Below are 55,733 nucleotides of genomic sequence, written 5' to 3'. Positions count from 1 at the left end.
GCTGGCGCTGGAGAGCGAGAAACCGCTGCCGGAAGAGGCTGGCATTGCGCGTGAAGAGTGGCTGAATGCGGGCGGCACGATTCATGCCGCCAATATTGACTGGCCAGAAGGAATCACTCTGATTATTGATGGTCTGCTCGGTACCGGGCTACAGAGCGCTCCGCGGGAAAACGTAGCGCAACTCATCGCATGCGCGAACGCATATCCGGCACCGGTTGTCGCGCTGGATATCCCCTCGGGGTTGAATGCGCAGACCGGTGCGACGCCGGGAGCGGTTATCAACGCCGCGCATACCATTACCTTTATCGCGCTTAAACCTGGGCTGCTAACCGGTAAAGCCCGCGATGTCGTGGGCAAGCTGCATCATCATGCTCTGGGGCTTGAGCGCTGGCTGGCTGCCGAGACGACGGCTCTTAGTCGATTCGATGCCTCACAGCTGTCCGGCTGGCTACCGCCGCGACGCCCCACATCACATAAAGGTGATCACGGTAAGCTGGTGATTATCGGCGGTGAACCGGGTACTGCGGGGGCTATCCGCATGACCGGTGAGGCGGCGCTGCGTGCGGGGGTGGGGTTAGTGCGAGTGTTAACTCACCAGGACAACGTCGTCCCCATTCTAACCGCCAGACCAGAGTTGATGGTCCACGAGCTGACGGCTCAGTCGCTGGAGGAAAGCTTGCAATGGGCCGATGTAGTGGCGATTGGACCAGGACTGGGCCAGAGCGAGTGGGGTAAAAAAGCGCTGCGTCAGACGCAGAACTTTCGTAAACCGATGGTCTGGGATGCGGATGCACTGAACCTGCTGGCAATAAATCCCGATAAACGTCACAATCGCGTGCTAACGCCGCATCCCGGCGAAGCTGCCCGTTTGCTGAACACGAGTGTGGCAGAAATTGAAAGCGATCGCTTACATTCTGCACAACGTCTGGTAAAACGTTATGGTGGTGTTGTAGTGCTGAAAGGCGCAGGTACGATAGTCGCGAACGAATCAGGCGAGATGGGCATTATCGATGCGGGTAATGCCGGTATGGCCAGCGGTGGAATGGGCGATGTGCTGACCGGTATTATTGCCGCATTGTTAGGCCAGCGCCTGACGCCGTATGATGCCGCCTGCGCTGGATGCGTTGCTCATGGCGAAGCCGCCGATCGTTTGGCCGCCAGAAATGGCACTCGCGGAATGCTGGCGACCGATCTTTTTTCCACGCTCAGGCGTGTTGTTAACCCGGATGTGATTGACGTAGACCATGATTAACCGAGTGATTTCTTTACCCGACGAGCAGGCGACTTTAAACCTTGGCGACCGCATAGCGCAGGCGTGTACTGGTGCCACGGTTATCTATTTGTATGGCGATTTAGGTGCGGGTAAAACCACCTTTAGCCGCGGCTTTCTTCATGCGCTTGGCCATCGTGGTAATGTCAAAAGCCCAACCTATACGCTGGTCGAACCCTATAGTCTCGATAATCTGATGGTCTATCACTTTGACCTGTATCGCCTTGCGGATCCTGAGGAGCTCGAATTTATGGGGATTCGCGATTATTTTACTGATGATGCCATCTGCCTGGTGGAATGGCCGCAACAAGGCACAGGTGTACTGCCTGACCCGGATGTTGAAATTCACCTTGAATACCAGGCTCAAGGGCGGGAGGCACGCGTAACGGCTGTCTCCACATTGGGTGAGTCTCTATTGGCGCGTTTGGCTAATTAGCCTGAAGGACGACGGGATGATGTATCGCATAACCAGTTGGCTGGCCGCTGCACTGATGCTGTTTAGCATTCAGGCCACCGCGGCAAGTTTATCCGACATCCAGGTCTCAAATGGAGATCAGCAGGCCCGCATTACTATTAGTTTTATCGGCGATCCTGAATATTCGTTTAGCCCACAGGGCAAGCGAACCGTGGCGCTGGATATAAAACAGACTGGCGTGCTCCAGGGGCTACCGCTGCAGTTTAGCGGCAATAATCTGGTGAAAAGTATCCGTTCCGGGTCGCCGCAGGACGCGCAGTCGCTGCGTCTGCTGGTGGATCTGACCGCCGATGGGAAAACTCGTGCGGTGAAGCAGCAGAATGGCTCTAACTATACCGTGGTGTTTACCATTAATGCTGATGCGCCTCCACCACCACCTCCTCCTCCGCCGCCGCCGGTGGTAGTGAAACAGGTTGAGAAACCCATTGTGCAACCCTCTCGCCCGAGCGAACCGGCGCGTAACCCGTTTAAAGCCGATAACGATCGGCTGACTGCGGTGACTAGCACAAGTACCATCACGCGTCCTGCGACTCGCACCGTATCGACCGATGATAAAGTGATTATCGCCATTGATGCCGGTCACGGTGGTCAGGACCCAGGGGCGATTGGTCCGAATGGCACGAAAGAGAAGAATGTGACCATTGCTATCGCCCGTAAGCTTCGCACGTTGCTGAATGCCGATCCGCAGTTCAAGCCGGTACTGACGCGCGACGGCGATTATTTCATTTCCGTTATGGGACGTTCAGACGTAGCGCGTAAGCAAAATGCTAACTTCCTCGTATCGATTCATGCTGACGCTGCGCCAAACCGTGATGCAACCGGGGCCTCGGTTTGGGTACTTTCCAACCGTCGTGCCAACAGTGAAATGGCCGGATGGCTCGAACAGCATGAGAAACAGTCTGAGTTACTGGGTGGAGCGGGCGATGTGCTGGCGAATAGTCAGTCGGACCCTTACCTGAGCCAGGCGGTGCTGGATTTACAGTTCGGTCATTCTCAGCGCGTCGGGTATGATGTGGCGACTAATGTGTTGAGCCAGCTACAGCGAATCGGCGACTTGCATAAACGTCGCCCTGAGCATGCCAGCCTGGGCGTTCTGCGTTCGCCGGATATCCCGTCAATCCTTGTCGAAACCGGGTTTATCAGCAATACCGGCGAAGAGAGATTGCTGGGTAGCGATGCTTTTCAACAGCAGGTCGCCGAGGCGATTTATAACGGTCTGCGTAACTACTTTATGCAGCATCCGCTGCAATCAGCGCCGCGCGGGACAGCGGCGCAGACTGCCAGCGCGGGGTCATCAGACGGAACGTTGTTAAATTAAGGAGACGGCTATGCCGATTCAGGTTCTACCGCCGCAGCTCGCCAACCAGATTGCCGCTGGTGAAGTGGTGGAACGTCCGGCATCTGTCGTCAAAGAGTTAGTTGAAAATAGCCTCGATGCAGGTGCTACGCGTATCGATATTGATATTGAGCGCGGCGGTGCGAAGTTGATCCGCATCCGCGACAACGGCTGTGGGATTAAAAAAGACGAACTGGCGTTGGCGCTGGCGCGTCATGCCACCAGTAAAATCGCCTCGCTTGATGATCTGGAAGCGATAATCAGCCTCGGATTTCGCGGTGAAGCCTTAGCCAGTATCAGTTCTGTCGCCCGCCTGACGCTAACCTCGCGTACTGAGGAGCAGCAAGAAGCCTGGCAGGCCTATGCAGAAGGGCGCGATCAGGACGTTACTGTCAAACCAGCGGCGCACCCGGTGGGAACAACGCTGGAAGTACTGGATCTTTTTTATAACACCCCCGCTCGTCGCAAATTCATGCGTACCGAAAAAACTGAGTTTAATCATATCGACGAGATCGTGCGGCGCATCGCGCTGGCGCGTTTCGACGTCACGATTAACCTCAGCCACAACGGTAAAGCGGTGCGCCAGTATCGAGCTGTGTCACAGAATGGTCAGCGCGAGCGGCGGTTGGGCGCTATTTGCGGTACGCCGTTTCTTGAACATGCCCTGGCTATCGAGTGGCAGCACGGCGATCTTACCCTTAGCGGCTGGGTGGCCGATCCTCTGCATACGAATCCGGCGCTGGCAGAAATTCAGTATTGCTACGTCAACGGACGGATGATGCGTGACCGCCTGATTAATCATGCAATTCGTCAGGCTTGTGAAGATAAGCTGGGAGCCAATCAGCAGCCCGCTTTTGTGCTTTACCTGGAAATCGATCCGCACCAGGTGGATGTGAATGTTCATCCGGCCAAGCATGAAGTTCGTTTTCATCAGTCGCGGCTGGTTCATGATTTTATTTATCAAGGTGTGCTGAGCGTGCTTCAGCAGCAGCTGAGTGCGCCATTGGCAGAAGAGGGCGATGAACCTGCGCCTCGCCAGGTGCCGGAGAACCGCATTGCGGCAGGCGGCAACCATTTCGCCCAGCCAGCGGTTGCGCGTGAAGCGGCGCCTCCCCGATATCATGATGAGACTGCCGCGCCGCGCTTTAATGCGGGAGGCTCGCGAGAATCCACCGCTTTGGGTTCCGCTGGTGGGGCAGGCTGGCCCCATGCGCAGCCAGGCTATCAAAAACAGCAGGGTGCGCTGTATCGCCAACTGCTGGATACTCCGGTCCCGGAGCGAAAGCCAGTATCACCCACACCAGTGACAGAAGGATTGGCTGGACACAGCCAAAGCTTTGGTCGCGTGTTGACGATTGTTGATGGCGACTGCGCGCTGCTAGAGCGCGATGGCAAGTTAGCGTTATTGGCTCTGCCGGTTGCTGAACGCTGGCTGCGTCAGGCGCAACTGACGCCTGGTGTAGAAGCGGTTTGTGCCCAGCCGCTGCTTATTCCGCTACGGCTAAAAGTGTCTGAAGGGGAGAAAGTAGCGCTGGATAACGCGCAATCGGCGCTGACGCAGGTCGGTATTGAGCTGCAATCTGATGCGCAGCACGTGACGATTCGGGCGGTGCCTTTACCCTTAAGACAACAAAATTTACAAATCTTGATTCCTGAACTGATAGGCTACCTGGCGCAGCAAAAAACATTCGACGTCAACAATATTGCCCAGTGGATAGCGCGCAATCTGGCGAGTGAGCACGGGCAGTGGAATATGGCGCAGGCGATTGCTGTCCTGGCGGATATAGAACGTTTGTGCCCGCAGCTGGTTAAAGCGCCGCCGGGTGGTCTGTTACAACCTGTTGATTTACATTCGGCGATGAATGCCCTGAAAGATGAGTGATGTAACCGAGGCGAGCCTGCCTAAGGCAATATTTTTAATGGGCCCGACGGCCTCCGGTAAAACCGCGTTGGCTATCGCTTTACGTAAAGTTTTGCCCGTAGAGTTGATTAGCGTTGATTCAGCCCTCATCTATCGAGGAATGGATATCGGTACGGCTAAGCCGGATGCGCAAGAGCTAAGCGCTGCGCCGCATCGACTGCTGGATATTCTTGATCCGGCTGAAGCTTATTCTGCGGCAGATTTTCGTCGCGATGCGTTGGCAGAGATGGCTGATATTGTCGCTGCCGGGCGTATTCCGCTGCTGGTCGGCGGAACAATGTTGTATTTCAAAGCGTTGTTGGAGGGATTATCGCCGTTACCTTCGGCGGATCCTGCAGTCAGAGCCAGAATTGAGCAACAAGCCGTAGAGCAAGGGTGGAACGCGTTACACCAGCAATTACAGGAGATTGATCCGGTTGCCGCGGCGCGTATTCATCCAAATGATCCGCAAAGACTTTCCCGAGCACTGGAAGTTTTTTTCATTTCGGGTAAAACTTTAACGGAACTGACGCAAACGTCAGGTGACGCTCTGCCGTATAAGGTGCATCAGTTCGCCATCGCCCCGGCGAGCCGTGAACTGCTCCATCAACGCATAGAACAGCGTTTTCATCAGATGTTGGCTTCGGGTTTTGAAGCAGAAGTACGGGCGTTATTTGCCCGGGGAGATTTGCATACGGATATGCCTTCCATTCGTTGTGTCGGATATCGCCAGATGTGGTCGTACCTTAATGGCGAGATCCCGTATGATGAAATGGTTTATCGAGGTGTTTGCGCCACGAGACAGTTAGCTAAACGTCAGGTCACCTGGCTGCGCGGTTGGGAAGGTGTCCACTGGTTGGATAGTGAACAACCTGAACAGGCGTTCAACAAAGTATTACAGGTTGTTGGTGCTAGCCTGGACTGAACGTGTACAATTGAACGGTTATCGTGCGTAATTTTTAAGAATCGTAAGGTTCTGAGTACAAAACAAGCATACATATAAGGAAAAGAGAGAATGGCTAAGGGGCAATCTTTACAAGATCCGTTCCTGAACGCTTTGCGTCGGGAACGTGTTCCGGTTTCTATTTATTTGGTGAATGGTATTAAGCTGCAAGGGCAAATTGAGTCTTTCGATCAGTTCGTGATCCTGTTGAAAAACACGGTCAGCCAGATGGTCTATAAGCACGCAATTTCTACTGTTGTCCCGTCTCGCCCGGTGTCACACCACAGCAATAATGCTGGCGGCGGTACAAATAACTATCACCACGGTGGTGGTGCGCAGGGTTCTTCTGCGTCGCAGCAAGACAGCGAAGACGCCGAATAAGGCAGATGCTGTTTTTCCACGTCGGGGAGCCAGGTTTTCTGCGTTCCCCGCTGGTATTTTATAAGGGGTTTACGCTTGTTTGACCGTTATGATGCCGGTGAGCAGGCGGTACTGGTACACATCTATTTTTCGCAAGACAAAGATATGGAAGATCTCCAGGAGTTTGAAACTCTGGCCTCTTCCGCCGGTGTCGAAGCAATGCAGGTGATTACCGGTAGCCGTAAAGCACCGCACCCGAAGTATTTTGTTGGTGAAGGTAAAGCTGTCGAAATTGCGGAAGCCGTAAAAGCGACCGGTGCATCGGTCGTGTTGTTCGATCATGCCCTGAGTCCGGCGCAGGAACGAAACCTTGAGCGCTTATGCGAGTGCCGGGTTATCGATCGTACTGGCCTGATTTTAGATATTTTTGCCCAGCGAGCGCGTACCCACGAAGGGAAACTGCAGGTTGAGCTGGCACAACTGCGTCATATGGCGACTCGCCTCGTTCGCGGTTGGACCCACCTTGAAAGACAGAAAGGCGGGATTGGTTTGCGTGGCCCGGGTGAAACCCAGCTCGAAACTGACCGTCGTTTGCTGCGTAACCGTATTATGCAGATCCTGTCGCGACTGGAAAAAGTAGAGAAGCAGCGCGAACAAGGACGACGGTCACGTGCCAAAGCCGATATTCCGACCGTATCGCTGGTCGGTTATACCAATGCCGGTAAATCAACGCTGTTCAACCAGATAACCGAAGCTGAGGTCTACGCCGCGAATCAGCTGTTCGCTACCCTTGACCCAACGCTGCGCCGCATTGATGTTCCTGATGTTGGCGAAACCGTTCTGGCTGACACCGTAGGTTTTATCCGCCATCTGCCGCACGATCTGGTGGCCGCGTTTAAAGCGACTCTCCAGGAGACGCGGCAGGCGACACTGTTGCTGCATGTCATTGATGCAGCCGATGTCCGGGTGCAGGAAAATATTGACGCAGTAAATACGGTTCTCGCTGAAATCGAGGCCGATGAAATCCCGGCGCTGCTGGTCATGAACAAAATCGACATGCTGGACGATTTTGAGCCGCGTATCGACAGGGATGAAGAGAATAAACCGATCCGGGTCTGGCTTTCCGCCCAGACCGGGGTTGGCGTACCACTGCTTTTTCAGGCTTTGACGGAACGGCTTTCTGGTGAAGTGGCGCAACATACGCTGCGCCTACCACCTCAGGAAGGTCGGTTGAGAAGTCGGTTCTATCAGCTTCAGGCGATAGAGAAAGAGTGGATGGAGGATGACGGTAGCGTTGGTCTGCAGGTGCGCATGCCAATCGTTGACTGGCGTCGCCTCTGTAAACAAGAGCCAGCGCTGGTTGAATACGTGATTTGACCTTGCAGCTTGCCTGAAGATATTAACCCCTGTGGGGATATCAAAAACAAATATGGAGCATATACATGGCGTGGAATCAGCCCGGTAATAACGGACAGGACCGCGACCCGTGGGGAAGCAGCAATAACCAAGGCGGCAACTCTGGGGGAAATGGCAACAAAGGTGGTCGCGAGCAGGGACCTCCCGATCTGGATGATATCTTCCGTAAGCTAAGTAAAAAACTTGGTGGCCTGGGTGGCGGAAAAGGTGGACTGGGCGGCGGTAGCGGCTCTCAGGGACCTCGTGGCCCAATGGGCGGTCGTATCGTCGGCATTGTTGCCGCCGCTGCGGTTATTATTTGGGCAGCCAGTGGTTTCTATACCATTAAAGAAGCTGAACGTGGCGTCGTCACTCGCTTTGGTAAATTTAGCCATCTGGTTGAACCTGGCCTTAACTGGAAACCCACCTTCATTGATACCGTGCAGGCGGTTAACGTTGAATCCGTTCGTGAACTGGCGGCTTCCGGCGTCATGCTGACGTCTGACGAAAACGTTGTGCGCGTAGAGATGAACGTGCAGTATCGCGTGACCGATCCGGAACGCTATCTGTTTAGCGTGACCAGCGCGGACGACAGCCTGCGTCAGGCGACCGACAGCGCCCTGCGTGGTGTCATCGGTAAATACACGATGGACCGCATCCTGACCGAAGGACGTACCGTCATCCGTAGCGATACCCAGCGCGAACTGGAAGAGACGATTCGTCCGTACAACATGGGGATTACTCTGCTGGACGTTAACTTCCAGACAGCGCGTCCGCCAGAAGAAGTGAAAGCCGCGTTTGACGATGCGATTGCCGCGCGTGAAAACGAACAGCAGTACATTCGTGAAGCTGAAGCATACACCAACGAAGTTCAGCCACGAGCGAATGGTCAGGCACAGCGTATCCTTGAAGAAGCGCGTGCGTATAAAACTCAGACCGTTCTTGAAGCGCAGGGTGAGGTTGCTCGCTTTGCGAAGATCCTTCCTGAATATAAAGCAGCTCCGGAAATTACCCGTGAGCGTCTGTATATCGAAACCATGGAAAAAGTGCTGAGCCATACTCGCAAAGTGCTGGTTAACGATAAAGGGAGCAACCTGATGGTTCTGCCTCTGGATCAGATGCTGAAAGGTGCTGGCGCACCAGCGGCAAAGAGTGATAGCAGTGGCGCAAGCGATCTGCTGCGTCTGCCGCCTGCATCCAGCTCAAACAGCGCCAGTAACGCTCAGACCTCTACGGGAGGCAACATTATGGACCAACGCCGCGCCAACGCGCAGCGTAACGACTACCAGCGTCAGGGGGAATAACGATGCGTAAATCTGTTATCGCGATAATTGTCATCGTGCTGGTGGTGCTCTACATGTCCGTCTTTGTTGTTAAAGAAGGCGAGCGTGGTATTAGCCTGCGCTTTGGTAAAGTTCTGCGCGACGATGAAAACAAACCACTGGTCTATGAGCCGGGCCTGCACTTCAAGATCCCGTTTATTGAATCAGTGAAAATGCTGGATGCGCGTATCCAGACCATGGACAACCAGGCCGATCGCTTTGTGACCAAAGAGAAGAAAGACCTGATTGTTGACTCGTATATCAAGTGGCGCATCAGCGACTTCAGTCGTTACTATCTGGCAACTGGCGGCGGTGATGTCTCCCAGGCCGAGGTTCTGCTGAAGCGTAAATTCTCTGACCGCCTGCGTTCTGAAATTGGTCGTCTGGATGTGAAAGACATCGTAACTGACTCCCGTGGTCGTCTGACTCTGGAAGTCCGTGATGCGCTGAACTCAGGTTCTGCAGGCACAGAAGATGAAGTTAGCACGCCGGCTGCCGATGATGCGATTGCCAAAGCGGCAAAACTTGTTGAAGCAGAAACTAACGGTAAGGTGAAGGTGATCAACCCGAACAGTATGGCGGCACTGGGTATTGAAGTTGTCGACGTACGAATCAAACAGATCAACCTTCCTGCTGAAGTCTCTGAAGCGATCTACAACCGTATGCGTGCTGAGCGTGAAGCAGTTGCTCGTCGTCACCGTTCGCAGGGCCAGGAAGAAGCTGAAAAACTGCGCGCAGCTGCGGACTATGAAGTCACCAAAACGTTGGCTGAATCCGAACGTCAGGGCCGCATTATGCGTGGTGAAGGTGATGCTGAAGCGGCAAAACTGTTTGCTGATGCATTCAGCCAGGACCCGGGCTTCTATGCCTTCATCCGTAGCCTGCGAGCTTATGAGAATAGCTTCCAGAGCAATCAGGATGTAATGGTTCTCAGCCCGGATAGCGATTTCTTCCGTTATATGAAGACTCCTGAGAGCAGTCATCGATAAGTAACGATTGTCAAAAATAATGGCGCCTCTATTGAGGCGCCATTTTTACATGGGACTGCTTGACTTCATTTAACGCAACTGACAGTGAAGTTAGTTGGCAAAGAGTTTACTGAAGAAACCACCAAGGTTTGGTAGAGAGGAGAGTGAGTTCTCAATGCTTCCACCAATGCTTGAGCCCAGTGTCTCGCCTACCGTCTTACCCAGGTTAGGAGCAAAAGTTGCCAGGTTAATTTTTCCAACAATAGGTAGCTCGATATTCAGCAAGCTACTTTCTGCAGACCAAACGGCAGAACCTAATTGTGACCCTATTGATGCCAGCCCATCTTGCAGCCAGCCAGCGCCGCTTACGGCATCAATTTCAAATGTGGTTAGTTCTCTCATGATAATCATCCTAATTATTTTATGCTCGTATCCAAAGTTGATACGCGCTAGCATACTTGCAATTTTAAAAATAACCTGCAATACAATGGGTTATGAATTTTGTTTCATTAAATAAGTTCATAATAAAGAGGAAATACCGGACAATGTGAAGTGAGAGTAAACACAACATTGATAAACCACTGGTACTACACAGCGCGATATTTATATAAAGGTGAATAATGAACTCAGCAATCTGGTTGGCACTGGCGCTGGTTTTAGTACTTGAAGGACTCGGGCCATTACTTTACCCACGGGCATGGCGGCGAATGGTCGCCACGATGAGTCAGTTGCCGGATAATTTATTGCGCCGTTTTGGCGGTGGTCTTGTGGTCGCTGGCATCGTCATCTACTACATGTTGAGGAAAACGATTGGCTGAGTGAAAAGTAGCCGAATTTACCGCGTTTTGAGTGCAAAAAGTGCTGTAACTCTGAAAAAGCGATGGTAGAATCCATTTTTAAGCAAACGGTGATTTTGAAAAATGGGTAACAACGTCGTCGTACTGGGCACCCAATGGGGTGACGAAGGTAAAGGGAAGATCGTCGATCTCCTGACTGAACGGGCTAAATATGTTGTGCGCTACCAGGGCGGTCACAACGCAGGCCATACTCTCGTAATCAACGGTGAAAAAACCGTCCTCCACCTCATTCCATCAGGTATTCTTCGCGAGAATGTTACCAGCATCATCGGTAACGGTGTTGTGCTGTCTCCGGCTGCGCTGATGAAAGAGATGAAAGGACTGGAAGACCGTGGTATCCCTGTCCGCGAGCGTCTGCTGCTTTCTGAAGCCTGCCCGCTTATCCTTGAATATCATGTCGCGCTGGATGTGGCGCGTGAGAAAGCGCGCGGCGCGAAAGCTATCGGTACTACCGGTCGCGGTATCGGTCCGGCTTACGAAGATAAAGTGGCTCGCCGCGGTCTGCGCGTTGGCGATCTGTTTGATAAAGCGACCTTCGCTGACAAACTGAAAGAAGTGATGGAATATCACAACTTCCAGCTGGTGAATTTCTATAAAGCTGAAGCGGTTGATTATCAGAAAGTCCTGGATGATGTGATGGCAATTGCCGACATCCTGACCGCGATGGTCGTTGATGTTTCCGACCTTCTGGATCAGGCGCGTAAGCGTGGCGATTTCGTCATGTTTGAAGGCGCACAGGGTACGCTACTGGATATCGACCACGGTACCTATCCGTACGTAACCTCTTCCAACACCACCGCTGGTGGCGTGGCGACCGGTTCTGGCTTGGGCCCACGTTATGTTGATTACGTACTGGGTATTATCAAAGCCTACTCCACTCGTGTGGGGGCTGGTCCGTTCCCGACTGAACTGTTTGATGACATCGGCGAGTTCCTGTGCAAGCAGGGTAACGAGTTCGGTGCCACTACCGGCCGTCGTCGTCGTACCGGTTGGCTTGACGCCGTCGCCGTGCGCCGTGCGGTGCAGATTAACTCCCTGTCTGGCTTCTGCCTGACTAAACTGGACGTCCTGGACGGCCTGAAAGAAGTTAAAATCTGTGTGGCCTACCGTATGCCGGATGGCCGTGAAGTGACCACCACTCCGCTGGCTGCTGACAACTGGGAAGGTATTGAACCGATTTATGAAACAATGCCAGGCTGGTCCGAAACGACCTTCGGCGTGAAAGAGCGCAGCGGCCTACCGCAGGCAGCTCTGAACTATATCGCGCGCATTGAAGAACTCACCGGCGTACCGGTTGATATCATCTCTACCGGTCCTGACCGTACCGAGACGATGATTCTGCGCGACCCGTTCGACGCATAATTATCCCCAGGGGCGCCGTTCAGGCGCCTCTTGTTTTTACTGTTCGCCCGCCCCATTTAAATAAATTAGCGGCCTGAGCGCTGGCTGGTTTATCATCAATAGTAATTACGTCTATCGACACACCCCGTTTTTCTTTTCCCTGAGGTTGATTGTGCAGTTAACGAGTTTCACTGATTACGGATTACGTGCGCTGATATATATGGCGTCGCTGCCGGATGGAAGGATGACCAGTATCTCCGAAGTTACGGAGGTTTACGGTGTCTCTCGTAATCATATGGTAAAAATAATCAATCAGTTAAGTCGTGTGGGCTACGTCACGGCAGTACGGGGAAAGAACGGCGGAATTCGCCTTGGCAAACCGGCAAACATGATTCGAGTAGGCGATGTTGTCCGCGATTTGGAGCCGTTATCGTTGGTCAATTGCAGCAGCGAATTTTGCCATATTACGCCCGCCTGCCGCTTGAAGCAGGCGCTTGCAGAAGCCACACAAAGTTTTCTTAAGGAACTAGACAACTACACGTTGGCCGATTTGGTTGAAAAGAATCAACCACTTTATAAATTATTACTGGTGGAGTGACGTAAACTTCACTGGAGATGACAACGGAGGAACCGACATGTCACAAGATCCTTTCCTGGACCGCGAAACTGAAAAGTACGCCAATCCAATCCCAAGCCGGGAATTCATCCTCGATCATTTAGCAAAACGCGAAAAACCGGCCAGCCGTGATGAGCTGGCAATAGAGCTGAATATCGAAGGCGAAGAACAACAAGAAGCATTGCGCCGTCGACTGCGCGCAATGGAACGTGATGGTCAACTGGTCTTCACTCGCCGCCAGTGCTATGCGCTGCCTGAGCGTCTCGATCTGCTGAAAGGCATCGTTATCGGTCATCGCGATGGCTATGGCTTCCTGCGCGTCGAAGGCCGTAAAGATGATCTTTATTTATCATCTGAACAGATGAAAACCTGTATTCATGGCGATCAGGTGCTGGCGCAGCCTCTGGGTGCGGACCGTAAAGGCCGCCGGGAAGCTCGTATCGTTCGTGTCCTGGTACCAAAAATAGGGCAGATCGTTGGCCGCTACTTTACCGAGGCGGGTGTGGGCTTTGTCGTTCCCGATGACAGTCGCTTAAGCTTCGACATCCTGATCCCGCCAGAAGAGATTATGGGCGCGCGCATGGGGTTTGTGGTCGTGGTTGAGCTCACCCAGCGCCCAACCCGCCGCACCAAAGCGGTGGGTAAAATCGTCGAAGTGCTGGGCGATAACATGGGAACTGGAATGGCGGTCGATATGGCCCTGCGTACCCATGAAATCCCCCATGTCTGGCCACCTGAGGTGGAAAAACAGGTTTCAAGTCTGAAAGAACAGGTGCCGGAAGAGGCGAAGGCAGGACGTGTTGATTTACGTAATCTGCCGCTGGTCACCATTGATGGCGAAGATGCTCGCGACTTTGATGACGCCGTATACTGCGAGAAGAAACGCGGCGGCGGCTGGCGTCTGTGGGTGGCCATTGCCGATGTGAGCTACTACGTGCGCCCCGGCACGCCGCTGGATGGTGAAGCACGCAGCCGTGGTACCTCAGTCTACTTCCCATCTCAGGTCGTCCCGATGCTGCCGGAAGTGCTCTCCAACGGTCTGTGCTCGCTGAATCCTCAGGTCGACAGACTCTGTATGGTTTGCGAGATGACGATTTCATCAAAAGGGCGTCTGACCGGCTTCAAATTCTATGAAGCGGTGATGAGTTCCCATGCTCGCCTGACCTACACCAAGGTCTGGCATATGCTGCAGGGCGATCAGGACCTGCGTGAGCAGTATGCGCCGCTGGTTAAGCATATTGAAGAGCTTCATAACCTCTACAAGGTGCTGGATGTCGCTCGTGAAGAGCGCGGCGGTATCTCATTTGAGAGTGAAGAAGCTAAATTCATCTTCAATGCTGAACGTCGCATTGAGCGCATTGAACAGACTCAGCGTAACGACGCCCATAAGCTGATTGAAGAGTGCATGATTCTGGCGAACATTTCCGCTGCGCGCTTTGTGGAGAAAGCTGAAGAACCGGCGCTGTTCCGTATTCACGACAAGCCAAGCACGGAGGCGATCACCGCATTCCGTTCAGTTCTGGCTGAGCTTGGACTTGAGCTGCCTGGAGGTAATAAGCCAGAGCCGCGTGATTATGCCGAACTGCTGACGTCGATCGCCGATCGACCAGATGCGGAAATGCTGCAAACCATGCTGCTGCGGTCGATGAAACAGGCGGTGTACGACCCGGAAAATCGCGGTCACTTTGGCCTCGCGCTGCAATCTTACGCTCACTTCACTTCACCGATTCGTCGCTACCCGGATCTGTCGCTGCATCGTGCTATCAAGTATCTGCTGGCGAAAGAGCAGGGACATAAAGGTAATAGCACCGAGACCGGCGGTTGGCACTACAGCATGGAAGAGATGCTGCAGCTGGGAGCACACTGTTCGATGACCGAACGCCGTGCTGATGAAGCGACGCGCGATGTATCGGACTGGCTGAAGTGTGATTTCATGTTGGATCAGGTCGGTAATGTCTTCAAAGGCGTGATCGCCAGCGTGACCGGATTTGGTTTCTTCGTTCGTCTTGATGAACTGTTTATTGATGGTCTGGTGCACGTTTCTTCGCTCGATAACGACTACTACCGCTTCGATCAGGTTGGACAGCGTCTGATCGGTGAATCCGGCGGTCAGACTTATCGTCTGGGCGATCGCGTAGAAGTGCGGGTTGAAGCGGTCAACATGGACGAGCGTAAGATTGACTTCTCGCTTATCTCCAGCGAGCGCGCTCCGCGCAACGTGGGTAAAACCGAGCGTGAGAAGGCGAAAAAGGGTGCCGCAGGCAAATCCTCCGGGCGTCGTCGTCAGGCGGGAAAGCAAGTGAACTTTGAGCCAGATGGCGCATTCCGCAAAGAGAAAGGCAAATCTCAACCGAAGGCTGCTCAGCCAAAAGGCGAGAAAAAAGCGAAGAAACCGTCGGTGAAAACCCAAAAAATCGCTGCGGCGACCAAAGCCAAGCGCGCGGCGAAAAAGAAAATCGCTGAGTGATTGGATTCCCTTCATCCTGATTCCGTCTAATGTAGCGGAGAACGTCTGGGTGAAGGGAACGGCTAACAGAACCTAAAACGAGTACATAAATGAGTGAAATGATTTACGGCATCCACGCGGTGCAGGCACTGCTGGAACGCGCTCCTGAGCGTTTTCAGGAAGTCTTTATTCTGAAAGGCCGTGAGGATAAGCGCTTGCTGCCGCTGATCCATGCCCTGGAGGCTCAGGGAGTGGTGATTCAGGTCGCCAACCGCCAGTATCTTGATGAGAAAAGCGAAGGTGCTGTTCATCAGGGGATTATTGCTCGCGTGAAGCCTGGGCGCCAGTATCAGGAGAACGATCTGCCGGATCTGATCGCCTCTCTCGATCAGCCGTTCTTCTTGATCCTCGACGGTGTGACCGATCCACATAACCTCGGCGCCTGCTTACGTAGTGCCGATGCCGCTGGCGTGCACGCAGTGATTGTGCCGAGAGATCGCTCCGCGCAGCTCAATGCGACGGCGAAAAAAGTCGCCTGCGGGGCGGCAGAAAACGTTCCGCTTATCCGCGTTACTAACCTCGCGCGTACCATGCGACTGTTGCAGGAAGAGAACGTCTGGATCGTGGGTACCGCTGGCGAAGCCGACCACACTCTGTTCCAGAGCAAGATGATCGGTCCGATGGCGCTGGTGATGGGAGCGGAAGGCGAAGGTATGCGCCGTCTGACCCGCGAACACTGCGATGAGTTAATCAGTATTCCGATGGCCGGTAGCGTTTCGTCGCTGAACGTTTCCGTTGCTACCGGGATTTGTCTGTTTGAAGCGGTGCGTCAGCGCAGCTAATCTCTTTGCCTGAATAAGCCATTCGTTTGAATGGCTTATCTTCTTCTCGCTCGTTCATCTTCTTGTTCTATTTGTCGGGCAATTTCCAGCCCTCTTTCCACATAGCCCAACAATTGGCTCAAGGGCAATTCATCTCCCTGTTCATCATCCGTTTGTTCGATGAACTTAAGCTGCGCGCCACTGTTTTTTAACACTTTGATGAGATTGAGAAAATTTCCAATGGGATTCTGCTCTTCCAGAATGTCATCGCAGATTTTGTCTTCATCAAATGAAGTGACGTAACCTGAAGTTTTCAGATTCTGTTTGATGGCGTTAATCGCAAGATGGGGAAGATGGCGGCGGATAAGCGCAATATAGTTCAGTGTGTTTTCCCGGTCTTCAATAATTAAATGAATCATGAAATTCCCTTTCTGATTGTGAGAGAACTTTATAGCAGAGTTCTGCGACGGAAAGTGCGCCGTTGTCCATACTTATGGGTAGAGCCATTGACGGAGGGAAACACAATGCACTGGCAAACTCATACCGTATTTAACCAACCTACGCCGTTATGTAATAGCAACTTGTTCCTGTCTGATACTGCCCTACGTGAGGCCACCGTGCGCGAAGGCGCTGGCTGGGATGGTGATCTGCTGGCGAGCATTGGCCAACAGCTGGGGACGGCTGAATCGCTGGAGCTAGGGCGCCTGGCTAACAGCAACCCACCGGAACTATTGCGCTATGACGCGACGGGATCGCGTATTGATGATGTGCGTTTCCATCCCGCCTGGCATTTACTGATGCAGGGTCTGTGTGCTAACCGGGTGCATAATCTTGCCTGGCAGGAGGATGCTCGCGAAGGCGCTTTTGTCGCTCGCGCTGCCCGTTTTATGTTGCATGCACAGGTAGAGGCGGGGACTCTGTGCCCCACCACAATGACTTTTGCTGCGATTCCATTGCTACAGCGTTCATTACCCAAACCATTTAGCGACTGGTTATCACCGCTATTAAGCGATCGTTACGATCCGCATCTTGTGCCGGGTAATCAGAAGCGCGGACTGCTTATCGGGATGGGAATGACAGAAAAGCAGGGTGGGTCTGATGTCCTGAGTAACACAACGCGGGCGGAGAAAACTGCCGAAGGTTTTTATCATCTCGTTGGGCATAAATGGTTTTTCTCGGTACCGCAAAGCGATGCGCACCTGGTGCTGGCTCAGGCACCTGCGGGTCTCTCCTGCTTTTTTGTCCCCCGCTTGTTGCCGGACGGTCAGCGTAACGGTATTCGCCTGGAAAGACTGAAAGAGAAATTGGGTAATCGATCCAACGCCAGTAGTGAAGCTGAATTCTTCGATGCTTGCGGATGGCTGATAGGAGAAGAGGGTGATGGCGTCCGGCAAATCCTCAAAATGGGTGGCCTGACCCGCTTTGACTGTGCATTGGGCAGCCACGCGCTGATGCGCCGGGCTTATTCGGTGGCGCTTTACCACGCCTTGCAGCGCCAGGCGTTTGGTAAGAATTTGGTCGACCAGCCGATGATGCGTCAGGTGCTGGGGCAAATGGCGCTGAGGCTTGAAGGGCAAACTGCCTTTTTGTTCCGGCTGGCGCGCGCCTGGGACCGACGTGACGATGAGCAGGAAGCGCGTTGGGCAAGGTTGTTCACACCCGCGGCGAAATTTGCTATCTGCAAATCCGGGATGCCGTTTGTTGCCGAAGCCATGGAGGTTCTGGGAGGCTCAGGCTATTGCGAAGAGAGCGAACTACCGCGTCTGTACCGCGAAATGCCGGTCAACAGTATCTGGGAAGGTTCGGGCAATATAATGTGTCTGGACGTGATGCGGGTTCTGATGAAGCAACCGGCGGCGCTAGAGCTTCTGGCGGCGGAATGTGCAGAAGTAAAAGGGCGGAATCGTCATTTCGATCGTACATGGCGTCAGCTGCAGCAGTGGCTACGGCGGCCTCTGGAAGAGCAGGGGCGGGAAATTACCCGGCTGGTCTATATGCTGGGCACAGGCGCGCAGGTATTACGTTTCGCTTCACCACCGTTGGCTGAAGCATGGTGCCGTATGATGCTCGACGCGCGCGGCGGCTTGTTGCTTAGCGAGCCGATGCTAAGCGAAGTATTGAGCCGGGCGACCGGCGGTGCCTTCTAGGGATGGAGCAGGGCGGTAAATTGTGCGTCGCTGCCCTGAAACACATTCAAATCCACAAAGGTGTCTATTCCAGCAAGACGACCACGATTAGCGAACTGCCAGAAGACCCATTGGCGCGAACTTTCCAGCCTGGGCTGGCGCCAGATATCACGGATCCACAACGGATTATCGCTAAATTCATTCTGTAGGTGGTCGTCATAAAATTCGCGGGTGGCATAAAGAATGACTTTTTGCTGATAAACCGTCTCCAGTATGGCGGTCATGGCCCGCACTTCAGCAACGATTTGTTGGTGGCTCTGAGGCATACAGTTACCCCCGTATTCCAGATCCAGCACCGGCGGCAGCGCGCTAGGGCTGACGGGGACAGTGGCGATAAAGTTGCCCGCCTGTGCAATACCGGATTTACAAAAAGTAAAGAAATGGTAGGCACCGGTGATGATTCCCTGCTTCCGGGCATTACGCCAGTTGGCATCAAAAGCGCTATCTTTAAAGCTCTCGCCTTCCGTTGCTTTGATAAAGGCGAATTGAATGTTTTGTTGTTTGAGCTGCGCCCAGTCAATGGATTGCTGGTGGTGGGAAACATCAATTCCCTGGATTGGGAACGTTTGACGAGAAGGGTAATTAAAGCGGAGCCAGCCTTCATAGAAGGCAATTCTGGTCAGTCCGGCGAATAGCGCTAACGCCAGCAGCAACCAAATGATTTTTCGTCCTTGGGTAAACATGACTTCCTGCCATGAGAAATGAAACACGAACGCATGCTAGCACATTCAGGCATAAAGAATGGCCTGCACCCGCCAGTTATCCGGCTGTTGCTCTTCATACATCTGGACGATGCGATACCAGGATGCACCTTGCTCATCGGCCTGTACGGCGATGGCATGCTCAACATCCTGCTGGCTACCGGAGATGTTGTTAACGCAAATCAGGCCAATTTCATTGAGGCCCGTTACGCAATCCGCACTGGCAAATTCCGCTGACTGCGCGGAGGTATTGGCCGTTGCCGAGGTCAGCATTAGGCTGGGTAGGGTAAAAGATCGTTTCATCGTCAGCTCCATTTTACGTAGTCCTGAGGGCAGTCCGTTGCTAACGTCCTGCCAGGTTACAGCTGGCCGAACGTTATTATGCACAGGAAAACGTGAATGGGCGCAAAGCAGTGTAAAGCTCGTTTAAAGATTAACCGCTATTTACGGTAGAGAATCGCTTGCGAATACCACTGGCCGGGAACCATCGTGTCATCAATCATGATGATGACGTAGTAATCCGCTTTCGCCTTCTCTGCTTTGACCTTTAACGCAGCTTCTACATCCATCGGTGAGCCGTACATTAATACGCTCACCGTGCCCATCTTTTGTAGACCCGTCGTCTGGTTACGCTGGATCTCTTGCGGATGGTCGGTTGCGGGCGGTGGTGCTTCTGGCGTTCCTTGTAAGGCACTACAGCCAGTCAAGACGATAGCCAGTAACCATGGTGTAAACCTACGCATAACCATATCTCGTTTCCTGATAGTCATAGTGTAGTGGTAGCCTGAATGTCATTTCCGGGGAATGTTCCCAAATTGTTATCTCGGACGCGATTTTCGAATGAAAATATTCTGAAAGCGTAACCGGGTTCTCAACATTATGAATCATGCGCGAACGAGTTTCGTGCTCAATAACACAACATCACTATAGAGAAAGGAGACGATAAATGATTGCACTAGAAATGCGTAGCCTTGCGGGCGGGGAGATTCTGCATGCATATCCACAGAACGCGGCCGATAAACCGTTGCCGTGTATCGTCTTTTATCATGGTTTCACTTCTTCTAAGCTGGTCTACAGCTATTTTGCTGTCGCGTTAGCAGAAGCCGGGTTTCGGGTGATAATGCCAGATGCTGCAGAACACGGTGCGCGCTATCTCGGCGATGAACAAGGCAGGATGCAGCGGTTTTGGTCGATCCTGATGCAGAATTTTGTTGAGTTCCCGGCGCTGCGAGAGGCGATTGGCGAGCAGGGATGGCTTGCTGACGATAGACTGGCGGTCGCCGGAGCATCAATGGGCGGAATGACGGCGCTGGGCATTATGACCCATCACCCGGAGTTGAAAAGCGTGGCCTGCCTGATGGGGTCTGGCTATTTCAGTTCGCTTTCGCAGAACCTATTCCCGTCGCCCGATTTTTGCGTAAAACAACTGGTCGAGTGGGACGTTAGCGAGCAACTAGATACACTTGCCAACCGACCGCTGTTGCTTTGGCACGGTGACGAAGATGATGTCGTACCACCAGGAGAAACGTTCCGCCTTCAGCGCTCATTGCAGCAAAGCGACCTGGCCGACAATTTGACTTGTATCTGGCAGAAAGGCGTCCGTCACCGCATTACGCCTGAGGCATTAGCGGCGACGGTGGCGTTCTTTCAGCGTCATCTTTAAACGCGAATCACCTGAACGCCCTGATCTTCAAGCTGCTTGAGGATCGCTTCATCCGCTTGCCTGCCAGTAATCACCAGGTCGATTTGCGCGGCCTGGCTGAATAACATTCCGGCACGCTCGCCAACTTTGCTGCTATCGACCAGCACCGCGAGTTTACCGACGACATTAAGCATTTTTTGCTCCGCCATTGCCGTCAGCATATCGGTTTTGTAGAGTCCTTCGGCGGTCAGCCCTTTGCCGCTGGTAAACATCCAGTGCCCGGCATACAGGCTATTATCGCTACCTTGTGGGCTCAGAGTGATAGAGTGGCTGCGGTTGTACTGCCCGCCCATAATGATGACGCTGTCATGTTCTTGATCGATCAGATAGTTGGCCAGCGGCAGGTAGTTAGTGATGATTTGTACCGGCTTTCCGCACAGTTCCTGGCCTAGCAGGAATGCGGTAGAGCCGCAGTTGATAACGATGCTTTCGCCAGGGTTAACCAACTGCGAAGCCGCGCGCGCAATGCGCACTTTCTCATCGTGGTTTTGCGCCTGGTGAATATTCATAGGCGACCAGCGCGGGCGCTGCTCACTGATAGCTTCCGCACCGTTGCGAACTTTTTTCAGCTTGCCGCTTTCGTCGAGTTTATTGATATCGCGTCGTGCCGTCGCTGGCGAAATTCCTAGCCGGGAAATCACCTGCTCCACGGTGACAAATCCCGTTTGTGCCAGCAAATCCAGTAAAATTTGATGTCTTTGCGCTTCCGTCATGAGCAAATCCGATTAAAAGTGATAAGCAAAGATGATATTTGAAATCAGGTGAAAATACTAATGCCGACGGGGATAATTTCCGGCGGGCGGTCAACGATTACCGCTCGCCGGAGAAGTGTTACAGGAAGGACTTGAACGGCAGGTCCGGTTCCATGGTGAAGCAGTCGTCGAATCCGCGTGGATAGTGGTACTCGAAATTATCCTTATCCAGCGGCCAGGTGAATTTCCCGCCAACCTGCCAGATGAAAGGCTTGAAGCCATATTTCAGACGGTCTTTCTTCATGTCCCACAAGACGCGGATTTCCTGCGGGTCAGCCTGGAAGTTTGACCAGATATCGTGATGGAACGGGATGACGACTTTGGTGTTCAGCGACTCAGCCATGCGCAGGATATCAGCGCTGGTCATTTTGTCGGTAATACCGCGCGGGTTCTCGCCGTAGGAACCCAACGCGACGTCAATTTGATGTTCATTTCCGTGCTTAGCGTAGTAGTTGGAATAGTGTGAATCACCGCTGTGATACAGGTTGCCGCCCGGCGTTTTGAACAGGTAGTTCACCGCACGCTGATCCATTCCATCTGGCAGCACGCCCGCCGCTTTTTGCTCCGCTGGTAGGGTAATCAGTGCGGTACGGTCAAAGGCGTCAAGCGCGTGAATTTCAACGTCCTTCACTCTTACCACATCGCCCGGTTTCATCACGATGCAGCGCTCTTTCGGCACGCCCCAGCCGATCCACAGATCAACACAAGTTTGCGGGCCGATAAAGGGTACGTTATCGGCGCAATTCTGCATCACCGCGGCGGCAACGTTAACGTCGATATGATCGTTGTGATCGTGCGTAGACAGAACGGCGTCAATCTGGCGAATAGCGAACGGATCGAGTACGAACGGGGTGGTGCGCAGATTTGGCTGGAGTTTCTTGACGCCCGCCATGCGCTGCATCTGATGGCCTGTTTTCATCAGCGGATTGCCATGGCTTTGTTTGCCCGTACCGCACCAGAAATCGACACAGATATTGGCCCCGCCTTCTGATTTCAGCCAGATGCCCGTACAACCCAACCACCACATGGCAAAGGTACCTGGTGCAACCTGTTCTTGTTCAATTTCTTCATTCAGCCAGCTACCCCACTCAGGGAAGGTGTTCAGGATCCATGATTCGCGGGTGATGGTTTGTACTTTACTCATTGCGCTTTCCCTCACGTATTGTCAAAAGTAATCACATTGTGATTTGTTTTGAAGAATGCTGCCATCGTTTGTTCAGGAATGCAATCCTGAATTTTACGCTTTACAGGGATGGGAAATGGCGCCCCAGATGATGTCAGGCTTTTTTTATTGACTCTATTATTTATTATTGTGTTGATTTTAATGGGTTAATTTTTGTTTTTGATAAATGAGAATTAATTCGTGTACAGATTGAATAATTATTTGCGGCGTGCGTCACATTTAATCAAATATAATCTTGTTGTGATTATTTTTGATTATTAGAGTGATCGCAACAACAAACCCTGGACGTAATGTACGTTCAGAGCTTTCACCTTCTGGAGCGTGTTATGGAGATTCTCTACAACATCTTTACCGTTTTCTTTAACCAGGTCATGACCAATGCCCCGCTGCTGCTGGGTATCGTGACGTGTCTGGGCTACATCCTGTTGCGTAAAAGCGCCAGCGTCATTGTCAAAGGGACGATTAAAACCATTATCGGTTTTATGTTATTGCAGGCGGGTTCCGGCATTTTGACCAGCACCTTCAAGCCGGTCGTCGCGAAGATGTCTGAGGTTTACGGCATCAACGGGGCGATTTCCGATACCTACGCTTCCATGATGGCAACCATTGAGCGTATGGGCGATGCCTACAGTTGGGTCGGCTATGCGGTACTGTTAGCGCTGGCGCTGAATATCTGTTACGTCCTGCTGCGGCGCATTACCGGTATTCGCACCATCATGCTGACTGGACACATCATGTTTCAGCAGGCGGGGCTGATTGCGGTTTCGTTATACATCTTCGGTTATTCGATGTGGACAACCATTATCTGCACGGCGGTCCTGGTCTCCCTGTATTGGGGGATCACCTCCAACATGATGTACAAACCGACCCAGGAAGTGACCGACGGCTGCGGTTTCTCGATTGGCCACCAGCAGCAGTTCGCTTCATGGATTGCCTATAAAGTCGCGCCATATCTGGGGAAAAAAGAAGAGAGCGTTGAGGATCTTAAACTGCCGGGCTGGCTGAACATCTTCCACGACAATATCGTTTCCACGGCCATTGTCATGACGGTTTTCTTCGGCGCAATCCTGCTCTCCTTCGGCATTGATACGGTGCAGGCGATGGCGGGTAAAACCCACTGGACGGTCTATATCCTGCAAACCGGTTTCTCTTTTGCGGTCGCGATTTTCATCATCACACAGGGTGTGCGCATGTTTGTCGCCGAGCTCTCTGAGGCCTTCAACGGTATCTCTCAGCGTCTGATTCCTGGCGCCGTACTGGCGATTGACTGCGCGGCGATTTATAGCTTTGCACCGAACGCCGTGGTCTGGGGATTTATGTGGGGCACCATCGGTCAACTGATCGCCGTCGGTATTCTGGTGGGCGTCGGATCTTCCATTCTGATTATTCCAGGCTTTATCCCGATGTTCTTCTCTAACGCCACCATTGGTGTGTTTGCTAACCACTTTGGCGGTTGGCGCGCGGCACTCAAGATTTGCCTGGTGATGGGCATGATAGAGATCTTCGGCTGCGTTTGGGCTGTGAAGCTGACGGGCATGAGCGCCTGGATGGGCATGGCGGACTGGTCCATCTTGGCGCCACCGATGATGCAAGGCTTTGCCTCCGTCGGCATCGCATTTATGGCCGTTATTATTCTGATTTCACTGGCTTATATGTTCTTCGCAGGGCGCACGCTGCGTGCTGAAGAAGATGCGGAAAAACAACTGGCAGATGCTTCTGCTCAATAAGGAGTTTTGACTATGACCGTACGTATCCTGGCTGTATGTGGCAACGGGCAAGGCAGTTCCATGATCATGAAAATGAAAGTGGACCAGTTTTTGACCCAGTCAAATATTGATCACACGGTGAATAGCTGCGCGGTGGGTGAATACAAAAGCGAATTAAGCGGAGCAGACATCATCATTGCCTCCACCCATATCGCCGGTGAGATCACCGTTTCCGGCAACAAATATGTGGTTGGCGTGCGCAACATGCTGTCGCCTGCTGACTTTGGTCCGAAGCTGCTGGAAGTGATCAAAGAACATTTCCCGCAGGACGTGAAGTAAGGACGCACCATGAAATTACGAGATTCGCTGGCGGAAAATAATTCGATCCTCTTACGGGCCGACGCCAGCACCTGGCAGGAAGCGGTAAAACTGAGCGTTGATCTGTTGGTTAAGGCTGACGTGGTCGAGCCTCGTTACTATCAGGCCATTCTTGACGGCGTTGAACAATTTGGCCCGTACTTTGTGATTGCGCCGGGCCTGGCGATGCCGCACGGGCGCCCGGAAGAGGGCGTGAAGAAAACTGGTTTTGCACTGGTGACGCTGAAAACGCCGCTGGTCTTTAACCACGAAGATAACGACCCGGTCGATATCCTGATAACGATGGCGGCGGTCGATGCCAACACGCATCAGGAAGTGGGCATCATGCAGATCGTTAATCTGTTTGACGATGAAGCCAACTTCGACCGTTTACGCGCCTGCCGTACCGCGCAGGAAGTGCTGGATTTAATTGATAACGCCACCGCGGCGGCTGTTTAAAAGGAATATCAAATGTCATTACCTATGTTGCAGGTTGCGCTGGATAACCAATCAATGTCTTCTGCATATGAAACGACGCGCCTGATTGCTGATGAAGTGGACATTATTGAAGTCGGCACCATTCTTTGCGTCGCCGAAGGCGTTCGTGCGGTTCGCGACCTGAAAGCACTGTATCCGCATAAAATCGTGCTGGCGGATGCCAAAATCGCCGATGCGGGTAAAATTCTCTCCCGTATGTGTTTTGAAGCCAATGCTGACTGGGTGACCGTGATCTGCTGTGCGGATATCAACACCACCAAAGGCGCGCTGGATGTGGCGAAAGAGTATAACGGTGATGTGCAGATCGAACTGACCGGATACTGGACCTGGGAACAGGCTCAGGAGTGGCGCGACGCGGGTATCGGGCAGGTAGTGTATCACCGCAGTCGCGATGCGCAGGCCGCAGGCGTGGCGTGGGGCGAGGCGGACATCAGCGCCATCAAGCGCCTGTCTGATATGGGCTTTAAGGTTACCGTCACCGGCGGCCTGGCGCTGGAAGATCTGCCGTTGTTCAAAGGCATTCCGATTCACGTCTTTATCGCTGGTCGTAGCATTCGTGATGCCGCTTCGCCGGTTGAAGCCGCGCGTCAGTTTAAACGCTCTATTGCCCAGCTTTGGGGCTAAGGAGCAACTATGCTGTCGAAACAAATTCCGCTCGGCATCTATGAAAAAGCGCTCCCCGCTGGGGAGTGCTGGATGGAGCGGCTGAAGCTTGCGAAAAAGCTGGGTTTTGACTTCGTCGAAATGTCGGTGGATGAAACTGATGCCCGACTGGCGCGTCTCGACTGGAGCCGCGAGCAGCGCCTGGCGTTGGTCAACGCGATTGCTGAAACCGGCGTGCGCGTTCCGTCCATGTGCCTGAGCGCTCATCGTCGCTTTCCGCTTGGCAGCGAAGATGACGCAGTACGTGCGCAGGGGCTGGAGATTATGCGTAAAGCGATCCAGTTCACCCAGGACGTCGGCATTCGCGTGATCCAACTGGCCGGTTACGACGTTTACTATCAGGAGGCCAACAACGAGACGCGTCGGCGGTTTCGTGATGGACTGAAAGAGAGCGTCGAGATGGCAAGCCGTGCGCAGGTGACGCTGGCGATGGAAATCATGGACTACCCGCTGATGAACTCCATCAGCAAGGCGCTGGGCTATGCGCACTACCTAAACAATCCATGGTTCCAGCTTTACCCGGATATCGGCAATTTGTCGGCGTGGGATAACGACGTGCAGATGGAACTCCAGGCGGGGATCGGGCATATCGTGGCGGTGCATGTGAAAGATACCAAACCCGGCGTATTCAAGAACGTGCCGTTTGGTGAAGGGGTTGTCGATTTCGAGCGCTGTTTCGAAACCCTCAAGCAGAGCGGCTATTGCGGGCCGTATCTGATTGAGATGTGGAGTGAGACCACTGACGACCCTGCGCTCGAAGTGGCGAAGGCTCGCGATTGGGTGAAGGCGCGCATGGCAAGCGCCGGTCTGGTGGAGGCGGCGTAATGCAAAAGCTCAAACAGCAGGTTTTTGAAGCCAATATGGATTTACCGCGCTACGGGCTGGTGACCTTTACTTGGGGCAACGTCAGCGCTATCGACCGTGAACGCGGGCGGGTGGCGATCAAACCCAGCGGCGTTGCTTATGAAACCATGAAGGCAGACGACATGGTGGTGGTGGATATGGACGGTAATATTGTAGAAGGGCAGTATCGTCCTTCTTCTGATACCGCCACCCATCTGGCGTTGTATCGTCGCTATCCGAGTCTTGGCGGCGTGGTGCATACCCACTCTACTCATGCGACGGCCTGGGCGCAGGCGGGGTTAGCCATTCCCGCGCTAGGGACGACCCATGCGGACTACTTCTTTGGCGATATTCCCTGCACCAGGGCGTTAAGCGCCTTAGAAGTTGAAGAAGCCTATGAGCTGAATACCGGGCACGTGATCATTGAAACGCTGGGCAAGGCCGAACCTTTGCATACGCCGGGGATTGTGGTCTATCAGCACGGTCCGTTTGCCTGGGGCAAAGATGCGCATGATGCGGTGCATAACGCAGTAGTGATGGAAGAAGTAGCGAGAATGGCGTGGATTGCCCGCGCGATTAACCCGCAACTGAAGCCCATCGATAGTTGGCTGATGGACAAACACTTTATGCGTAAACATGGGCCAAACGCCTATTACGGGCAAAAGTAAGGTACGTGCTCTGGAGCTTTTCATCGTAATGATGAATCAACCGGTCTGGCTCCGGAGCCTTTTTAGTTTTGTTGATAAGCCAGAAAGCGAAATAATGCGCAATCGCATTAAGACTTCGCCCCGCAGTGGAGGCGAAGTCAAAAAGACGGGGAGTTAGCGGTAAATAGCTGCACTGGCATGAATCAGGCCATTGCTCCCTGGCTCATGGAGCAGGATCGGCTGAAAATATTTCGCTCCCTCGGCATCGCTCTGCTGGCTAAGCGCCCGATCGGCTTCTTGCTCAGTGGCCATGTTATGGTTGATATAGATAACGCCAAGGCTCTGCACATCGTCCATGTTGCGTGCCTGACGCCCATCGATTTTGATGGCTGCCAGCGCGTTGGCGCTCAGCAAAAACGCAGCCATCATGGTGATGAGGATATATTTCATACTCTACGCTCCTTACTGACAGTCCTGACGTTAACCCGGTTCCTTTAGGGTTATGGATTGCTGCTGATCTAAGTGTAATTGCTGTCTGCCGGGCGTATCGCGACCATTTCTGATGCAGTTGTTCAAAAAATTGTCGCATCCGTCATTGATGAATTTTAAATCACTGGTTTAGCGTGACTTTGCGCTTAGTGCGAATTATCTACGCAATTCACTTGTCTTAAACCGCTTACGCACGTATTATGACGCGTCAATTTTTCAGCCGCCCTTTAATCACGTTCCTTGCCTCCATGGGCCGCGGCTGACCCAGACAGGAGGCTGAATAATCCGTAAGGAGCAATTCGATGCGTCATTACGAAATCGTTTTTATGGTCCATCCTGACCAGAGCGAACAGGTTCCGGGTATGATCGAACGTTACACTGGTGCAATCACTGCAGCAGAAGGTACGATCCACCGTCTGGAAGACTGGGGCCGCCGTCAGCTGGCTTATCCGATCAACAAACTGCACAAAGCTCACTACGTTCTGCTGAACGTTGAAGCCCCGCAGGAAGCGATCGATGAGCTGGAAACTAACTTCCGCTTCAACGACGCCGTTATCCGCAGCATGGTGATGCGTACTAAGCACGCAGTTACCGAAGCATCTCCGATGGTTAAAGCGAAAGACGAGCGCCGTGAGCGTCGCGAAGATTTCGCAAACGAAACCGCAGATGATTCCGAAGCTGGGGATTCTGAAGAGTAATCCTGATGACCAATCGTCTGGAACTGTCCGGCATAATCTGCAGGACTCCACTTCGTAAGGTCAGCCCATCAGGAATTCCACACTGCCAGTTCGTGCTTGAGCATCGTTCAGTGCAGGAGGAAGCCGGTTTTCACCGGCAGGCATGGTGCCAAATGCCCGTTATTATTAGCGGACACGAAAACCAAGCCATTACTCACAGTATAACGGTCGGTAGCGCAGTAATCGTTCGAGGGTTCATTTCTTGCCACAAGGCAAAGAACGGCTTGAGCAAAATGGTTCTGCATGCCGAGCAGATTGAATTGATAGATTCTGGAGACTAGCCATATGGCACGTTATTTCCGTCGTCGCAAGTTCTGCCGTTTCACCGCGGAAGGCGTTGTTGAGATCGATTACAAAGACATCGCAACGTTGAAAAACTACATTACCGAAAGCGGTAAAATTGTCCCGAGCCGTATCACCGGTACTCGTGCAAAATACCAGCGCCAGCTGGCTCGCTGCATCAAGCGCGCTCGCTACTTGTCCCTGCTGCCGTATACCGATCGTCATCAGTAATCGGCCGCTGTCTATTAACGACTTTAAGAGGATAAGGTAATGCAAGTTATTCTGCTTGATAAAGTAGCAAACCTGGGTAGCCTGGGTGATCAGGTTAATGTTAAAGCGGGCTATGCTCGTAACTTCCTGGTACCACAGGGTAAAGCTGTTCCTGCTACCAAGAAAAACGTTGAATTCTTCGAAGCACGCCGTGCTGAACTGGAAGCCAAACTGGCAGAAGTTCTGGGTGCTGCTAACGCACGTGCTGAAGCAATCAACGCACTGGGCACTGTTACCATCGCGTCTAAATCTGGCGACGAAGGTAAACTGTTCGGTTCCATCGGTACCCGCGACATCGCTGACGCTGTAACTGCAGCTGGCGTTGCCGTAGCTAAGAGCGAAGTTCGTCTGCCGAACGGCGTTCTGCGCACCACCGGTGAGCACGAAGTGGACTTCCAGGTTCACAGCGAAGTTTTCGCTAAACTGGTTGTTAACGTTGTAGCTGAGTAATTTTTTACTCAACTCGCGTCGAAACGCCGGCCTTGTGCCGGCGTTTTGCTTTTCTACCTTTGCCCAATCTTTTCCCTGTATGGTAGCTATTCTTAGCAACTTTCTGGATAATAAAATAAAACACTATTTTATTTCTGGTGAAGTGAATGGATGCACCCTCAATTTTTTCCCGTAAGAATGTAGCCTATGCCTGTGCAACCCTCTGCTGCCTGCTGTGGGGAAGTGCCTACCCTGCGATTAAAAGCGGTTATGAACTATTTCAGATTGCCACTGATGATATAGCGTCAAAGATAGTTTTTGCTGGCTACCGTTTTTTATTTGCGGGTATGCTCTTGCTGCTCTTCGCCCTGCTACAGCATAAACCTATCAGTCGCCTGAAGGGCCGCCAGTATGGACAGCTGGTGGTGCTGGGGCTGACGCAAACCTCCATCCAGTATATTTTTTTCTATATTGGATTAGCGTTTACCACCGGCGTCAAAGGGTCGATTATGAATGCCACCGGTACCTTCTTCAGCGTACTGCTGGCGCATTTTATCTACCAAAATGACAAGCTAAGCTACAACAAAACGCTCGGCTGTATTCTTGGTTTTACTGGTGTGCTGCTGGTGAACTTTAACCACTCGCTAAGCGACTTTAGTTTTATCTGGCTGGGTGATGGCTTTGTGGTGCTGGCGGCTTTTGTTCTGTCGGCGGCGACGCTTTACGGTAAACGCATTTCGCAGACGGTAGACCCAACGGTGATGACCGGCTGGCAGTTGTCTTTTGGTGGTATTGCCCTGCTAGTTGGCGGCTATCTGAGCGGAGGAACACTTGCCGTACATGGCACTGCATCCGTGTTGATTCTGGGCTATTTGACGCTCCTCTCTTCAGTCGCTTTCGCGCTATGGAGCATCTTACTCAAGCATAATCGCGTGGGCATGATCGCGCCGTTTAACTTTCTGATCCCCGTTTCCGGCACGGTCCTGTCGGCTATTTTCCTTGGCGAAAATATCTGGGACTGGAAATACGTTGTTGCGTTGGTACTGGTGTGTACCGGGATCTGGTGGGTGAATAAGGCGAGTAAAAGCCAGGCACGGTAAGATAAACAGGCACTATAAACAAGGTTATAGTGCCTGGCCCTCATTAAGAAGCGTTAGTTGGTCGCCAACTGCATCTCTTCAGTTGTTACCGTTGGTTCTTTAATTAATACCCATAGCGCGATTGCGCCGATAATATCAAAGAACGCCAGAGCAACGAAGAAAGGGGCGAAACCAATGATGCTGACGAAAGCGCCGATAAATAGGTTAAACAGCAATTGTCCTGACCATGCACATGCGCCGGCCATTCCCACAACGGTAGCGACCTCGTCTTTTTTAAATAAATCTGCGCCCAATGTTGCCGCCACCGTGGACAGCAGCTGGTGAGAAAAGGCACCAATACTGATGAGAACCACTGCGATGTAAGGGTTGTCAACAATACTGACTAACCCAATTGTCATCATAATGATGGCGGCGATAGTGAACGTAATACGACGAGAGTTGATCAGGCTAATACCCCTGTCATTAAAGAACTTCGCTACAAAACCGCTTGCCAGACAACCTAAATCACCTAAAAGAAATGGCAGCCAGACGAACATAGCTATCTCTTTTAAGCTGAAATGCAGCGTTTCAACGAAGAATATCGGTACCCAGAAATTAATTGTCCCCCACGCCGGGTCTGCCAGGAAACGCGCAATGCCAATTCCCCAGAAATTACGTTGCTTAAGAATTGAGATAACTGAAGCTCTCTCCTTTTTTTCCGAGCTAAGATGTTTTTCTTGCCCGGATTCAATATAGTCGCGTTCTTCCTGAGATAATCCTTTGGCGTCTTTTGGATCTTTATAGAAAATGAACCAGAAGATAGCGGCAAATAAAGCCATGGCTCCTGAGACAATAAAGGCAAATTGCCAGCTATGGAACATGATGCACCAGGCGATAAGCGGCGGTGCGAGCATTGCCCCCAGAGATGTCCCCATGTTGAAGACGCCAGTGGCAATACCGCGTTCTTTTGCCGGAAACCATGTGGAAGCTGTTTTGACGCCTGCGGGAATTGCTGAGGCTTCGCTGAAACCCATGATGCTGCGCATAAATGCCAGACCTTGCCATGTCCCGGTCAGAGCATGTCCCATCGTTGCCAGACCCCAGATAGCGGCGCAGATGGCAAAACTAATTTTTAATCCTACGGTATCAATGAAAAATCCCATAATGGGTTGGCCAAGCGTATAAGCCAGTTGGAAAGCGCTGACAACCCAGGAATATTGCTCTTTGGTAATCCCTGTTGTTTCCATTATTGTGGGAGCGGCAATGCCTAATGCTGTACGGTCTAGATAATTTATCACGGTAATAAAGCATACGAGTGCAATCATATGCCATCTATAATTTTTAATTTTCTTCATGGGCAGACCTTTATAATAGATATATATTTTGACTCCCTGGTGTTGATTCACTCACCAGGGAAGGTCAGGCTTGTCACAGAGCTGTTTTTATATATTGGCCGTAGGGCGCGGTGGTGTGTTAAATATCTACTTAGAACTGTTTCTTAAATAGATTTTACCGCAAAGAAAGTCTGGCCATTTTTTTTCAAAATAATTATTTTTAATATCGTAAAGGCTCCTTAGTTTTTTATCAGCAATAATCCATTTGTTTTGATGATATTTGATCGTGATTTTACACTCTTTATCATGGCTTTTTTCGGGGCGGAAGCGCCAGGCTTCTACCGCGCCCTGGCGAGCGACCGGCAAGCATTCTCCGTTGGCATCCAGAATCATTCTTGCGCCCCGGCTTCCCCCGCCAGCCGTGACGTAATGGTCCAATGCGGTGAGAACCGCCGTCGACGTCAGCGCCAGCTGCCGCCACATAAAGAGTTCCGCGATTTCGGCCGGGTGATTGATGGTCAGTCCATGCTGCTGGATGAACTCCAGTAATAACAGTGCATCGCGGCATGCATGACCAACATCTTCGGCCCGGCAAATAAAACCGGCGGAATCGGACATGCGCGTCTGAATCTGCTTTTTGACCGTGAGCAGCGACATCCCGGATGAGTTCGCCAGCGCCTGGCCAATGACTTCCCTGACCGCTGCGATCGGTGCGCTTGCCAGCGCCGTTACATCGCCTGTAGAGCCGTGTTTGCCTGCTTCGGCAATATAGCGCGCCAGCCGCACGGCAAAGACCTGTCCGGCGTTGAGCGCCGCGCCGCCGGGGCGAGTGACGCCGTGGGTTCCGGCGACTTCACCTACCGCAAAGCAGCCGGGCAGCGACGTTTGCCCCCAGATGTCGACCTCAATACCACCATTCATATGCTGGTTATTCATGGCGAACTGCAATGGCTCTTGCGCCAGGTCGTGACCGTGCATTTTATACAGGGCGATCGATAGCGGGTTCATTTGTCGCAAGCGTTCAATCGGCAGCGCCGCCAGCGCGTCGTTGTTCTCCAGATAAGCCCGCACGTCGTCGTCAAGCCGCTCCAGTGAGAAAGGGTGATCGCCCGGCACCGCTTCAGGATTGCGGTTAAAATCCATATAGACTTTGCGGCCTAACTGCTGCTCATGCGCCACCGCCATATCTAACAGGCTGGAGCCAAAGTCCATCACTCTGGTCGCATGGAACGGCCATTGATATCCCTTGCGGAAGATATTGGATGCCAGTTCCTGCGTGGTGCGGTAGTAGTCAGCGAGAAAGTTATGTTCGCCGCCGTCGCTATCGACCGAATAGATATAGGGGATCACCTGCACGTAGGTGCCGGATAAATTCCATGGAAAGGCGCTACGCGGCGTGCCGATGCCGAACTGGCTTTCGGTCAGGTTGGCGAGCGTGAGTCCCTCTTCCAGCGCCAGCCCCAGCGAACCGAAGCATTTATTGGGGTAGACGCTGTCGCGGTAAAGCTCTCCGGGACCGCCGGTCGCCAGCACGACATTGGGGGCGATCACCAGCGCCAGTCCCCACGGATTATGGGCGCGGGAGCCGGTTACCATAATCGCCCCGACAACGCGTTCGCTACCTGAGTCATCGCGCTGGCGTAGCAGCTTGATAATCGTCGCACTGCTCAGCAGCGGGATACTCAGCCGCTGCACTTCTTCCAGCAGAACCTTCACCATCAGACGCGAAGTTCGTGGGCCGCAGGAGGTGGCACGCCCGGCTTCATCGTGGTCGGTTTGATAGCGCAGGATCGCGCCATAGCGATCTTCCGGTAGCTCCAGGCCCAGGAACTGGAGTCCGCCCAGGGTGTGCAACGAACCCACCGCTTCCACATAGGCGGTATCGTGATCCATGGCGCCGCCGCTGGCCAGTGCATCGGCCAGCTTGAGGAAACTATCGCCGTTGCCTGCGGTAGCGGCGGTAAACAGCGTCTGTTTATCCGAACCCGAGCAGGCGGAGGTTCCCATATATAATCCGGCGGTGGCTAACAGCACGTTTTGCTGGCGGCGTTTCAGCTCAACGGCAGCGCGTAGCCCCGCAGCGCCGCTACCGACCACCAGCGCATCGGCGTTCCATACCGGGTAGTTGACGTTATCAAGCGTCAGTATGGAATTCGGCTCTGCCTGAGTGAATCCCTTAGGAAAAGAGACATGGGTCAGGGCATCAAGGATATCGTCATCGATCTGGCTCATGCTTCCTCCATCTCGCTAAACAGCGTGCTGTCCATCAGGCGCGGCTGGTTGATCAATGGGCGGAAAGCCATATACGGCAGAATGTCGCGCTCAATATCGACGCCAGGGGCTACCTCGATTAACTCAACGCCCGCCTCCGTTAACTGAAATACCGCGCGTTCCGTGATATACAGCACTTCCTGCCCGCTCTGGCGGGCGTAGCTGGCGCTGAAAGTGATCTTTTCCACCGCGGTAACCAGCTTCGGGATCTGCCCTGGTTGCTCGATTCGTAGGCCGTCTGGCGTGACGTTGACCTTGCTGCCTTTAGCATCGAAAGTGCCGCAGAACACCACTTTGCGGGCGTTTTGCGCGATTTCCAGAAAGCCGCCGGGGCCGATCAGATTGCCGTTGAGATGCGACACATTTACGTTGCCCTGCTGGTCCATCTCGCCCATGCCGAGGAAAGTAATGTCGATACCGCCGCCGCTGTAAAACTCGAACTGGTCCAGCGAAGGAATAATGGCATCGGCATTGCGTGCGCAGCCAAACAGCGCATCGTCCAGCATCATGCCGTTATGTACCCCTTGTTCCACGCTAAGCCACAAGCTCTCATAAGGTACGCCTTCTCGCAGGGCGATGCCGGGAATGCCGCCGGGAATACCGAAGCCGAAGTTGGTGGATGCGCCAGCCACCAGCTCGCGGGCGGCGCGGCGGGCGATCAGGCGGCGCACCGGGTGGCTGACCAGCTCTATTGCATCGCTGGAGCAGAGGCGGCGATGCTGGCCGCTGATTGTCAGATCGTAGCCGCCGAGGTAGGTCTGCGGCTGTTCGCGATACTCCACGATACCATCGACCAGAATCCCCGGTAGGGTGACGCTACGCGGGGCAATTGCGCCCGCCTCCAGCACATCGCGTACCTGAACGAACACCTTGCCGTCGCTATTGTGCGCCGCCAGCGCCATCGAGTAGCTATCCATATTGATCGCTTCCTCTTCAAGACTGACGTTGCCGCGCGGATCGGCGTAGGTGCCGCGCACAATGGCGTAATCCACCTTAAACGGGCGGTAGCGCAGTTTCGTTTCGCCATCGATCTCAATCAGTTCGACCAGATCGTCAGTGGTGCTGGCGTTGGACTTTCCGCCACCATGGCGCGGATCGACAAACGATCCCAGCCCCACGTGGGTAATAAGTCCCGGCCGACCAGCGCCGATTTCCCGCAGTAGCGCCTGAATCACGCCGCCAGGAAAACAGTAAGCTTCAATCTCTTCGTTTTTCACCAGCGCCTGCATTTTGGGTGACCAGGTGAAATGTCCGGCGATAATCCGCTTGAGCATCCCTGCATGGGCGAAGCGGTTGGTGCCTTTGCTATCGCGATCGCCAATACCCAGAGAGTGGATCAGCGTCAGGTCACGCGGGTTCCCGGTTTCCAGAAAACGTTTTTCAATGGCGGCCAGTAAATAGTCGGCTTCGACCATACCGCCGCCGTTGCCGCTAATAGCAATAGTGGCACCATTTTTAATCTGCGCGGCGACAGCGTCGGCGGTTGTGATTTTATTCATCATCCTTTCCTTATTGATTCTGGAAACTCACCTGGCTTTTATTGGCAAAAGCCTGCGTCGCCTGCTGGCAGTCCTGGGTAGCGGACATTAATCCAGCCAGCAGTTGGTGCGAGTAGTCGGCATGTTTATTTTCCAGCGCCAGAATGAGCTGCTTAATATGCGCCAGGGCGACCGGGCCGCATTTCTCTACTGCACTAAGCTGATTCGCAAGCCAGCTCTCCGCTGCCTCTTTTTCCACGATTTCATTTATCAGCCCTGCGTATTGCGCTTCCTGGGCGTTAAGACGTTGACCCAGCATCAGCATCTGGCGGCCAACCACCGGGCCGACCTGATTCAGCACCCGTTCGATTCCCAGCCAGCCGGGGACCATGCCGAGCATCACTTCCGGGGTGGAGAATTTTGCCGTCGGGCGGGCGATGCGAATATCGCAGCTCAGCGCCAGTTCAATGCCGCCGCCGATGGTGTGACCGTTAATATTCGCCACGGTAAGCTGTGGTAAATTGCGCAGGCGGGAAAAAACCTCGTTGCCGCGCTTAATCCATTTTCGGCCCATATCCAGCGGTGAATAAGCGGACCAGGATTTAATATCACCGCCCGCGCAGAAAAATTTATCCCCGGTGGCGGTTAATTCCACCAGGCGCAGCGAGGTGTCATTTTCAATTTCGTTTAAATAGCGATCGAGTAATTCGATCATTTCTTCGTTAATCGCGTGGCATTTATCTTCGCGGTTCAGCGTCAGGCGGCAGGAAGCTGCCGCTCTGCTAAACAGAACGGGTTGTTCATTCATGATTCATCCTTAGCAATAATGCGCGATGCGGTCGACACTAATATCCAGGGTGCTGTTGATATCCTTTTGCCACCAGTTGTGCGGTGAGAAAATCTCTAATTCCACTGCGCCGTTAAAACCAGCGTTTTCCACCAGCCGACGAATCGACGGGATATTAATCACGCCATCGCCCGGCATGCCCCGGTCGTTGACCAGATCGGTGGTGGGAACCAGCCAGTCTGAGACGTGAAAGGCCAGAATGCGTTTTCCCGCTCGCAGGATCTGATTCGCCAGATCCGGATCCCACCAGACGTGGTAAACATCCACCGCCACGCCCAGCCCGTATTCGCCGTCGGGATCGAGTTCATCGCACCAGTCCAGCGCCTGGCGCAGGGTGCACAGGCAGGAGCGGTCGGCGGCGGTCATCGGGTGCAGTGGCTCCAGGGCGATAGGCACGTCGACTTCCCTTGAATGCGGCAATAGCTGGCGAATGCCGTACTTCACCTGCTCCCGCGCCTCGTATAAATCTTTGCTCCCCTGCGGTAGTCCGCCCACCACCTGCATATAGCAGGCGGCATTCAGGGTTGCGGCATCGTCCAGAGCTCGGCGGTTGTCATCAATGGCGATCTTACGTTCTGACAGCGTCGGCGCGGTGTAGTACGTGCTGCGGCAGTATCCGGACACCGCCATATTGTTCGCCTTTAACTGCCGGGCGATGTCCGCTAAATTTTCGCCAGCAAGCTCTCTTCGCCACGGCGCAATCGCGCCAATCCCGCGCTCGGCGCAGGCATCAATGATGGCGGGCAGCGGCGTTTTGTAGCCGAGCGTCGCGGTATTGATGCTAAACAGGTCGGGGCGTTGCAACAGATCTCTCATGGTTCAACCTCAGAAGCGCAGCATGCTCAGGCCGCCGTCGATAGCCACGGCCTGCCCACAGGTGTAGATAAGCTTGCCTTCTGCCATCGCGCGTACGGTTGAGGCGATATCTGCCGGAAAACCCCAGCGGCCCCACGGTACCAGCCCTTTGGCAATCAGTTCGTCGTAGTAAGCGGTAGCTGGAATGGTCATCTCGGTTTTAATCAGGCCAGGACGCACTTCATAAACGCCGATTTGCTCCTCGCACAGGCGAGCGGCAAACAGACGAGCTGCAGCGGAGACGGCGGTTTTGGCCATCGTGTATTCGCCGCGATTCATTGCCAGCATGATGGCGTTAATCGAACTGACGAAAATAATCGAACGGTGCGGGAGTTCATTCTCTGGTTTCGGCTGCGTCAGCAGGCGCTTGCTGAATGACTGAGCGAGGAAGAAGGGCGCGCGAGTATTGACGGCAATATTTTCGTCGAAGCTGTCCGGCTGCATGTCGAGGATATCGCCGCGTTTTTTAACCGAAATCCCGGCATTGTTCAGCAGGCAATCGAGTCGGCCCCACTGGTTTTGCGCGGCATCGAGCATCTCTTCGTGTTGCGACAGGTCGGCAATATCCGCCGGAAAGCAGATAACCTCCGCCCCTTCGGCGATGCACTCCTGGCGGGTGATTTCCAGCTTTTCAATGCTTTCAGCGTCCGGGCGGTCGTTGATTAAAAGATTGAATCCTGCGCGGGCCAGCTCAAGCGCGCAGCCTTTGCCAATGCCGCGAGCGGCTCCGGTGATAACGGCGACGGATTTATTCGATCTCATTTGTAACCTCACAGTGAATAGGTGTTGTCCCTGGTGGCATCAAAATGCCTTTGGAACAGCAAAAGATCAACCATCTAGTTGGTTGGTTTGTGAGGGTGATCACCGGATTCTTGATAACTTACTGAATTTTATTGTTTTTATGCTTTTTTCTGGAGCTGGTGAAAAATATCGCTATGATAGGCACCGCGAAGGGTGAATGGGGAACCGGAATGTATCTTGATACCAGCAATGCACAAAGCCTGAAAGAAAAGCTTCTTTTAAGCGCAGTCAATGAATTTGCCGAATATGGTTATGAAGGGGCCAGGGTTGATAATATTGTCAAAGCGGCAGATTGCAGTAAACAAACTGTGTATCACCACTTCGGCAATAAAGAGAATTTGTTTATCGAAGTTCTGGAATATATCTGGAACGATATTCGCCAGAAAGAGAAAAATCTCGATGTATCAGGCCTTTCCCCAGATAAGGCGATTGAGAAAATTATTGATTTTACATGGGATTACTACATCGAAAATCCCTGGTTTCTCAAGATTGTTCATAGTGAAAACCAAAGCAAAGGGGTTCATTATGCTAAATCAACGCGCCTGCCGGAAATTAACCACTCGCACCTGCAATTGATGGCTTCGCTGCTTGATGAAGGAAAGCGGCAAAATATCTTTAAGGCCGATATTGATCCTCTTCAGGTCAATATCAGTATTGCCGCCCTTGGCGGGTATTACTTAATTAACCAGCATACGTTAGGGCTGGTTTATCACATCAGCATGGTCTCGCCTCAGGCTCTGGAAGTCAGGCGTCGAGTCATCAAAGAAACCATCCTGAGCTGGCTTCTCATAACGCCTGGTTCCCTTATCGGGCGCGAATAAAGCTGCCGTTCGCCTGGCGGGTAAACAGCACCTGCTGGCCGCCGCCGGTATCGATAGTCAGCCCGGTGACTACGCCGTTGGCGTTCTGGCGGATTTGAACCGTCTGCCCGGTTTGCAGTGAACTCAGTGGCTTACCTGAGCCTTCTACCTGCGCCATGGCGTAAACGTCGGTCGGCGGCAGGTTATGGTCGCGGAACAGCTGCGCAAGGGTTTTACCTGCTTCAATACGATAGGTTCGCCATTGCTGCTCTATACCGGGAGTTGACTGCTGCTCCTGGTACGGCTGAGATGCAGTCTGCTGTGGTGCCTGGTCCGGTTGCTCATCCTGAATCGGCTCCGGCGCGACCGGCGCAACCTGATCGGCATCGTTGACCGGCGGCGTGTTGGTGATCGGCGGCAGAGGAACGGCCTGATTGCCTGAAGACTGCGGCTGCGACTGGGATTGCAGGTCGAGATTTGCCTCGCGGCTGGCCTGAGTCGGGCCACTGTTATCCTCGGAAGGGAGCAGAACGCCGATAATCACCAGCAGGGCCCCGGCAATAATGCCCCGGCGGTGCATCGGCGGTAACGGATCCATGATGCGAAAACGATCCGGGGCATGCCAGATCTTCGCCAGGGTAGATGTCAGTTCAAAACGCCCGGGCATGGCTTTCCTCCTGCTCCGCATATTTATATCCTGCTCTCTCTAGAGTATAGATGGCTAACTTCCTGAAGGACGAGACAAAGATATCTTTCGTGAGGTTAACCCGATATCTCTATTGTTTCTGTTTCCCTTAGATTTGTCATCATCCAGGCGACAAAGTTTTACCCGTCGTGCTGTGGCTGATATGCTGCCCACCTCTTTTCTCTGCTCCTTGTCTTTCGGATTTTGAAAGCCTGGAAATATGAGAGTCCCCTCGAAAAAAGGAACAAAGATGGCAACCCCGACTTTTGACACGATCGAAGCACAGGCAAGTTACGGTATCGGCTTGCAGGTAGGACAACAGCTGAGCGAATCTGGCCTGCAGGGGCTGCTGCCGGAAGCGCTGGTCGCCGGTATTGCTGACGCGCTGGAAGGTAAACAGCCGCAGGTGCCGGTAGAAGCCGTTCACCGCGCGCTGCGTGAAATCCACGAACGCGCCGACGCGGTGCGTCGCGAGCGTTTCCAGGAAATGGCCGCGGATGGCGAGAAATATCTGGAAGAAAACCGCGAGCGTGAAGGCGTCAACAGCACCGAATCCGGTCTGCAGTTCCGCGTTCTGACTCAGGGCGAAGGTCCGATCCCGGCGCGTACTGACCGCGTTCGCGTTCACTACACCGGTAAACTGATCGACGGCACGGTCTTTGATAGCTCCGTTGCGCGCGGTGAACCGGCTGAATTCCCGGTAACCGGCGTTATCGGCGGCTGGATCGAAGCGCTGACCCTGATGCCGGTCGGTTCTAAATGGGAACTGACCATTCCGCACAACCTGGCCTACGGCGAGCGTGGCGCGGGCGCATCCATTCCTCCGTTCAGCACCCTGATTTTTGAAGTTGAACTGCTGGATATAATCTAAACAGCAGGGGCTTCCTCTCCCGTGTGGGGGAGGGGGCGCTTTAAATAGTGTAAAACCCTTAAGTTGAGCGTTTATTGGAGCTTTGTATTGCATATCCGCTTGATGAGTGTATTTTTGTGAGCTGTTTTGCGTGACCGGAGTGATATAACACTCACTTTAAACATAAAATTAACATTATCTCTAAATCATAGTATTCATCCCTCCGATTCTTACCTAATATCGATAAACCCCTCGTTCCGGGGTAAGGGCCAAATAGAGCCCGAACAACACAGACAGGTACAACAGGAAAAACATCAAATGGTAGATCAGGTCAAAGTCGCTGCCGATGAACAGGCGCCGACTGAACAATCGCTGCGGCGAAATCTCACTAACCGGCATATTCAGCTTATTGCTATCGGTGGTGCGATAGGCACCGGGCTGTTTATGGGCTCCGGCAAAACCATTAGCCTTGCCGGGCCGTCAATTATTTTTGTTTATATGATAATCGGCTTCATGCTGTTCTTCGTCATGCGCGCCATGGGTGAATTACTGCTGTCGAATCTCGAATATAAGTCGTTTAGCGACTTTGCTGCCGACCTGCTGGGGCCGTGGGCAGGCTATTTTACCGGCTGGACCTACTGGTTCTGCTGGGTAGTCACCGGCATGGCGGACGTGGTGGCGATCACCGCTTACGCCCAGTTCTGGTTCCCGGGGCTTTCTGATTGGGTCGCCTCGCTGGCGGTTATTCTGCTGCTGCTGGGCCTTAACCTTGCTACCGTGAAGATGTTCGGCGAGATGGAGTTCTGGTTTGCGATGATCAAGATCGTCGCCATCGTGGCGCTGATTGTCGTTGGCCTGGTGATGGTGCTGATGCACTTCCAGTCACCGACCGGCGTTGAAGCCTCTTTCGCTCATTTGTGGAATGACGGCGGCTGGTTCCCGAAAGGCATCAGCGGGTTCTTTGCTGGCTTCCAGATAGCGGTCTTCGCTTTCGTGGGTATCGAGCTGGTGGGTACCACCGCAGCGGAAACCAAAGATCCGGAAAAATCCCTGCCGCGGGCGATTAACTCGATTCCGATTCGTATCATTATGTTCTACGTTTTCGCGCTGATCGTGATTATGTCCGTGACGCCGTGGAGCTCAGTCGTGCCGTCGAAGAGCCCGTTCGTTGAGCTGTTCGTCCTGGTTGGGCTTCCAGCAGCAGCGAGCCTGATTAACTTCGTGGTGCTGACTTCTGCGGCTTCTTCAGCTAACAGCGGCGTGTTCTCAACCAGCCGTATGCTGTTCGGCCTGGCGCAGGACGGGCAGGCTCCGAAAATGTTCGCCAAGCTGTCAAAGCGTGCGGTACCGGCGAAAGGCCTGACCTTCTCCTGTATGTGCCTGCTGGGCGGCGTGGTCATGCTGATGGTCAATCCAAGCGTGATTGCAGCCTTCACCATGATTACCACGGTTTCAGCGATCCTGTTTATGTTCGTCTGGACGATTATTCTGTGCTCGTATCTGGCCTATCGCAGAAAGCGTCCACAGCTGCATGAGCAGTCGAAATATAAGATGCCGCTGGGCAAAGTGATGTGCTGGGTGTGTATGGCATTCTTCGTCTTTGTGCTGGTGCTGCTGACGCTGGAAGCCGATACGCGTGAAGCGCTGATGGTGACCCCGCTGTGGTTTGTACTGCTGGGGGCAGGCTGGCTGTTTGCCGGTAAAAAGCGTCTGGCGAAATAAAAAAATCTTCGGGAGCGGTTTTTAACGTTGCTTGCAACGGCCCGTCGTAAAAAAGGCCACCCGGAGTGGCCAATAAGACTGACAATGTCGAGGGCGCCTGCGGGCGCCTTTTTATTTACTTTCCTGCGAGGGCACGCGGGAACAGCACATTGTTTTCCAGACTGATGTGTTCCATCAGGTCATCAATGAGTTCGTTAATGCCGTTGTACATCGCCCTCCAGGTGGTGCAGGCTTCCGGCGGCGGCGTCACGTTATGGGTGATGTGTTTAATCACTTCCAGCAGCTCACCCGCTTCATCATGCTCGCTTTCCATGACGCTGATAGGGCCACCAGCTTGCGTTCCCATGCCCTGTTTGATCATCGGGAACAGAATCTGCTCCTCTTTCATCATATGGCTGGAAAGCTCCTGGTGCAGCATGGTCAGGTACTTGGTTAAGCCTTTCGGAACGTTAGGCTTGTCGGCGTGAACGCGTTCAACTTTGGTGGCCTGTAAAATCAGCTCCGGCAGCTGTTCGCGGTGCCTGTCGTGGTAGCGGACAATGATGTGATCGATGATTTCGGCATAGGGCGCAACGCGCCAGTCGCGCTCTACCGGCTCTTCCGCCAGTTTCGTCAGCTCGGCTTCAATCACCGCGACGTCCAGCTCTTTGCGCGATGCCGCGCGATCTAGCGTCTGTTTGCCGCCGCAGCAGTAGTCCATATCGTATTTACGGAACAGCGCGGAGGCGCGCGGGATCGTCAGCGCCAGCTCGCCTAATGGTTGGTCACGGAAAGCCATAGCAGTTACCTCGTCATCAAGAATATAAGTTGTATTTTAAATGCATCTTATTGGCAAGGGAATACCCCTTTAGGGTACCAGGCTATTTTTTCTCGCTGACCAGCTCTTGTAACGCAGGTTTTTCCGGGCGGGCGCGAACGGCGGACACCACGCCGAGCACCAGCAGCAGGATACCGCTGAAAGTCATAATCGGCGGCAGACTCTGGCGCAAAATAAAGGTATACAGCAGGCCAGCAAGGGTTTCGAAGACAATCAGCGGCCCAAGGATCACTGTCGGTAAGCGCTGGCTGGCTACGTTCCAGCACCATGCGCCGACCCATGAGCAGAAGATGGCTATCGCCAGCATCAAGGTGATAAACACCGCAGGGCGCGGGCCGAAGGGGAGCGGAAAGTCCGTATACTGACCGTGTAGCCACCAGCAGGCGATAAGGTATCCAGCCAGCGACACCGGCAGGGTTACCAGCGCCTGCGCGGTGGCCCACATCATCGGCGGTTTATCGGGGTTTTCCCGCAGCCAGCGGGCGTTGCGCAGGGCATACCAGGCCCAACAGACCACGGAAATGCAGGCCAGACCAACGCCGGAGCCGTAGCGCCAGGGGCTGAAATCAGGCAGACCCTGACGCAGTTCGGCGATATTGACGCACGCCAGGCCGACGGCAATGCAAATCAGCGCCGGGAACAGGCGTCGCCACGGTAGCTTACCGTCGCGCTGGCTATAGAGCAGATTAGCAAAGACCGGCAGCACCACGGGCAGCGTACCGATAATCATCGTTGAGACCGGCGCGCCAGTGCGCTGAATCGCGCTGGCCAGGCAGACGTAATAAATTAAGTTGCCCATCATGGTCAGCCCCAGCGCCGTCCACCAGTCTTTCCCGGAGAGCTGGCGCAACCGCGCGCGGCCCAGCCAGGCCAGCGGCAGGGCAATTAGCCCCAGCGCCAGATAGCGTCCCATCGACTGCAATACAGCCGGATATTCCGGCACCAGCAAAGGGCCAACGAAAATCAGCCCCCACATCAATCCCGCCAGCAGGGCGTACAGCACACCACTAATCATCACGCCTTCCATTACATTTTCTGTTGGCGACAGTGTAGGCGAGGCCAAAGCGGGAATATTGTATGAGGTTGCGCATTAGCGCGGGAGAACCTGCTTTTGGTAACGCACTGGCGTAATGCCGTAGCGGCGGGTAAAAGCGCGGGTCAGGTGCGACTGGTCGGTTAATCCGGCGGCGAGGGCGACATCGGCAGCGGGCATGCCGTGGGTGAGAAAAGCTTTGGCGCGCCACAGGCGAATCGCCATCAGCATCTGGTGCGGCGTAACGTGGAAGTGGGCCTTAAACTGGCGCTGGAAATGATACGGGCTGAGCGCCGCCACCTGCGCCAGCTCATCCAGGGTAACTGTGCGCATATAGTTGTCGTGCAGATATTCGCGTACGCGCTCAAAGCGGTGAGCAGCCTCGGGCAATAGAGCGGTGTGGTGGGCGAACGGACGGAAGGTGTCGATTAAATCCAGCAGCAGACCCTGCTGCGCCAGCGGATCGTCGGTGTGCCACAGGCCGTAGATCAAATTGCCAATTTGCCGGGAGCGCAGCGGGTCCTGGCGCACCACGTCGCTGAACCACCAGTGGCGCACGCCGGTCACCTCTTCCAGCATATCCGGATCGAGATATATCATTCGATAACGCCAGCCATCGGCGGTTTCCGCCTCTCCGGTATGCAGTTCATCGGGGTTCATGGTCACGATGGAGTTGACCGACGCCAAGTGCTGGCTGCCGCGATAGCGAAAACGCTCGGCACCGAACTCTATCGCGCCAATACCAAAGGCTTCATGGGTGTGTGGTTCAAAGGCATAGCGGGAGATATGGGCATGGTACAGTTCGACGCCGGGCACCTGCGCCAGGTGGCGAAAGCGCGCGCTGTCTTTTTCATCATTGAACTGTTCTGGTACGCCTTGCATGTAATCACTCCCGACGGACATCCTTTCATTATTGAGGATGGCCCGCCGGGATGCTACAAAAATTAACCAGTATGTAACAGTTACAGAATGCCTTTGACGCTCTCAACAAACGTAGTGGTAGGGCGGCCAATCAGTGCGCTCAGGGTGCGGCTGTCGTCAAACAGGCCGCCTTTTGATGCGCCAACATCAGAGTCGGCCAGCATATCAGCCAGACCAGCAGGCAGGCCGACGCCTTTCAGCGCAGCGGCGAAGTCGGCTTCGCTGAGGTTTTGATACACGACATTTTTACCGCTTTGTTTGCTCAGCTCCGCAGCAAGTTCGCTCAGAGTCCACGCCTCATCGCCCGCCAGCTCATACACTTTTCCAGCATGGCCCTCTTCGGCGATAACGCGAGCGGCCGCGGCGGCGTAATCAGCGCGGGTGGCGGAGGCGATTTTGCCGTTACCGGCGGCGCCGATAAACACGCCATGCTCAATCGATGGCGGCGCGCTGGCGAGGTAGTTTTCGGTGTACCAGCCGTTGCGCAGCAGGGCATACGCAATGCCGGAGTCAGCGAGCATTTTCTCGGTGGCGACATGTTCATCTGCCAGCCCCAGCGGGGATGTATCGGCGTGCAACAGGCTGGTATACGCGATAAATTTCACGCCAGCGGCCTTGGCGGCGTTAATGACGTTGCGATGCTGGACGGCGCGCTGGCCCACTTCGCTCGATGAGATCAGCAGCAGTTTGTCGACGTTCTGCAGGGCGGCGGTCAGCGCGGCTTCATCGCTGTAGTCGCCCTGACGAACCACTACGCCTCGTTGGCTCAGAGATTCGGCTTTGGCAGGATTACGCACAATGGCGACAATCTGCCCGGCAGGAACGGTGTTTAACAGGTTTTCCAGGACGTGTTGGCCAAGCTGGCCGGTAGCACCAGTGATTGCGATCATGGGTCTTCTCCTTCGTGTTCATGAGTAGTTGTGGTAAGCTAACACCTTAACTAACTTTTAGTAAGTACGCACAAAAAGGTAAGTATGAATATGGCGAATCTGACGTTGAGTGAGCAGTTACGCAACGGCAACCTGTTTGCCGAACAGTGCCCTTCACGCGAAGTGCTCAAGCATGTGACCAGCCGCTGGGGCGTACTGATTCTGGTGGCCCTGCGTGATGGCACCCATCGGTTTAGCGACCTGCGCCGCAAGATAGGCGGCGTGAGCGAAAAGATGTTGGCCCAGTCGCTGCAGGCGCTGGAGCTGGATGGGTTTATCGATCGCGTGTCCTATCCGGTGGTGCCGCCACACGTAGAATATAGTCTGACTCCGCTCGGCGAGCAGGTGAGTGAGAAGGTGGCGGAACTGGCTGACTGGATAGAACTAAATCTGCCCGCGGTTCTGGCGAACCACGAGCAGGTAGCGTGAGCCGGGAGAGTTCCCGGCGAGCACGGGATTACTTACTCAAATCCAGCTGATAAATGGCGAAACCAATCTCGTCGGTCGCCACCTGGTGCATCGGATACTGTGCTTTCTCTTTAATAAACGCGGCGGCTTTGTCACCTGGTGAAGTCTCAAAGCGAATATCCAGCGGTACGGTGCTGTTGATAGGCGCGAGACGCCAGTTGTTATCTGCCGCCGGATGGATCTCGCCGTTTTTCTTCGACTCCGCGCCAATCCACGCCGCCAGCACCGAGCGGTTCTCATCCGGTGAAGCGAAAGCAATATGATCTTCACCAGTTCCCTGGAATTTACCGCCGTAGGCGCGGTAGTTGTTGGTCGCAACGAGGAAAGTGGCGCTCGGGTCAATCGGCTTGCCGTTAAAGGTCAGGTTTTTAATGCGTTCGGCCTGCGGATTAACGCTGTTACATTCGCCGTCGTAGCGCGCCGGTTGAGTGATATCAATCTGGTAGTTTACGCCGTCAATAACATCAAAGTTATAGGTGCGAAAGCCGTCCCAGTTAATTAAAGACTGCGGCTTGCTGCTGGTGGGGTCAATCTGATTGAACTGCCCGGCGGAGCACTCCAGCCACTCTTTGACCTCTTTGCCGCTGACCTTCATCACCACCAGGGTGTTGGGATACAGGTAAAGGTCGGCGGCGTTGCGGAAGGTGAGCTGGCCTTTTTCCACTTCAACAAAGCTGGCCGGGTCGTTTTTACGTCCGCCCACTTTAAACGGCGCGGCGGCGGAGAGCACCGGCAGCTTCGCCAGGTCCGGGTCGCCCTGAATATAGTGCTCGACGTAGGCTTTTTGCGCCATATTCACCACCTGTACGGTCGGGTCGTCCTGTACCAGCGCCAGGTAGCTATACATATTGTCCGAGGATTTACCAATCGGTTTACCGACAAACTCGCGAGTGGCGTCATGGTCGGCTTTAAGTACCGCCACCATGTTGCTGTCTTCCGCCGCCAGTGATTTTTTCGCGACCGAATCATAGATTGGACGCGCTTCGGCTTTCGCGCCGGTAACCTGCCATTTACCGGCGTCGTTATTCAGTACCAGATCGACCACCCCAAGATGATCACCCCACATGCCCGGCATGACCGCCGGAACGCCGTTCAGCGTACCTTTAGCGATATCCGCACCTTTAATGTTGGCAAAGTCTTTGCTTGGGAAGACGGCATGCGCGTGACCGAACATAATGGCATCCACGCCGGGAACCTGGCTTAAATAGTAAACCGAGTTTTCCGCCATGGCCTGATACGGATCGGCGGAGAGGCCGGAGTGGGCGATCACCACTATCACATCCGCGCCTTCCTCACGCATTTGTGGGACAAACTTGCGTGCGGTTTCGGTAATGTCGTTGACGGTCACTTTGCCGCTAAGGTTGGCTTTATCCCAGGTCATAATCTGCGGCGGTACGAAGCCGATGTAGCCAATACGTAGCGTTTGTGTTTTGCCGTCGCTATCCTGAACCTGAGTATCCTGAATCAGATAAGGCGTAAACATCGGTTTGCCGGTTTTGGTATCGATGATGTTGGCGTTAACGTAGGGGAATTTTGCGCCAGCCAGCGCTTTGTGCAGGAAATCGAGGCCGTAGTTAAATTCATGGTTGCCGAGGTTACCTACAACATAGTCCAGGGTATTCATCGCCTTGTAGACCGGATGAACGTCCCCGTCTTTCAATCCTTTCGCCGCCATATAGTCGCCCAGCGGGCTACCCTGAATGACGTCGCCGTTATCGACCAGTACGCTATTTTTGGCTTCCTGACGCGCTTTTTCAATCAGCGATGCGGTTCGTACCAGACCAAATTTTTCCGTTGCGCTGTCTTTGTAATAGTCAAAGTCCATCATATTACTGTGCAGATCGGTGGTTTCCATGATCCGTAAATCGACCGTTGCCGCATTTACGCTGGCGGCGATCAGCGTGGCCAGCAGCGTTGCGCTAAACTTAATCATCAGTGGCGTCCTTTTTTATGAGCAATGACACAGAAGAAAATGTATTTACATTCTGTTGCTTACAGAAATGTGAATCATGCCATAAAAGCGCTGAATGAAACCGCCAGCGTTATCACAGATAGCGGAACTTACTATGATGCGATATAAATAAAACAACGAGTTAACGCCACTGTAATCAGATGAGGTGGAGAATGTTAGAACAAGTATGTCAGCTTGCACGGACCGCAGGTGATGCCATCATGGAAGTGTACGATGGAAAACAGCCGATGGACGTTGCCAGCAAGAAGGACGATTCTCCGGTTACGGCAGCGGACATTGCGGCGCATAAAGTGATTATCAGCGGCCTACAGTCCCTGACTCCTGATATCCCGGTTCTGTCGGAAGAAGACCCGCCGGCCTGGGAGGTTCGTCAACACTGGCAGCGCTACTGGCTGGTGGATCCGCTGGACGGCACCAAAGAGTTTATCAAACGTAACGGCGAGTTTACCGTCAACATTGCTTTGATTGAAAACGGTAAACCGACGCTTGGCGTGGTCTATGCTCCGGTGATGAAGATGATGTACAGCGCGGAGAAGGGCAAAGCCTGGAAAGAAGAGTGTGGCGTGCGTAAGCAGATTCAGGTCCGCGATGCGCGCCCGCCGCTGGTGGTGATTAGCCGCTCCCACGGCAATGACCCGGAGCTGCAGGAGTATCTGGAGCAGCTTGGTGAACACCAGACCACCTCAATAGGTTCCTCGCTCAAGTTCTGCCTGGTGGCTGAAGGCCAGGCCCAGCTTTATCCGCGTTTCGGGCCGACCTGCACCTGGGACACCGCAGCGGGTCACGCTGTAGCCAGCGCTGCCGGGGCGCACGTTCACGACTGGCAGGGGCGCACTCTTGATTACACGCCGCGTGAATCGTTCCTCAACCCCGGCTTTCGAGTCTCTATTTACTGAGTAGTTTGTGCAGCAGGGCGACAACCTGCTGCACTTCCTCCTGAGTGAGCGCGCCGTCTTTGGCCCACTGCACGCGGCCGTCTTTATCCAGCACCACGATCGCGGAACTCTCTTCATTAAGCTGCCACGCTTTGCGCACCACACCGTTGCTATCGACAATAAACTGCGACCACGGATAGAGCTGCTTATTGCTCTCAATACTGCTGCGGACAAACATACTCGAACCGGGGATAGCATCGTCGGTATTGACGATGGTGGTGGTTTGATAGCGATCGTGCGGGAACTTCGCGCTTTTAATTGCTTCAATTAAGGTCGCATTTTTTTCTTTTGCCGAAGAGCGTCCGGCAATGTGCTGTACGACGCGCACTTTTCCTGCCAACTGGACGCTATTCCAGTTTTTATAACTAAACTTATCGTTATCCAGCACTAATTCTCCCCGGTCTGCCACGCCGACCGGCGCGACGCGCTGACCGTCGACAAAGTTATGCGCCGACGCCATCAACGGGAACAGGAGACATGAAACGGCCAGTAATCTACGTAGGGTCATGGTGTTTCCTTTTTTATCTTTGCAGGTGATCCGACCACTTGGTCTTGTTTAATCATAAGTGCGATCTATCGGCATTACCCGCAATGATGGTGCCAGTTTGCGGGTTAACGCACAAATTCGTCCAAAATCGGCGACTTATACTACCTTCATCGGATGCCTGAAACGAAAACTCTGAATTAATGTCATCAAAAGGTAAATAAACTTATACATACTGGGTATCACTCAGATTCTGGACTATAGTTTCAGGGCATTAAAATTTGCGCTCCCGGTACGTGGGCTAACTGTGGCACCACAAGAGCGTAACCCTGGCAGGAGACAACAATGAAAATTTTCCAACGCTACAACCCGCTACAAGTAGCGAAGTACGTGAAGATCCTGTTCCGTGGACGTTTGTACATCAAGGATGTTGGCGCTTTTGAGTTCGATAAGGGCAAAATCCTTATCCCGAAGGTTAGGGACAAGCTGCATTTGTCAGTGATGTCTGAAGTCAACCGTCAGGTTATGCGTCTGCAGACAGAGATGGCTTAACCTGAAAAGTAGTATGGCTACACGGTAAAAGGCGGCTCCCAACGGGAGCCGTTGATGTTTCTGTCTCTACTCTTTCATTTCCGCATAGCGTTTACGGTATTCGCCCGGCGGAATGCCGTTATGCTTGCGAAAAATTCGCGTGAAATAAACCGGGTCCCCGTAACCTACTGACAGCGCGATTTTATTAAGTGGCAGCGAAGTACTCTGGATCAGCCACTTAGCGCGGTTGATACGCTGGGTCTCGCGCCAGGCATATACCGTTTGCCCCAGCTCATTTTTGAACAGATGCGCCAGCCGCGACGGGGAGATAAAAACCATCGCCGCCAGAGTCTCAATCTTAACCTCCTGCGCGATATGCTCGTTGAGGTAATCGCATACGGCGTTAATGCGCGGATCGTGTGCATGGCGATTGCTGATCGGCTGTAGTTGAAAACAGCTGAGGATCAGGCGCTCCAGCGCGTTCATCGCCAGCGCTTCTGAGAGTGGGGCAGACGCCGAGTGATGACGGATGACCTCATAGAAAAGATCGCGCAGATTTTGCAACTGCTCAGGATCGTTAACCGTTGTCTTGCCGATACCGTGGGTAGTTCGATCCCATTTCAGCCAGTCTATCCAATAGGGCCGGGGGATAAAGTAAATCCATAAATGATCCCAGTACTCGCTGTGTTCGTCCCGCCCATAATGGTGAGCCACGCCGGGCGGGAACAGCAAAAGATCGTTTTCACGGAACAGAAGGGAACCATCGCCCGCTTTAGCGCGCGCCTGGCCTCGCAGAGTCAGATTGATGATGTAACCTTTCATTCCCTGCGGGCGGTTAATGTAGTAATCCAGCTTTGACCCACGGGTAATCGGCGTAAAGCCCGCGACGACCCAGGCGTTGAAGGTAAAGGTCTTCATCAAGGGTGAGAAATTGAGTAACTCGTTGATATCCAGCTCCATCGTTTCTCCCACCTCAGCGCTGCTGCTTAATTAGCTTTCGATGATACTAAATTCCCATGCCTTGAGACGCAACGGCTGACCGCGGCTGACTTCATCCCCGCTCAACAGCGCTTTGCCCGATGTTTCGCTAATAAAATCCAAAGGTTCACCGGAGTAGTTGAACAGGAAGTGAATGCCGCGACCATCGCGGTTGCGCATCTTTTTGGTAACCAGCGGATAGCGATATGCTGAGGTGCGCGAGTGCAGATCCAGATCAGAGGTCAGGGCATCAAACAGCTGGCTAATCAATGTCTTCTGTGGCAGGAAGCCCACGTAAATCGCCCGCCCCTGACCGTAATCCGCGTCGGTGGCGGCAGCATATTCGCCCCACGCCGGATGCTGATAACGTAATAACGTGCGGGTGCCGGAATCCGGCATCAGCAGCTCCATCCATAGCTCGGCCTGATTATCCTTGCTGCAATCAATGGCTGCGTTGCATGAGGCCACCGTGGTCTCCTCCGGCAGGGTGAACTGACTGTAGCTCACACCGCAGGCCCGGTGCAAAATCCCCGGCTGCGTGCTGCTGCGCACCTTCACATTTTCATCGCTAAAGCCTGATTTAAAGCCGATAAGCGCTCTGCCGCCCTGCTCAATATAGCGGTTGATTCGCTCCAGCAGGCCATCGTCGGCGGCGTATAACCCGGGGATAACCAGCGTGCGATAGCGCGAGGTCTCTTCGTTGATGTCGTGGATGATATCGACGCTGATATTGTGGTCGTACAGCGCATCATGGAAACGGCGGAAAATATCGTTGTAAATATTGCCCTGTGCGTCGCCGGGGCGGAACTGGTTAAGCGCATCCATCGCTTCATTGCTCACCAGCAGCGCGACGTCATTTTCCGCCTTTAGCTCCGCAAGCTGCGGTGACAGTCGGGCAAAATCAGCGCCGATGGTGGTGGCTTCCTGCCAGGTCGCATTGCGTGAGAAGTCATGGCTTAGCAGTCCCTTCCAGTAGGTCTCGAATGAGTTATGAATTGAATGCCAGTGCCAGTAGGAGACCATCGCCGCACCGGATGCCACGTGGCTAAAGGCTTGCAGACGTAACTGGCCGGGAAAAGGCGTCCACTGGGCGAAGCCCTGCGCCTGTGTTTCCAGAACGAAGTAGTTCTGGCCCTGCTTTAGCGAACGGGTGATGGCGCCGCCGAAGGCGATTTCCCGACCGGTCAGGTGCTTTTGGCTCGGGTGATAGATGTCGACACCGGCAACATCCAGCGCCTGTGCAGCCGCGAAGTGATCGACTCGCGGCTGTACGCCGTAGGAGTAACCGCGCCATTCGAAATCGAAATTGTGGGTGACGAATTGATGCGGCAGCGCGTATTCGCGCACGATCTCCGCCTGCCAGGCCAGATATTCCGTCACCTGCTGGCGCTGGTAGCGGGAGAATGCGCAGGCGAGGCTGGCGTTAATGGTATTTTCGACCGGCGGAAAATCCTGCCAGCTATCGATGCGGTTGCTCCAGTAATCCAGACCAAAGTCTTTATTCAACTGCGCCAGATCGGAATATTGCTCTTGCAGGCTGTGCACAAAGCCCTCCTGCATATAGCGACCAATATTATCGTAATGCTTGGTTTCGTTATCCAACTGCCAGCCAATAATCGCCGGATGGTGCTGCACATGCGCCATCAGAGTACGGATAATCTTTTCGGCATAGCGGCGAAAGGTCGGGTTAACGATATCCATGATCTGTCGTGGGCCATATTTCTGCTGCCCGTCCACAGTGGTGACCAGAATGTCCGGATGTTTGGCCACCAGCCAGGCCGGGACGGCGTAGGTTGGCGTGCCGATAATCACCGCAATTCCAGCTGTATGCATTGCGTCCAGTACCCGATCGATATGGTAGAAGTTATACTCACCTTCCTGCGGCTCAAGGGTGCTCCATGTGGACTCGGCAATGCGTACCACGTTAATTCCCGTTTCTTGCATTAAGGCGATATCTTTCGCCAGCCGATCTTCAGGCATATATTCATCGTAATAAGCAACACCATAATATAAAGCAGACATAAAATTTACCTCCTTAAATTAATGCGCGGGGACCGGCTGTGGAACAAAAGTTCGGGCTTTGTCGAGAGTAATAAATGAAATCAGTGTAAAGCACAGCGCAATACCGCCGAGAACGATGTAGCTGCTGGTAAAGCCCATGCTCTGGTACATATGACCGATGCCGGTAGAAAGGAAAATAGAACTAAAGCTTTTAGAAAACTGGAAGCCGATTAAATAAACGGTAGCGGAAAGCAGCGGGTTGAAATTGGCAAAAATATATTTTAATGCCGCAACGAGCAGGACCGAGCTTTCGAAACCGTGGAGCAGTTTAATCAAGCTGATGGAGACCGGGCCGACAGCCCAGGCGGAACCGATAATACGCAGGCTCATAATCATGCCGCAGTACAACAGGGCGTTTTTCGGTCCGATTTTATTGACGAACCACGGGGCGAAAAACATCACGATGGCATCAAGGAAAATCTGACCGGTGGTTAAATAGCCGAAGACCTCCGCGCCGCGTGCTTTGCTCTCAAAGAAGTGGCTGTAATAGATAGCGAACTGTTGGTCGTAGGTTTCATACACTGCACCGACGCCAATCATATAGATGGCAAAGAACCAAAATTTCTTCATTTTAAGCAGCGATGTGGCATCGCTTAAGGTAACCGGTGAGGTTTTTCCGGCTTGCGTCAAGCCTTGTTTATCCGTGCTAACCTGCATTTTCCAGACAATCACCAGCAGGCAAACACCCGCACAGCTGGCCAGCCAGAAAATCATATTCTGGTCGATACCGTAGAGCTTGCCTGCCGCAAAGGTGCCGATAGCCGCACCAATGCCGCCAAACATACGGGCGCGGCCGAACTCAAACCCGGAAGCGCGGCTGACCTTATCAATGTAGGCTTCGCAAATACCGCAGCCTGCACCGTAGGCCATACCAATATAGATGCCGCCGGCCAGCGCCCCGAGAAAAACGTTGATTTTTAATAATGGTGCGAAGACATAAATCCAGTAGGGGGCAAATAAGGTAATAATTATTGCCAGCATCCACATCAGATTCTTACGGTAAACTAATTTGTCGGAGATAAAACCGAATAACGGCTGAACGCAAACGGCGATAATCGCGGTGAAAGAATAAACCAGACCAACATCGGTATAGTTAACTCCAATAGTTTCCGTTAGCCACAGTGATAAATAGGGATAGCAACATCCCCAGCCAATAAAGAAGAACAGGAAGAACAGACAGCTTATATAGTAATTTTTATTTGATTCTATCATGGTAACCCTCGCTTCCTTTATGCAGGAATATGATCGTGTAGACGCGAGCAAAGTTACCTTTTTGCGTAAAGGGGAGTCATGAATGTTTCGCTATGGAGCAGTAAAAATCTGCTATCGCCCGTGAGGCGTGAGCCGCTTCACATTCGGGCAATAAAAAAGGCGGATTTTTAATCCGCCTTTTGTGATCGGGAAAATGACTTACGCCGACTCTTTTTCGCTATCTGCGGCATCCGGCAGTTTGGGTGCCAGCACCGTTGGTTTATTGTCGATGCGGGTCACCAGCAGCTGGTCGATGCGATAGTTGTCGATATCCACCACTTCGAACTTGTAGCCGGAGAATTTCACTGCATCGGTACGTTTCGGGATCTTACGCAGCATAAACATCATAAAGCCGCCAATGGTCTCGTAATTGCCGGACTGCGGGAAATCATCGATATCCAGCACCCGCATCACGTCGTCAATCGGCGTACCGCCGTCAATTAGCCAGGAGTTTTCATCACGCGCGACGATCTGCTCTTCCAGTCCCTGGCCGACGAGGTCGCCCATCAGGGTGGTCATCACGTCGTTAAGGGTGATAATCCCGACTACCAGCGCATATTCGTTCATGATAACCGCAAAGTCTTCACCGGCGGTTTTGAAGCTTTCCAGCGCTTCAGACAGCGTCAGGGTATCCGGGACAATCAGCGTATTGCGGATCTGCACTCCACCGGTCAGTACCAGGCTCTGGTTCGCCAGCACGCGGTTCAGCAGGTCTTTAGAGTCAACGTAACCGATGATGTGGTCGATATCTTCATTACAGACCAGGAATTTGGAGTGCGGATGTTCCGCCACCTTATTCTTCAGGCTCTGTTCATCTTCATGCAGATCGAACCAGATGACGTTTTCACGTGAGGTCATGGATGAAGGCACGGTGCGTGATTCCAGCTCGAACACGTTCTCTATCAGCTCATGTTCCTGCTTACGCAACACCCCGGCCAGCGCCCCGGCTTCAAACACTGCGTAGACATCATCAGAGGTAATGTCATCTTTACGCACCATTGGAATTTTGAAGATGCGGAAGATGCTATTGGCCATGCCGTTAAACAACCACACCAGCGGGCGGAAGATAAACAGGCAGAAGCGCATCGGGTTGATGATGCGCAAAGCGACGGCTTCGGGCGCAATCATACCGATGC

At 53.4% G+C, this 55,733-nt stretch carries 58 protein-coding genes (2 of these 58 cut by a window edge); 33 read left to right on the top strand and 25 right to left on the bottom strand.

Annotated elements, in window-relative coordinates; genetic code table 11:
* The 9 genes from nnr to hflC form a co-directional block, all read left to right on the top strand.
* Positions 1–1,252, top strand: the 3' portion of a protein-coding gene (gene nnr / locus QVF11_RS14125) for a bifunctional ADP-dependent NAD(P)H-hydrate dehydratase/NAD(P)H-hydrate epimerase (RefSeq protein ID WP_287857798.1). 260 nt of this gene lie to the left of the window's left edge; 1,252 of the gene's 1,512 nt are visible here — the last part of the coding sequence; the start codon falls outside the window, past its left edge; the stop codon is at positions 1,250–1,252.
* Entirely contained in the window at positions 1,245–1,706 is a 462-nt protein-coding gene (tsaE, locus tag QVF11_RS14120) for a tRNA (adenosine(37)-N6)-threonylcarbamoyltransferase complex ATPase subunit type 1 TsaE (protein ID WP_112216212.1), read from the top strand. The genes nnr and tsaE overlap by 8 nt, the downstream gene beginning before the upstream one ends.
* A 16-nt stretch (positions 1,707–1,722) precedes the next feature.
* On the top strand, positions 1,723–3,063 hold the full coding sequence (gene amiB / locus QVF11_RS14115; RefSeq protein WP_287857794.1) for an N-acetylmuramoyl-L-alanine amidase AmiB: 1,341 nt from the start codon (positions 1,723–1,725) through the stop codon (positions 3,061–3,063).
* A gap of 10 nt (positions 3,064–3,073) precedes the next feature.
* Positions 3,074–4,963, top strand: a complete 1,890-nt coding sequence (gene mutL, locus QVF11_RS14110) for a DNA mismatch repair endonuclease MutL (RefSeq protein ID WP_287857792.1) — start codon at positions 3,074–3,076, stop codon at positions 4,961–4,963.
* Positions 4,956–5,906: a tRNA (adenosine(37)-N6)-dimethylallyltransferase MiaA gene (gene miaA, locus QVF11_RS14105; RefSeq protein WP_287857790.1), complete on the top strand. Its 951-nt coding sequence runs from the start codon at positions 4,956–4,958 to the stop codon at positions 5,904–5,906. Before mutL ends, miaA begins: the two co-directional genes overlap by 8 nt.
* A 90-nt stretch (positions 5,907–5,996) precedes the next feature.
* Positions 5,997–6,305, top strand: coding sequence for an RNA chaperone Hfq (gene hfq / locus QVF11_RS14100; RefSeq protein WP_139540940.1), 309 nt, complete (start codon positions 5,997–5,999; stop codon positions 6,303–6,305).
* A 75-nt stretch (positions 6,306–6,380) separates the two neighbouring features.
* A complete protein-coding gene (gene hflX, locus QVF11_RS14095; protein WP_004109143.1) occupies positions 6,381–7,661 on the top strand; it encodes a ribosome rescue GTPase HflX in 1,281 nt (426 codons plus the stop codon).
* Between the two features lie 65 nt (positions 7,662–7,726).
* On the top strand, positions 7,727–8,983 hold the full coding sequence (hflK, locus tag QVF11_RS14090; protein WP_287857787.1) for an FtsH protease activity modulator HflK: 1,257 nt from the start codon (positions 7,727–7,729) through the stop codon (positions 8,981–8,983).
* Positions 8,984–8,985: 2 nt separating this feature from the next.
* Positions 8,986–9,990: a protease modulator HflC gene (gene hflC / locus QVF11_RS14085; protein WP_112216206.1), complete on the top strand. Its 1,005-nt coding sequence runs from the start codon at positions 8,986–8,988 to the stop codon at positions 9,988–9,990.
* A 90-nt stretch (positions 9,991–10,080) separates the two neighbouring features.
* Here hflC and QVF11_RS14080 read toward each other — a convergent pair whose 3' ends face one another.
* Positions 10,081–10,371: a hypothetical protein gene (locus QVF11_RS14080; RefSeq protein ID WP_142514469.1), complete on the bottom strand. Its 291-nt coding sequence runs from the start codon at positions 10,369–10,371 to the stop codon at positions 10,081–10,083.
* A 218-nt stretch (positions 10,372–10,589) separates the two neighbouring features.
* On the opposite strand from QVF11_RS14080, the gene QVF11_RS14075 reads away from it, so the two are divergent.
* The 5 genes from QVF11_RS14075 to rlmB all read left to right on the top strand — a co-directional run bounded on the left by QVF11_RS14075 (position 10,590) and on the right by rlmB (position 16,071).
* On the top strand, positions 10,590–10,787 hold the full coding sequence (locus QVF11_RS14075) for a DUF2065 domain-containing protein (protein WP_287857785.1): 198 nt from the start codon (positions 10,590–10,592) through the stop codon (positions 10,785–10,787).
* Positions 10,788–10,889: 102 nt separating this feature from the next.
* Positions 10,890–12,188, top strand: a complete 1,299-nt coding sequence (locus tag QVF11_RS14070) for an adenylosuccinate synthase (RefSeq protein WP_112216205.1) — start codon at positions 10,890–10,892, stop codon at positions 12,186–12,188.
* A 151-nt stretch (positions 12,189–12,339) separates the two neighbouring features.
* A complete protein-coding gene (gene nsrR / locus QVF11_RS14065; protein ID WP_287857783.1) occupies positions 12,340–12,765 on the top strand; it encodes a nitric oxide-sensing transcriptional repressor NsrR in 426 nt (141 codons plus the stop codon).
* A gap of 37 nt (positions 12,766–12,802) precedes the next feature.
* On the top strand, positions 12,803–15,250 hold the full coding sequence (rnr, locus tag QVF11_RS14060) for a ribonuclease R (RefSeq protein WP_287857780.1): 2,448 nt from the start codon (positions 12,803–12,805) through the stop codon (positions 15,248–15,250).
* Positions 15,251–15,339: 89 nt separating this feature from the next.
* Entirely contained in the window at positions 15,340–16,071 is a 732-nt protein-coding gene (gene rlmB, locus QVF11_RS14055) for a 23S rRNA (guanosine(2251)-2'-O)-methyltransferase RlmB (RefSeq protein ID WP_112216202.1), read from the top strand.
* 35 nt (positions 16,072–16,106) lie between these two features.
* Here rlmB and QVF11_RS14050 read toward each other — a convergent pair whose 3' ends face one another.
* Positions 16,107–16,469 (bottom strand): hypothetical protein, encoded by a 363-nt coding sequence (locus QVF11_RS14050; RefSeq protein ID WP_112216201.1) that lies wholly within the window; start codon positions 16,467–16,469, stop codon positions 16,107–16,109.
* 105 nt (positions 16,470–16,574) lie between these two features.
* Here QVF11_RS14050 and QVF11_RS14045 point away from each other — a divergent pair, with 105 nt between their 5' ends.
* A complete protein-coding gene (locus QVF11_RS14045; RefSeq protein ID WP_287857777.1) occupies positions 16,575–18,197 on the top strand; it encodes an isovaleryl-CoA dehydrogenase in 1,623 nt (540 codons plus the stop codon).
* On the opposite strand, the gene QVF11_RS14040 is transcribed toward QVF11_RS14045, so the two are convergent.
* From QVF11_RS14040 to bsmA, 3 genes are all read right to left on the bottom strand, one after another.
* Positions 18,194–18,919, bottom strand: a complete 726-nt coding sequence (locus QVF11_RS14040; RefSeq protein ID WP_287857775.1) for a glycoside hydrolase family 25 protein — start codon at positions 18,917–18,919, stop codon at positions 18,194–18,196. The genes QVF11_RS14045 and QVF11_RS14040 overlap by 4 nt on opposite strands.
* 45 nt (positions 18,920–18,964) lie before the next feature.
* On the bottom strand, positions 18,965–19,240 hold the full coding sequence (yjfN, locus tag QVF11_RS14035) for a DUF1471 family protease activator YjfN (protein WP_181421806.1): 276 nt from the start codon (positions 19,238–19,240) through the stop codon (positions 18,965–18,967).
* Between the two features lie 137 nt (positions 19,241–19,377).
* Complete coding sequence (gene bsmA, locus QVF11_RS14030) at positions 19,378–19,686, bottom strand: biofilm peroxide resistance protein BsmA (protein WP_220022289.1); 309 nt, start codon at positions 19,684–19,686, stop codon at positions 19,378–19,380.
* A gap of 197 nt (positions 19,687–19,883) precedes the next feature.
* On the opposite strand from bsmA, the gene yjfP reads away from it, so the two are divergent.
* On the top strand, positions 19,884–20,600 hold the full coding sequence (gene yjfP / locus QVF11_RS14025; protein WP_287857772.1) for an esterase: 717 nt from the start codon (positions 19,884–19,886) through the stop codon (positions 20,598–20,600).
* Here the strand turns inward: yjfP and ulaR are convergent.
* Together ulaR and ulaG are read right to left on the bottom strand one after the other, a co-directional pair.
* Positions 20,597–21,352, bottom strand: a complete 756-nt coding sequence (ulaR, locus tag QVF11_RS14020; RefSeq protein ID WP_142514473.1) for an HTH-type transcriptional regulator UlaR — start codon at positions 21,350–21,352, stop codon at positions 20,597–20,599. The two genes, yjfP and ulaR, sit on opposite strands and share 4 nt — an antisense overlap.
* 118 nt (positions 21,353–21,470) lie before the next feature.
* On the bottom strand, positions 21,471–22,535 hold the full coding sequence (gene ulaG, locus QVF11_RS14015; protein ID WP_142514474.1) for an L-ascorbate 6-phosphate lactonase: 1,065 nt from the start codon (positions 22,533–22,535) through the stop codon (positions 21,471–21,473).
* 365 nt (positions 22,536–22,900) lie between these two features.
* On the opposite strand from ulaG, the gene ulaA reads away from it, so the two are divergent.
* Genes ulaA through QVF11_RS13985 form a run of 6 tightly spaced genes read left to right on the top strand, consistent with a single transcriptional unit; the run spans position 22,901 to position 27,309 of the window.
* Positions 22,901–24,301: a PTS ascorbate transporter subunit IIC gene (ulaA, locus tag QVF11_RS14010; protein WP_112216195.1), complete on the top strand. Its 1,401-nt coding sequence runs from the start codon at positions 22,901–22,903 to the stop codon at positions 24,299–24,301.
* Between the two features lie 12 nt (positions 24,302–24,313).
* Entirely contained in the window at positions 24,314–24,619 is a 306-nt protein-coding gene (ulaB, locus tag QVF11_RS14005; protein WP_045439008.1) for a PTS ascorbate transporter subunit IIB, read from the top strand.
* 9 nt (positions 24,620–24,628) lie between these two features.
* The gene (gene ulaC / locus QVF11_RS14000; protein ID WP_112216194.1) at positions 24,629–25,096 is read left to right on the top strand and encodes a PTS ascorbate transporter subunit IIA; all 468 of its coding nucleotides are present in this window, start codon (positions 24,629–24,631) and stop codon (positions 25,094–25,096) included.
* Between the two features lie 12 nt (positions 25,097–25,108).
* Positions 25,109–25,759, top strand: coding sequence for a 3-keto-L-gulonate-6-phosphate decarboxylase UlaD (ulaD, locus tag QVF11_RS13995; protein WP_142514475.1), 651 nt, complete (start codon positions 25,109–25,111; stop codon positions 25,757–25,759).
* A 9-nt stretch (positions 25,760–25,768) separates the two neighbouring features.
* Complete coding sequence (gene ulaE, locus QVF11_RS13990) at positions 25,769–26,623, top strand: L-ribulose-5-phosphate 3-epimerase UlaE (RefSeq protein ID WP_287857764.1); 855 nt, start codon at positions 25,769–25,771, stop codon at positions 26,621–26,623.
* Positions 26,623–27,309, top strand: a complete 687-nt coding sequence (locus QVF11_RS13985) for an L-ribulose-5-phosphate 4-epimerase (protein WP_110274454.1) — start codon at positions 26,623–26,625, stop codon at positions 27,307–27,309. Before ulaE ends, QVF11_RS13985 begins: the two co-directional genes overlap by 1 nt.
* 153 nt (positions 27,310–27,462) lie before the next feature.
* Here QVF11_RS13985 and QVF11_RS13980 read toward each other — a convergent pair whose 3' ends face one another.
* Entirely contained in the window at positions 27,463–27,738 is a 276-nt protein-coding gene (locus QVF11_RS13980; protein WP_287857761.1) for a YdgH/BhsA/McbA family protein, read from the bottom strand.
* A gap of 341 nt (positions 27,739–28,079) precedes the next feature.
* Here QVF11_RS13980 and rpsF point away from each other — a divergent pair, with 341 nt between their 5' ends.
* The 5 genes from rpsF to QVF11_RS13955 all read left to right on the top strand — a co-directional run bounded on the left by rpsF (position 28,080) and on the right by QVF11_RS13955 (position 30,595).
* Positions 28,080–28,475, top strand: a complete 396-nt coding sequence (gene rpsF, locus QVF11_RS13975) for a 30S ribosomal protein S6 (protein WP_004098001.1) — start codon at positions 28,080–28,082, stop codon at positions 28,473–28,475.
* A 5-nt stretch (positions 28,476–28,480) separates the two neighbouring features.
* Positions 28,481–28,795: a primosomal replication protein N gene (priB, locus tag QVF11_RS13970; RefSeq protein ID WP_110274451.1), complete on the top strand. Its 315-nt coding sequence runs from the start codon at positions 28,481–28,483 to the stop codon at positions 28,793–28,795.
* 4 nt (positions 28,796–28,799) lie between these two features.
* Positions 28,800–29,027 carry a 30S ribosomal protein S18 gene (gene rpsR, locus QVF11_RS13965; protein ID WP_002210155.1) on the top strand — a complete coding sequence of 76 codons (228 nt, stop codon included), beginning with the start codon at positions 28,800–28,802 and terminating at the stop codon, positions 29,025–29,027.
* 39 nt (positions 29,028–29,066) lie between these two features.
* Entirely contained in the window at positions 29,067–29,516 is a 450-nt protein-coding gene (rplI, locus tag QVF11_RS13960; protein ID WP_004098003.1) for a 50S ribosomal protein L9, read from the top strand.
* A 146-nt stretch (positions 29,517–29,662) separates the two neighbouring features.
* Positions 29,663–30,595 (top strand): DMT family transporter, encoded by a 933-nt coding sequence (locus tag QVF11_RS13955; RefSeq protein WP_182235742.1) that lies wholly within the window; start codon positions 29,663–29,665, stop codon positions 30,593–30,595.
* A gap of 53 nt (positions 30,596–30,648) precedes the next feature.
* Here QVF11_RS13955 and QVF11_RS13950 read toward each other — a convergent pair whose 3' ends face one another.
* From QVF11_RS13950 to QVF11_RS13925, 6 genes are all read right to left on the bottom strand, one after another.
* On the bottom strand, positions 30,649–31,929 hold the full coding sequence (locus QVF11_RS13950; RefSeq protein WP_112216190.1) for an MFS transporter: 1,281 nt from the start codon (positions 31,927–31,929) through the stop codon (positions 30,649–30,651).
* Positions 31,930–32,055: 126 nt separating this feature from the next.
* The gene (locus QVF11_RS13945) at positions 32,056–34,140 is read right to left on the bottom strand and encodes an FAD-binding protein (protein WP_287857552.1); all 2,085 of its coding nucleotides are present in this window, start codon (positions 34,138–34,140) and stop codon (positions 32,056–32,058) included.
* Positions 34,137–35,678 (bottom strand): acyl CoA:acetate/3-ketoacid CoA transferase, encoded by a 1,542-nt coding sequence (locus tag QVF11_RS13940; RefSeq protein ID WP_287857550.1) that lies wholly within the window; start codon positions 35,676–35,678, stop codon positions 34,137–34,139. Before QVF11_RS13940 ends, QVF11_RS13945 begins: the two co-directional genes overlap by 4 nt.
* Positions 35,679–35,688: 10 nt before the next feature.
* A complete protein-coding gene (locus QVF11_RS13935) occupies positions 35,689–36,465 on the bottom strand; it encodes an enoyl-CoA hydratase/isomerase family protein (protein WP_142514481.1) in 777 nt (258 codons plus the stop codon).
* Positions 36,466–36,474: 9 nt separating this feature from the next.
* The gene (locus tag QVF11_RS13930) at positions 36,475–37,320 is read right to left on the bottom strand and encodes a sugar phosphate isomerase/epimerase family protein (protein WP_112216186.1); all 846 of its coding nucleotides are present in this window, start codon (positions 37,318–37,320) and stop codon (positions 36,475–36,477) included.
* 9 nt (positions 37,321–37,329) lie between these two features.
* Positions 37,330–38,121 carry a 3-ketoacyl-ACP reductase gene (locus QVF11_RS13925; protein WP_287857547.1) on the bottom strand — a complete coding sequence of 264 codons (792 nt, stop codon included), beginning with the start codon at positions 38,119–38,121 and terminating at the stop codon, positions 37,330–37,332.
* Positions 38,122–38,330: 209 nt separating this feature from the next.
* Between QVF11_RS13925 and QVF11_RS13920 the strand changes: the two genes are divergently transcribed.
* Positions 38,331–38,981 carry a TetR/AcrR family transcriptional regulator gene (locus QVF11_RS13920; RefSeq protein ID WP_112216184.1) on the top strand — a complete coding sequence of 217 codons (651 nt, stop codon included), beginning with the start codon at positions 38,331–38,333 and terminating at the stop codon, positions 38,979–38,981.
* Here the strand turns inward: QVF11_RS13920 and QVF11_RS13915 are convergent.
* Complete coding sequence (locus QVF11_RS13915; protein ID WP_287857545.1) at positions 38,965–39,627, bottom strand: LysM-like peptidoglycan-binding domain-containing protein; 663 nt, start codon at positions 39,625–39,627, stop codon at positions 38,965–38,967. The genes QVF11_RS13920 and QVF11_RS13915 overlap by 17 nt on opposite strands.
* Before the next feature lie 268 nt (positions 39,628–39,895).
* Here QVF11_RS13915 and fklB point away from each other — a divergent pair, with 268 nt between their 5' ends.
* Entirely contained in the window at positions 39,896–40,516 is a 621-nt protein-coding gene (gene fklB / locus QVF11_RS13910; protein WP_004109064.1) for an FKBP-type peptidyl-prolyl cis-trans isomerase, read from the top strand.
* A 297-nt stretch (positions 40,517–40,813) separates the two neighbouring features.
* Entirely contained in the window at positions 40,814–42,217 is a 1,404-nt protein-coding gene (gene cycA, locus QVF11_RS13905; RefSeq protein WP_112216180.1) for a D-serine/D-alanine/glycine transporter, read from the top strand.
* Positions 42,218–42,332: 115 nt separating this feature from the next.
* Here cycA and ytfE read toward each other — a convergent pair whose 3' ends face one another.
* The 4 genes from ytfE to QVF11_RS13885 all read right to left on the bottom strand — a co-directional run bounded on the left by ytfE (position 42,333) and on the right by QVF11_RS13885 (position 45,878).
* Positions 42,333–42,995, bottom strand: a complete 663-nt coding sequence (gene ytfE, locus QVF11_RS13900) for an iron-sulfur cluster repair protein YtfE (protein ID WP_287857542.1) — start codon at positions 42,993–42,995, stop codon at positions 42,333–42,335.
* Positions 42,996–43,077: 82 nt separating this feature from the next.
* Positions 43,078–44,049 (bottom strand): DMT family transporter, encoded by a 972-nt coding sequence (locus tag QVF11_RS13895; RefSeq protein ID WP_287857540.1) that lies wholly within the window; start codon positions 44,047–44,049, stop codon positions 43,078–43,080.
* Positions 44,050–44,124: 75 nt separating this feature from the next.
* Entirely contained in the window at positions 44,125–44,949 is an 825-nt protein-coding gene (locus tag QVF11_RS13890; protein WP_287857538.1) for an AraC family transcriptional regulator, read from the bottom strand.
* Positions 44,950–45,029: 80 nt separating this feature from the next.
* Positions 45,030–45,878, bottom strand: coding sequence for an SDR family oxidoreductase (locus tag QVF11_RS13885; RefSeq protein ID WP_287857536.1), 849 nt, complete (start codon positions 45,876–45,878; stop codon positions 45,030–45,032).
* Positions 45,879–45,968: 90 nt separating this feature from the next.
* On the opposite strand from QVF11_RS13885, the gene QVF11_RS13880 reads away from it, so the two are divergent.
* On the top strand, positions 45,969–46,346 hold the full coding sequence (locus tag QVF11_RS13880; RefSeq protein WP_112216241.1) for a winged helix-turn-helix transcriptional regulator: 378 nt from the start codon (positions 45,969–45,971) through the stop codon (positions 46,344–46,346).
* A 28-nt stretch (positions 46,347–46,374) separates the two neighbouring features.
* Here QVF11_RS13880 and QVF11_RS13875 read toward each other — a convergent pair whose 3' ends face one another.
* Positions 46,375–48,318: a bifunctional 2',3'-cyclic-nucleotide 2'-phosphodiesterase/3'-nucleotidase gene (locus QVF11_RS13875; RefSeq protein WP_287857533.1), complete on the bottom strand. Its 1,944-nt coding sequence runs from the start codon at positions 48,316–48,318 to the stop codon at positions 46,375–46,377.
* Positions 48,319–48,509: 191 nt separating this feature from the next.
* On the opposite strand from QVF11_RS13875, the gene cysQ reads away from it, so the two are divergent.
* On the top strand, positions 48,510–49,253 hold the full coding sequence (cysQ, locus tag QVF11_RS13870; protein WP_112216174.1) for a 3'(2'),5'-bisphosphate nucleotidase CysQ: 744 nt from the start codon (positions 48,510–48,512) through the stop codon (positions 49,251–49,253).
* On the opposite strand, the gene QVF11_RS13865 is transcribed toward cysQ, so the two are convergent.
* A complete protein-coding gene (locus QVF11_RS13865; RefSeq protein ID WP_287857530.1) occupies positions 49,243–49,800 on the bottom strand; it encodes a YtfJ family protein in 558 nt (185 codons plus the stop codon). The two genes, cysQ and QVF11_RS13865, sit on opposite strands and share 11 nt — an antisense overlap.
* 321 nt (positions 49,801–50,121) lie before the next feature.
* Here QVF11_RS13865 and QVF11_RS13860 point away from each other — a divergent pair, with 321 nt between their 5' ends.
* Positions 50,122–50,328 carry a DUF1107 domain-containing protein gene (locus tag QVF11_RS13860; protein WP_112216172.1) on the top strand — a complete coding sequence of 69 codons (207 nt, stop codon included), beginning with the start codon at positions 50,122–50,124 and terminating at the stop codon, positions 50,326–50,328.
* A gap of 66 nt (positions 50,329–50,394) precedes the next feature.
* On the opposite strand, the gene araC is transcribed toward QVF11_RS13860, so the two are convergent.
* The 4 genes from araC to paeA form a co-directional block, all read right to left on the bottom strand.
* Complete coding sequence (araC, locus tag QVF11_RS13855) at positions 50,395–51,267, bottom strand: arabinose operon transcriptional regulator AraC (RefSeq protein ID WP_287857941.1); 873 nt, start codon at positions 51,265–51,267, stop codon at positions 50,395–50,397.
* 30 nt (positions 51,268–51,297) lie between these two features.
* A complete protein-coding gene (locus tag QVF11_RS13850) occupies positions 51,298–53,307 on the bottom strand; it encodes a beta-galactosidase (RefSeq protein ID WP_287857528.1) in 2,010 nt (669 codons plus the stop codon).
* Positions 53,308–53,325: 18 nt separating this feature from the next.
* Entirely contained in the window at positions 53,326–54,558 is a 1,233-nt protein-coding gene (locus QVF11_RS13845; RefSeq protein ID WP_112216735.1) for an oligosaccharide MFS transporter, read from the bottom strand.
* A gap of 198 nt (positions 54,559–54,756) precedes the next feature.
* Positions 54,757–55,733: the 3' portion of a polyamine export protein PaeA gene (gene paeA, locus QVF11_RS13840; protein ID WP_287857526.1), read on the bottom strand. The gene runs 367 nt beyond the window's last position; the window shows 977 of its 1,344 coding nt (coding positions 368–1,344); its start codon lies beyond the right edge, outside the window — the gene reads right to left on this strand; it ends in the stop codon at positions 54,757–54,759.

Origin of the sequence: Klebsiella sp., assembly GCF_027492335.1 — a bacterium.
Lineage (GTDB): Bacteria > Pseudomonadota > Gammaproteobacteria > Enterobacterales > Enterobacteriaceae > Klebsiella > Klebsiella huaxiensis.
Note: the sequence above shows the minus strand (reverse complement) of the source record. Positions and strands in the feature narration are given on the sequence as shown.

Coding starts and splice junctions, on each gene's coding strand:
- tsaE (WP_112216212.1), top strand. CDS start 1,245: ATGATTAACCGAGTGATTTCTTTACCCGACGAGCAGGCGACTTTAAAC.
- amiB (WP_287857794.1), top strand. CDS start 1,723: ATGATGTATCGCATAACCAGTTGGCTGGCCGCTGCACTGATGCTGTTT.
- mutL (WP_287857792.1), top strand. CDS start 3,074: ATGCCGATTCAGGTTCTACCGCCGCAGCTCGCCAACCAGATTGCCGCT.
- miaA (WP_287857790.1), top strand. CDS start 4,956: ATGAGTGATGTAACCGAGGCGAGCCTGCCTAAGGCAATATTTTTAATG.
- hfq (WP_139540940.1), top strand. CDS start 5,997: ATGGCTAAGGGGCAATCTTTACAAGATCCGTTCCTGAACGCTTTGCGT.
- hflK (WP_287857787.1), top strand. CDS start 7,727: ATGGCGTGGAATCAGCCCGGTAATAACGGACAGGACCGCGACCCGTGG.
- hflC (WP_112216206.1), top strand. CDS start 8,986: ATGCGTAAATCTGTTATCGCGATAATTGTCATCGTGCTGGTGGTGCTC.
- QVF11_RS14080 (WP_142514469.1), bottom strand. CDS start 10,371: ATGAGAGAACTAACCACATTTGAAATTGATGCCGTAAGCGGCGCTGGC.
- QVF11_RS14075 (WP_287857785.1), top strand. CDS start 10,590: ATGAACTCAGCAATCTGGTTGGCACTGGCGCTGGTTTTAGTACTTGAA.
- QVF11_RS14070 (WP_112216205.1), top strand. CDS start 10,890: ATGGGTAACAACGTCGTCGTACTGGGCACCCAATGGGGTGACGAAGGT.
- rnr (WP_287857780.1), top strand. CDS start 12,803: ATGTCACAAGATCCTTTCCTGGACCGCGAAACTGAAAAGTACGCCAAT.
- rlmB (WP_112216202.1), top strand. CDS start 15,340: ATGAGTGAAATGATTTACGGCATCCACGCGGTGCAGGCACTGCTGGAA.
- QVF11_RS14050 (WP_112216201.1), bottom strand. CDS start 16,469: ATGATTCATTTAATTATTGAAGACCGGGAAAACACACTGAACTATATT.
- QVF11_RS14045 (WP_287857777.1), top strand. CDS start 16,575: ATGCACTGGCAAACTCATACCGTATTTAACCAACCTACGCCGTTATGT.
- QVF11_RS14040 (WP_287857775.1), bottom strand. CDS start 18,919: ATGTTTACCCAAGGACGAAAAATCATTTGGTTGCTGCTGGCGTTAGCG.
- yjfN (WP_181421806.1), bottom strand. CDS start 19,240: ATGAAACGATCTTTTACCCTACCCAGCCTAATGCTGACCTCGGCAACG.
- bsmA (WP_220022289.1), bottom strand. CDS start 19,686: ATGGTTATGCGTAGGTTTACACCATGGTTACTGGCTATCGTCTTGACT.
- yjfP (WP_287857772.1), top strand. CDS start 19,884: ATGATTGCACTAGAAATGCGTAGCCTTGCGGGCGGGGAGATTCTGCAT.
- ulaR (WP_142514473.1), bottom strand. CDS start 21,352: ATGACGGAAGCGCAAAGACATCAAATTTTACTGGATTTGCTGGCACAA.
- ulaG (WP_142514474.1), bottom strand. CDS start 22,535: ATGAGTAAAGTACAAACCATCACCCGCGAATCATGGATCCTGAACACC.
- ulaA (WP_112216195.1), top strand. CDS start 22,901: ATGGAGATTCTCTACAACATCTTTACCGTTTTCTTTAACCAGGTCATG.
- ulaB (WP_045439008.1), top strand. CDS start 24,314: ATGACCGTACGTATCCTGGCTGTATGTGGCAACGGGCAAGGCAGTTCC.
- ulaC (WP_112216194.1), top strand. CDS start 24,629: ATGAAATTACGAGATTCGCTGGCGGAAAATAATTCGATCCTCTTACGG.
- ulaD (WP_142514475.1), top strand. CDS start 25,109: ATGTCATTACCTATGTTGCAGGTTGCGCTGGATAACCAATCAATGTCT.
- ulaE (WP_287857764.1), top strand. CDS start 25,769: ATGCTGTCGAAACAAATTCCGCTCGGCATCTATGAAAAAGCGCTCCCC.
- QVF11_RS13985 (WP_110274454.1), top strand. CDS start 26,623: ATGCAAAAGCTCAAACAGCAGGTTTTTGAAGCCAATATGGATTTACCG.
- QVF11_RS13980 (WP_287857761.1), bottom strand. CDS start 27,738: ATGAAATATATCCTCATCACCATGATGGCTGCGTTTTTGCTGAGCGCC.
- rpsF (WP_004098001.1), top strand. CDS start 28,080: ATGCGTCATTACGAAATCGTTTTTATGGTCCATCCTGACCAGAGCGAA.
- priB (WP_110274451.1), top strand. CDS start 28,481: ATGACCAATCGTCTGGAACTGTCCGGCATAATCTGCAGGACTCCACTT.
- rpsR (WP_002210155.1), top strand. CDS start 28,800: ATGGCACGTTATTTCCGTCGTCGCAAGTTCTGCCGTTTCACCGCGGAA.
- rplI (WP_004098003.1), top strand. CDS start 29,067: ATGCAAGTTATTCTGCTTGATAAAGTAGCAAACCTGGGTAGCCTGGGT.
- QVF11_RS13955 (WP_182235742.1), top strand. CDS start 29,663: ATGGATGCACCCTCAATTTTTTCCCGTAAGAATGTAGCCTATGCCTGT.
- QVF11_RS13950 (WP_112216190.1), bottom strand. CDS start 31,929: ATGAAGAAAATTAAAAATTATAGATGGCATATGATTGCACTCGTATGC.
- QVF11_RS13945 (WP_287857552.1), bottom strand. CDS start 34,140: ATGAGCCAGATCGATGACGATATCCTTGATGCCCTGACCCATGTCTCT.
- QVF11_RS13940 (WP_287857550.1), bottom strand. CDS start 35,678: ATGAATAAAATCACAACCGCCGACGCTGTCGCCGCGCAGATTAAAAAT.
- QVF11_RS13935 (WP_142514481.1), bottom strand. CDS start 36,465: ATGAATGAACAACCCGTTCTGTTTAGCAGAGCGGCAGCTTCCTGCCGC.
- QVF11_RS13930 (WP_112216186.1), bottom strand. CDS start 37,320: ATGAGAGATCTGTTGCAACGCCCCGACCTGTTTAGCATCAATACCGCG.
- QVF11_RS13925 (WP_287857547.1), bottom strand. CDS start 38,121: ATGAGATCGAATAAATCCGTCGCCGTTATCACCGGAGCCGCTCGCGGC.
- QVF11_RS13920 (WP_112216184.1), top strand. CDS start 38,331: ATGTATCTTGATACCAGCAATGCACAAAGCCTGAAAGAAAAGCTTCTT.
- QVF11_RS13915 (WP_287857545.1), bottom strand. CDS start 39,627: ATGCCCGGGCGTTTTGAACTGACATCTACCCTGGCGAAGATCTGGCAT.
- fklB (WP_004109064.1), top strand. CDS start 39,896: ATGGCAACCCCGACTTTTGACACGATCGAAGCACAGGCAAGTTACGGT.
- cycA (WP_112216180.1), top strand. CDS start 40,814: ATGGTAGATCAGGTCAAAGTCGCTGCCGATGAACAGGCGCCGACTGAA.
- ytfE (WP_287857542.1), bottom strand. CDS start 42,995: ATGGCTTTCCGTGACCAACCATTAGGCGAGCTGGCGCTGACGATCCCG.
- QVF11_RS13895 (WP_287857540.1), bottom strand. CDS start 44,049: ATGATTAGTGGTGTGCTGTACGCCCTGCTGGCGGGATTGATGTGGGGG.
- QVF11_RS13890 (WP_287857538.1), bottom strand. CDS start 44,949: ATGCAAGGCGTACCAGAACAGTTCAATGATGAAAAAGACAGCGCGCGC.
- QVF11_RS13885 (WP_287857536.1), bottom strand. CDS start 45,878: ATGATCGCAATCACTGGTGCTACCGGCCAGCTTGGCCAACACGTCCTG.
- QVF11_RS13880 (WP_112216241.1), top strand. CDS start 45,969: ATGGCGAATCTGACGTTGAGTGAGCAGTTACGCAACGGCAACCTGTTT.
- QVF11_RS13875 (WP_287857533.1), bottom strand. CDS start 48,318: ATGATTAAGTTTAGCGCAACGCTGCTGGCCACGCTGATCGCCGCCAGC.
- cysQ (WP_112216174.1), top strand. CDS start 48,510: ATGTTAGAACAAGTATGTCAGCTTGCACGGACCGCAGGTGATGCCATC.
- QVF11_RS13865 (WP_287857530.1), bottom strand. CDS start 49,800: ATGACCCTACGTAGATTACTGGCCGTTTCATGTCTCCTGTTCCCGTTG.
- QVF11_RS13860 (WP_112216172.1), top strand. CDS start 50,122: ATGAAAATTTTCCAACGCTACAACCCGCTACAAGTAGCGAAGTACGTG.
- araC (WP_287857941.1), bottom strand. CDS start 51,267: ATGGAGCTGGATATCAACGAGTTACTCAATTTCTCACCCTTGATGAAG.
- QVF11_RS13850 (WP_287857528.1), bottom strand. CDS start 53,307: ATGTCTGCTTTATATTATGGTGTTGCTTATTACGATGAATATATGCCT.
- QVF11_RS13845 (WP_112216735.1), bottom strand. CDS start 54,558: ATGATAGAATCAAATAAAAATTACTATATAAGCTGTCTGTTCTTCCTG.